Below are 57671 nucleotides of genomic sequence, written 5' to 3' on the forward strand. Positions count from 1 at the left end.
GCGCTGCTCTTGGCCGGGCGCCGTTGGCTCGGGCCCATGTCCGCACGTTTGGCGCCGCTGCTACTGCTCCTGGCCGCGATGGCGCTGGCGCGGTGGGGCCAGCTGCAAACCCAAGGCGTGGCCTTGCTGGGCGCGCTGCCCGCGCTGGCCTTGCCCTTGGGCGCTCCGCCGCTGGACGCTGCGCTATGGGCAGCGCTGCTGCCGCACGCCTTGCTCCTGGCCTTGATGGCCTATGTCTCCAGCTTGGTGGTGGCCGAGTCGCTGGGGCGGCGCCGCGTCGGCCTGGGCGATGCACGAATCAGCCCGGCGGCCGAGTTGCGGGGCCTGGCCGGCGCCAATCTGGTGGCGGCCTTCAGCGGCGGCATGCCGGTGGCGGGCAGCTTTTCGCGCAGCGTGCTCACGCATGAGGCCGGCGGCCGCACCCGCATGACCGGCGTCTACATCGCCGGCCTGATGGCCTTGGCCTTGTTGTTGCTGGCCGAGCCGCTGGCCTGGCTGCCCAAGTCGGTGTTGGCAGCCACCATCATGGTGGCGGTGCTGTCGGGGCTGAAGTGGCAGCCCTATGTGGAAGCTTGGGGCTATGCGCGCAGCGAGGCCTTGCTGATGTTTGCGGTCACGCTGATCGTGTTGTGCTGGAGTGTGGCGGCCGGCCTGGGGCTGGGCGTGCTGGGCTCGATTGCCCTGCTGCTCAAGCGCACGGCGCGGCCCCATGTGGCCTTGTTGGGCCGGGTTCCGGGCACCGAGCATTACCGCAATGTCGAGCGTTATGCGGTCGAATGCCAATCCGATGTGATGGGCTTGCGCATCGACGAGAGTCTTTTGTTCACGAATGCGCGCAGCCTGGCCGATGTGGTGCAAGGCCATCTGAGCAAGTTCCCCGATGTGCGCCGCGTCGTGATCATGATGTCGCCGGTTAACAGCATCGACTTCAGCGGCCTGGAGGCCTTGCGCGAGCTTCACGCCAACCTCAAGCGCCAGGGTGTGCGCTTGGACCTCTCCGAGGTCAAGGGCCCGGTGCTGGACCTGCTCAAGGCCAGCGACTGGACGCGTTGGTTCGATGGCCAGCTTTTCCTGAGCCACCATCAGGGCATGATGAGTAGCGAGGATTGGGTCAGTCCCTGAACTGTTCCGATCAGTGCTGCTTTGTATTGTTGGCGACTTGTTCTCTCTCATCCACTGCAGCTTGGCCCAGAAATTCCGCCCAAGCTGCAGTTGCTCGCCCCACGCAAAGCCGGCGAGATGGAATTTCGGAGACCTGACCCTCAGGCGCCATCAATAGCGGGTGCCGTGGCCGTGTTTTGTGCGCGCAATAGTTCGCAAATTTTCTCGTAATTTGTCTAAATATATATATGCAACAATGGTTTAGGTGAATTACGGAGTACGCATAAATGTCCGCGCTATATGACGCACCTCACCAGTTCGAGCCGCTCTTGCCCTCGGCGGCGCGCCAAGAACCATTGCTGGCCAAGGCGCATGATCTTGCGCGGGCTGCTACGGCGCTTTCGAGTCAAGCTGTTGCCGCAGACCTTCGTGGCTTGTTGCGGGCCATGAACTCGTACTATTCGAATCGCATTGAGGGCCAGCATACGCGGCCCTACGAGCTGGAGCAGGCACTTCGCCAGGACTTCTCTCGCGACGCGAAGTTGGCGGCGCGCCAGCGCCTGGCTATCGCGCATATCGATGCAGAAGCAGAGCTTGAGGCGCGCTATATCGGGGATGCCGGGGCTGCTGCCCTGTATGCCCCCGCAGCCGTTGCCGAGATTCACAGCGTGCTGTTTTCTCGGCTGCCGCCAGGTGACTTGGCGACCGGTGAAGGCGCCGCAATCGAACCCGGGCAATTCAGGACGAGAGAAGTAAGCGTTGGCCGGCATATTGCCCCGACCGTGAAAAGTCTCGATGCCTTCCTCACGCGCTGGGCTCAGGTCTACGGCGGGGTGCGGCGTGGGGAGGCAGCCTTGCTCGCGATGGCTGCGGCTCATCAGCGGCTCGGATGGATTCACCCCTTCGTTGACGGCAATGGGCGGGTCATGCGCCTGCACACGCACACGCTGTTGAGTGCCTTGGGGTACACGGGAGGCCTTTGGTCGCCATTACGCGGTTTTGCGAGATCGGTTGAGCGCTATTACGCCTTGCTGGCTGCGGCGGACGAGTCGCGCCGTGGTGATCTGGATGGACGAGGGAACCTCAGTGAGGCGGCACTGGTCGACTGGATCGACTACGTGCTGGACGTTTGCCTGGATCAGGTGGGCTTTATGAAAGGGATGCTCAGCCTGGGCACGATCGAGCGGCGGATAGCTGCTTGCCTGAGTTTCGAGCAAGAAACCTTGAGAAGCGGCGTCAGAGTCGAGGCGCTTCGTCCGCTTCACTACTTGTTCTTGAGCGGTGCGGAGATCGAGCGCGGTGAGTTCAAACGGATGACAGGTCTTGGCGAGCGAACGGCCGTCAGCCTCTTGACTGCATTGGTTCGGCGCGGCTTGCTGCGCAGCGACACGGTCCAGGGCAAGGTCCGCTTTGGCTTGCCACTGCATGCGCTGCGCTTCTATTTTCCGGCCTTGTGGCCGGAAGCAGAGGCCGATGTGCCGACTTGATCCGGGCGGGGCTCGGCTTGTGTGCGCCGATCTGAGGGCCGGCGCCTCATCATCACGCGCGGCGCCAACCGCCGCCGTCACTGGCTTGCTTGAGGGATCTTGACCCGATCGCACGGCTGGGCTGGGGCAACGGTCGCGCCGAAGGTCAACCCCTCAGCAACTTCTCCTCCGCCAGCGCCAGCGCCTCGGGCACACCCGACAGCACCAAGGTGTCACCAGCATTCAGCAATAACTTGTCATCCGCCGCCACCACCGCCCCATTGGCGCGCCGCACCGACACCACCGACACATCGCCCGCGTGCAAAGCCAGCAAGCCCAGCGCCTGATGCACATAGGCGCTGCTCGCCGGCAGCGTGACGGTGCGCAGACGCGCATGATGGCGCTCCTCGGCGGTGTCATCGTCGGCACCGTGGAAGTAGCCGCGCAGCAATCCATAACGGGCATCCCGTGCGTCACGCGTGAGTCGGATGACGCGCCGCATCGGCACGCCGACCAGCGCCAGCGCATGGCTGGCCAACATCAGTGAACCTTCGATCGCCTCGGGCACGACCTCGGTAGCGCCCGCCGCGCGCAGGCGCTCCAGGTCACGGTCGTCGATCGTGCGCACGATCACCGGCACCTGCGGCGCATGTTGCTGCACCAGATGCAAGATCTTCAATGCCGAGGGCGTGTCGGGGTAGCTGATCACCACCGCGCTGGCACGCGCAAGGCCCGCCGCCATCAGGCTTTGCAGGCGCGCCGCGTCGCCGAACACAACGCTCTGGCCGGCCGCCGCCGCTTGGCGGACGCGGTCGGGGTCGAGGTCCAGCGCCATATAGGGGATGTTCTCCCCCTCCAGCAAGCGCGCCAGATTCTGGCCGCTGCGGCCGTAGCCGCAGATGATCACATGGCTCTCGGCCTTGAAGGCTTTTTTGGCAATAGTGGTCAGCTGCAAGGACTGCATCATCCAGTCACTGCTGGACAGCTTCATCACGATGCGGTTGCTGTACATGATCAAGAAGGGCGAGGCCAACATCGATAGCACCATGCCGGCCAAGACTGGGCTGACATATTGCGGCGCCACCAGTTGATGCTGGGCGCCCAGCGTCAGGATCACAAAGCCGAATTCGCCCGCCTGCGCCAGGTAGAGGCCGGTGCGCAGCGCCACGCCGGTGGGGGCCTTGAAAAGCCAGGACAGGCCGGCGATCAGGCCGAACTTGACCAGCACCGGCAACACACTCAGCAGCACAACCAACCACCATTGATCGACCAGGGTGTGCCAGTCCAGCTTCATGCCTATGGTGATGAAAAACAGGCCCAGCAAGACATCGTGAAAAGGCCGGATATCGGTCTCCACCTGGTGCTTGAATTCGGTCTCGGCGATCAGCATGCCGGCCACAAACGCGCCCAGCGCCAGCGACAGCCCCATATGCTCGGTCAACCAGGCCAGGCCCAGCGTGACCAGCAGCAGATTGAGCATGAATAACTCATCGCTCTTGTGGCTGGCCACGCGGGTCAACCACCAGCGCATCACTTTTTGCCCGCCGACCAACAATATCGTCAGCAGCAGCACCGCCTTGATGGTGGCCCAGGCGAGCGATTCGGCCATCTCGGTGCCGCCGCTGTTCAAGGCCGGGATCATCACCAGCAGCGGCACCACGGCCAGATCCTGAAAGATCAGCACGCCGATCACGCGCCGGCCATGCTCGCTCTCCAGCTCCAGGCGCTCGGCCATCAGCTTTGCCACGATGGCCGTGCTGCTCATCGCCATCGCCGCACCCAGCACCAACGCGCCCTTCCAGTCCAGACCCCAACTGCTGCCCATAACGCTGAAAACCCAGGTCAGCAAGGCCTGCAGGCCGACCGCCCCGACGATGGTGATGACGACCTGCCACAGCCCCAGGCCAAACACCAGCCTCCTCATGCTGTAGAGCTTGGGCAGATTGAACTCCAGCCCGATCACGAACATCAGGAAGACCACGCCGAACTCGGCCAGATAGCGGATGCTGGCGGTGTCGCCGGCCAGCGCCAGCGCGTTCGGCCCGACCAAGACGCCAACCACCAGATAGCCCAACATCGGCGGCAGCTTGAGTGAACGGCAAACCACCACGCCCAGCACCGAGGCGACGAGGTACAACAGAGCGAGATCAAGCGAGGTCAGCATGGCCGCTATATTAAGCGGCACCGGACCCGCGCCGGAGCAGCTTAGCGCCGGCGACGTCGCAGCGCCACGCCCAGACTCAGCAGCAGTAGCGCTGCAGCCGGCAGCAAGGGCCAATCACCCCAGCGCGTATAGAAGGTCGGCAATTGCTGTGTCGGGGCCTGCGCCAGCAGAATCCCCTCGCTATCGCCTTGCGCGCCGATGGCTGCACGCTGGCGGCCGAGCGCATCAAACAGCATCGAGCTGCCGCCCTCGACCGGCCGCAGCAAGGCCATGCCGCCCTCGATCGCGCGCAGCCTGGCCATCAGCGTGTGATAGGGGTCGATGCCGCGCCAGTCCCCCGAGGGCAGCAGCACCAAGCCGGCTCCGGCGCGGGCCTGCTCACGCGCCTGCGACGGGAAATCGTAGTCATAGCAGATGGCGCCCGCCGCCTTGCCCCAGGGGCGCTGCAGCACCGGCATCGGGCCGCTGCCGACCATGACGGGCTCGCCCGGCGCCGGCTTGTGCTTGCGATAGACCAGCAGGCCGGCGCCATCCGGGCCGAACCACTCGAACTTGTTGTCAAGCAGCAGCGGCGATGTTTGCGTGATCACGACATAGGCCATCAGCAGCTCGACACCATGCCTGCGCGCAAAATCCGCGGCCCGTTCGCGCAGCGCCGCTTCCTGGGCGGGTTCCACCTGCACCGCGCCTTCGCTCCAGACCAGCAGCTTGGCGCCACGCTGAGCCGCCAGTTCGCTGCGGGCGAACATGTCTTCTTGGCGCAGCCGGGCACGCTCGGCTCGACTGGCCGGCGCCGGCTGATCGCTCGTCGGACGCTGGCCCACCACGCCGGCCACGGCCAGGGTCGGCCCCATCTCCAGCCGATCAAGCCGCCAAACGCCCCAGCCCAAGGCCAGCAGCAGGCACAACAGCGCTGCGGCCAAATGCGCCCAAGCGGCACGCAAGCCACGGCCGCTTTGCGTCAGTACAGCGGCCAGGCTGGCGGCGACCCAAGCCATCAAGGCGCCGATCAAACTCAGGCCACCCAGCGACGCCAGTTGCAGCAGCGGCAGGTTCTCCAGCTGCGAATTGGCGCTGACACCCCAGGCCCCGGTCGGGCTGCCGACGACGCTGCCCCAGTCCATCAACGTGGCCAGCGCCACATAGACATAAATGCCCCAGATTGGCCCCAGGCGGCGCTGCAGGGCGGCCCAGGCCAGCCACATCAAACCCGTGATCAGGCCGACCGGAACGCCGATCGCCACGGCCATGCTGTAGGGCATCGGTGCGCTGATGATCTTGAGGGTTTGCAGCGTCAGCGCCAGCGTCGCGCAGCCGAGCAAGAGCAGGCCGGCGCGCCAGCCACGCAGGCGCTCGGCGGCGATCAGCCAGGGCACCGGCGCGAGCCAGCCCAGCAAGGCGATATTCCAGCGGTGCTGGGTCAAAACCATCAGCAGGGTGCCGATCAAGAGCCAGGCCGCCAGCGGCAGGCGAGCGGCGAGGCTGGCGTCGGCTTTGGCCTTGATGGGAGAGTGCGGCTCTGCACTCCAGTTGTGTTCGCTCATGGCTATCGGTCTCACGGCTGGCGTTGAAAGGACGTCAGCTTAGGCAGACCGTTCGGCCGGGTCAGTAGCGATGCGACCGGGCGGCGCCGGGCGGCGCGAAACAGCTCGAACAGGCCGCGAGTTGCAGCGCCTATTTCGGCGCCAAACCCTGATCGTCGAGTCGCAACAACAACTCGGTACGGCGCTCGCGCGCCACCTCGCGCCAATCGAGATCGTCTTGAGCGCCGATCAGCGCGTAGAGCAGATTCATACTGGCGCCCGGCCATTGCTGCTTGAGCCGGGCATAGAGCTCGATGGCATCCTGCGCGCGCAAGTCGTTCAGGCTGTGCACGCCCAGGGCCGCCAGTTGCGCGCGGCTCTTGGGCCCGAGGCCGCGCATAGCGTCAGCCCATCGCCGTGCACAACTCCACCAGCGTGCCGTCCGGGCAGCGCACATAGGCGACCGTCTGGCCCCAGGGTTTGGTTTTTGGAGGATTCAGGCCGACAGCACCCGCCTTGACTGCGCGCTCGAAAGCGGCCGCCACGTCCTCGCAGACCAGGCCAATTTCCAGCCCCAAGGGCGCGGCGCTGCTACCGGCGGCGACATAGTCGCGGCCGACGCTCTCGCGCGCGGTCGCGTGGTCGACAAAGGCCAAGGCGGTGGCGCCGGTTTCGAGCTCGCCATAACTGCCCGATTCATGCAAAAAGCGCGTGCTCAAACCGAAGGCCGCCTCGAAAAAGGCCAGCGACGCGGCCACATCGGCGACGTAAACAATCGTGTAAGCGAATTTCATGACATCTATCCCTTGAAGAAGGCCTGATCTTGCATGATCTTGCCAGCAGGCTGCTGCCAACGCTATGTCAGCAGCGCAGATATGCTTGGGGTCATGAACGCAGTTGTGATGAAGCGCGTATTTTCCGGTCGCCGCCGAGGCCTGCTTCAGGCCGGCGCCGCCATGGCCGCGCTGTACGGTTTGGGGGCATGGGCAGGTCAGGCGCAAATACCGGCCTTGCGTATGCGCAGACAAGTTTTGGCCAATGGCCTGGAGTTCGTCTCGGTGCCCGCCGCCGGCGCCTCGGTCAGCGTACAGGTCTGGTATCGGGTCGGGGCAAAGGATGACCCGGCCGGGCGCAGCGGCTTCGCCCACCTGTTTGAGCACATGATGTTCAAAAGCACGCGCCATATGGCCAACGAGCAATTCGACCGCATGACGGAGGACGTTGGCGGCAAAAACAATGCCTTCACCGCCGAAGACATGACGGCCTATCACTGCGTCGTGCCGGCCAACCATCTGGAACCGATTTTGTGGGCCGAGGCCGAGCGGATGTCCAATCTGAACGTGGCCCAATCCCACTTCGACAGCGAGCGCGCCGTCGTCAAAGAGGAATACGCCCAAAGCGTGTTGAGCGAGCCCTATGGCCGGCTTTTCAATGCCGTGGCCGGCTATGGCTACCAAGCACACCCCTACCGGCGGCCGGTGATCGGCAATATCGAGGATCTTGACGCGGCCACCTTGACCGACCTCAGCGAGTTCCACGCCAACTATTACCGCCCGGACAACGCCGTCCTGGTCGTCGCCGGCGCCTTCGACCAAGCCCTGCTGGACGCTGCGGTAGAGCATTACTTCGGCAGCATCCCGCGGCCAACGCGGCCGATTCCGCGCAACCGGTTGGTCGAGCCAAGGCGCCTGCGCGATGAAACCCATCAGCTGCAGGCGCCACAAGCTCCGCTGCCGGCCGCCTTGTTGATCTGGCAAGGGCCGCGCGCCGACAGCCCCGACGCCACCGTCTGGCAATTGGCGCAAGGCCTGCTTGCCTTGGGCGACTCTGCCCGCTTGAACGAGGGCTTGGTGTACCGCGATCAGTTGGCGCAAAGCACCGGTTTTGAGGCTCAGTTGAACGCGGAGGCCGGCTTGCTGGTGGCGCATGCGATGGCTGCAGGCGGGCAAACCGCCGCCGGTCTGGTTGCGCCCTTGGCGCGCGAAGTGGGGCGCTTGGCCGAGGAGCCGATCAGCGAGCGCGAGTTGGACAAGGTCAAGACGCAATTGCTGACGGCCGGGCTGATCAAACGGCAGACCGCGCAAGGTTTGGCCGAGTTGGTGGGAATGGCCGCGACCCTGCGTGGCGATGCCAGCGCAGCCGGCCGCGACCTGGCCGCATTGCAGGCGGTCACGGCCGCCGATGTGCAGCGGGTGGTGCGGCGAGATATTCAGCATGGCGCGCGCGTGACGCTGCTCTATGGCCCGCAGACCAAGGCCAAACCGTCGGGGACCAAGGCATGAGACTCGGCGGAATATGGCTGGCCCTGGCTTTGCTGCTCCCCATGCCAGCAAGAGCCGCTGGTTTTGACATCCCCCCCGCGCCCGCGCCCGTGCAGCCCTTGCTATTGCCCCTGTTTGCCCAGACGAGCTTGACTAACGGCATGGCTTTGGTGGTGGTCGAGCGACGCGGCCTGCCCTTGGTAACGGCCATGTTGAGCGTGCGAGCCGGCAGCCTTTCCGATCCGCCGGGCAAGAGCGGTTTGGCGGAGTTGAGCTTTGGCGTGCTCGGCAAGGGCGCGCGGCGCGGCAACACGACGGCCGATGCATCCGCGCTGGCCTATGCCGCCGACGCGCTGGGCAGCGGGATTGAAATCAGCACCGGCGCGCAGGCCAGCCGATTGTCGATGACGGTGATGAGCAACCGTCTGGGTGGCAGCTTGGCCTTGCTGGCCGATGTGCTGCGCACGCCGACATTGCCGGCGCATGAAATAGCCAGCAGCCGCCTGCAGTTGCAAGAGACGATCAGGCTGGAGGCAACCGACCCAGGCGCTTTGGCGTCGGCGCTGGCTTGGCGGCTGTATTGGGGCGACACACCGGCCGGCCGTCTCAGCACCGAGCAGTCACTGGCGCGCATTCGACGTGAGGACGTGATCAATTTTTGCAGGCAGCAATTGCGCCCCGAGCAAACCACGCTGGTCTTGGCGGGTGATCTCGATTTGGCCCAAGGCAAGGCCTTGGCCGAGCGCTACTTCGGCAGTTGGCGCTCGCCTCGTTCGACCTCCACACATGCCAGGCCCGAACTCAGCATGGGCCCGCAAGCGCTCGGCCCGTCGACCTTGCTGGTGGACCTGCCCGGCAGTGGCCAGAGCACGGTGCTGCTGTTGGCACCCTACCCGCCCCACCCGCCGCTGCGCTCAAGTGCGGCCGAGCGTTCGCAGTTGCGCATAGGCGCGCTGGCCAGTGCGGTGCTGGGCGCCGGCTACTCCTCGCGCGTCAATCAGCAGGTACGCATCAAGCGGGGTTTGAGCTATGGGGCGTACAGCAGCGCCGAGTCCTTGCCGGCGGGCGGTCTTCTGCTGCTCAGCAGCCAAACAAAGCATCAAAACGCGTCCGAGGTGGCAGATGTCTTGCGCAGCGAGTTGTTGCGACTGGCCACGGAGCCCGTCCCCGAGGAAGAGTTAAGCGCGCGGCGCGCCGGCCTGATCGGCGAATTCGCTCGGCAAATGGAGAGCACACAGACCATCGCCGGCATGGCAGCCGAACAACTCGAACGCGGCGAGAGTTTGGCCGATCTGGCCAGCTATTCGGATGAACTTGGAAAAGTCAGCGCCGAACAATTGCAGGCCCTCGCCCAGCAGTATTGGCGGCCGCAGGCGGTGCGCAGCGTGGTGGTGGGTGATCTCACGCTGGCCGGCGAAGGGCTGCGCCAACAGTATCCGGATGCCTGGGTGATCCCCGCAATCGACTTGGACCTGAGCTCGGACAGCCTGCGTCGGCCAGCGAAGCGCCACTGAGTTAGCGGGTTAAAATTGCGCCGTCATTGGGGAGTAGCCGCTGCACATTACGTGCCGGCCTGCGTCAACATACTTGATCCTTACGATCATGGCGCCGGCAGTAACAGTCTTTACCTGGCAAGACCTTTGACCACCTGCACCTGCTTTGCGGCCGGCGTGAGGGTGGTCATTGGTTTTTACATGCCGGCCGCGTAAGGAAAAAGATGGAAGCGTTTTTGATATCCACCGGCGTTGTCGCCCTTGCCGAAATTGGCGACAAGACCCAGCTCTTGGCCTTTTTGCTGGCGGCGCGCTTTCGAAAACCGCTGCCAATCTGTCTGGGCATCCTGGTCGCCACCGTCGCCAACCATGCCTTTGCGGGTGCTTTAGGATCCTGGATCACCGCCCATGTCAACCCGCTGACCATGCGTTGGGTGCTCGGCATCGGCTTTCTGGCGATGGCGATTTGGACGCTGATTCCCGACAAGATCGACGAGGAGGTGGAAGGCGGCGCGAAGCTGAAGTTAGGCGTTTTCGGCACCACCGTCGTGGCCTTCTTCATGGCCGAGATGGGCGACAAGACGCAATTCGCCACCATCGCGATGGCGGCGCAGTTCAATGCCTTTTTCGCTGTTGTCGCGGGCACCACCTTGGGCATGATGATTGCCAATGTGCCGGCGGTATTCTTGGGCGACAAAATGGCGGGGCGCATCCCGGTGCGGCTGGTGCATGCGGTGGCGGCCTTGATTTTTGCCCTGCTCGGCGTGGCGACCCTGATTGGGTTGGGACAGGGACTGGGCTTGTAGCTTTTGTTGTCAATCGAGCCTATGCGGCGGCGCCGTTTGCTGGTTCAATAATGTCGATGCGGCGAGCGAGGCTCAAGCTTTGCTCGCCACTGTCGATGTCCTGAAAGGGCGCACCGCCAACACGGCCGACCCTCCTAGTAATTCGTTGAGATACCAAGGGGAAACAGAAAATGTCAGAGACTTCACGTGTGCTACTCGTCGACGATGACGAATTGACCTTGCAAATGCTTGAAGCCACGTTGGAGGACGATTACAAAATCAGCAGCGTCACCAGCGGCAGTGAAGCCTTGGCCCGTTGTGCGGCCGAGACTTTTGATCTGATCGTGCTGGATGTCGACATGCCGGGCCTGGATGGTTATGAAACCTGCCGACAACTGAAAGCCAACCATGCCAGCGCCGAGATCCCGGTGATCTTCCATTCCGCCCGCACCAGCATTGACGAGCGTTTGCAGGGTTATGCGGCCGGTGGTGCCGACTACTTGCCCAAGCCCTTCGATGCCGGAGAACTGATCGCCAAGATTGGTCTGGTGCTCAGCAACCGCGCCAAACAACAGGAGTTGAGCGGGCAACTGGAAGAAACCTTGAATGCGGTTTTGTCCACCGCCGACATGATGGGCGAGGCCGGTGTGGTGCTGGAGTTCCAGCGCCAACTCGGCACCTGCGCCGACTATCCCGATGTCGCTCAAGCAGTGTTTGACGCCTTGCAGCGCTATTCGCTGGAGGGCTGCGTGCGGATTCAGGGGCGCGCCGAGCTGTTTGCCGGCAACGGACGCGGCCCTTGCAGCGCCTTGGAAAATTCCATTCTTGACCACTTGATCAGTCAAAAAGAAGGCCAACGGATTCGGCCACTGGGGCCCCATACCGGCTTCGCCTATGGCTCGGTGGTGCTGTTTGTGCGCAATCTGCGCATGGACCGTGGCGGCATCGAAATGGACCGCAACGAGTCGGAGCGCATGGGTCGCGCGATCGATAACGTTGCGATGCTGGTCGAGGGCGCGATCGTGCGCGTGGCCGCGCTCGACACCGAATTGGCGACCCGCGATTTGGCCGATGTGCGCCATCTGGTCAGCATGACGCGAGGCGCCTTGACCGACATTTCGGCCCGCAGCCAGGCCCAGCGCATGGAAATTCTGCGCGCGTTCGAGGAGCTGACCGAAGAGGTGGAGCTCAGCTTCGTGAAGCTGGGTTTGACCGACGATCAAGAAAATTTCCTCAGCAACATCATCAAGAAGCAAGCCGCCAAAGTGATGGGCTCCTTGGATCAAAGCCAGGAGGTCGAACAGTTTCTCGGCCGGGTGATTCACAAGCTGAATCAGCACGGCTGAACGACGCCAGCGGGAGCGCCCAATGGAAGGTGAAATTGATGGGGCAAGTGCGACGTCGCACGCCACGGTGAACCATCAGCGCTATCAGAACCTGGGCGATCTGAACAGCAAATTGGTCGAGCAGATTGGCCGCAGTGCCTATTTGCTATTGAGCCTGATGCTGGCTGCCGCCACGATACATCTGCTGATCACGGCCTTTCAAACGGACCAAACCTGGTCCGGCCGCCTGACTCAGATGCGGACGGCTGCCTGCATATGGCTGCTGTCGCTGAGTGCGCTTGGCGTGGCGCGCTTTTTTGGCGTGCGGGTCGCGGCAGCCTTCTTCAGTTGGGCGGCCATCTTGGTGCTGTTCGGCACGGCGGTGCTGAATGGGCTGGGTGTGCATGCTCCGGGCCTGATCGCCGTGACGGCGCTGCTGGTCGTGATAGGTTTGATGGTCGGTACCGGGTCCGCGAAGCTTGCCACTGCCTTGGCCGTGCTTGGCTATTTGGCGCTCTGGCAGCTCGAAGCGCAGGGCTGGATCGTCGGCTTCAAAGCCTTTTCCGCCGTCACTGGCGGCAATGCTGCGGCTTCGATCGGCCATGTCGTCGTTTACGTCGCCATCAGCCTGATTTTGGGTTGGCTGGTGGTTCGCTATGGCACCCTGTTTTGGCATGTCACCTCTTCCTTGGAGGGCTCGCGCCGCTTGCTGGCCGACACCGTGCGAGCGCAGCAGGTGGCCGCGCAAGACTTGCGTGACAGTGAAGAGCGCCTGCGCATCTTGCTCGACAACTCGTTGACTTGTATTCAAATTCTTGAAGGCGATAGCGGTGCCTTGCGTTTTGCCAACGCGCAGACATTGATGGCCTATGGCTGCGCGCGAGTGGCCGAACTGGACGTCAACCTGATTTGCCCGGGCGAACCCTATTCCAAAGATAAGCTGATGCAGCGTGTACACCGCACGGTCGAACACGGCGCGCAGTATTTTGAGTGGCAATCAAAGCGGCTCGATGGCGCACCGATCTGGTGGGACATCAAGATGGAGCGACTGTTGCTGGGCGAGGAGTCCTGCGTGGTGGTGTTCGGGCATGACATCACCGCGCGGGTGCGCGCCGAGACCGAACTGCGAGTCAGCCGCACGCGGCTAGAGGACGAGGTGCGCGAGCGCACGGCCGAGTTGGTGGCCGAGAAGCTCTTGATACAAAGCATTCTCGAGGCGCTGCCCATCACCCTCAGTATTCGCGATTTGCAGGGCCGCTACACCCTCGTCAACCGCAGTTTCGAGCGTGCCACGGGGACGCGTCGACAGGAGGTACTGGGAGCAACGGCGCGCGATGTATTTCCGGCCGCAATGGCGGCCGAGATTGCCGACATCGACGCCCGCCTGATGGCCGGCGCCGGCAGCTTGACCGTCGAGCGTCAATTGGGCGAATTGAAGGCCGGCGGCAATGATTACCTGATCACCACGGTGCCGCTGCTGGACGCGCAGGAGCGGCCGATAGCCGTGCTCAATCTCGGCACCGAAGTGAGTTCCTTGAAACGCCTGCAACGTGAACTCAGCCAGGCCAAAGACGAGGCCGAGCGCTTGGCCTTGGCCAAGAGCGACTTCCTCGCCAATATGAGCCATGAAATCCGCACGCCCTTGAACGCCGTCTTGGGTCTGGCGCAACTGGGCATTGGCCGCAGCGGCGACCCCATCGCGGCACGCAGCGGCTTCGAGCGCATCGTGCGCTCGGGCCGCCATTTGCTTGGCGTCATCAATGACATCCTGGATTACTCCAAGGTCGAGAGCGGCAAGCTGGACATTGAAAACCTGCCCTGCAATCTCAGCCATCTGGTCAAAGAGGTCTTGGAGCTGGTGTCCGAGCGTGCCGATGCCAAAAACCTGCGACTGCGCATCGAGTACAAGGCCACGCATGACTGGGTCATGCTGGACACGCTGCGGGCCACCCAGATTTTGGTCAACCTGCTGTCCAACGCGATCAAGTTCACCGACAAAGGCCGGGTGGTGTTGGCGGTTGAACAGAAAAACGGCCGACTCTTGTTTGCCGTCACCGATACCGGCGTCGGCATATCGCCCGAACAGCAGTCGCGGGTGTTCACCGCCTTCGAGCAGGCCGACTCGTCCACGACCCGCAAATTTGGTGGCACCGGCCTGGGTTTGAGCATCAGCAGCCAGTTGGCCGTGGCCATGGGCGGCGGCATCAGCGTCAGCAGCGAGCCGGGGATAGGGTCTTGCTTCACCTTGGATCTGCCATTTTTGCAGGCCACACCCGAAGTCTCGACGCCGCACCGGGAGGAGGCCCCGCCGCTGGAGGCTCAGCCATCGAACCCGCTCGGCTCGGCGCCACTCAGCGGCCTGCGCATCTTGATCACCGATGATGTGGACATCAACCGCGAGATTCTGCAAGACATGCTGGCGGCGGTGGGCGCGGATGTGATGGCCGCCGAGGGCGGCGCGCAGGCCTTGCAGCGGCTGCGCGAAGCGGGCCCCAGCGGCTACGACCTGGTGCTGATGGATGTGCAAATGCCCGATATGGACGGCTACGAGGCAACCCGACTGATTCATCAGTTAGCACCCAAACTCAAGGTACTGGCGCTGACCGCCCATGCGCTGCCCGAGGAACGCAGGCGCTGCCTGGCCGCGGGTATGGTCGCTCATGTCACCAAGCCGATCGACCAAGCCGAGCTGATCCGCGTCTTGTTGGCGCAGACCGAGGGCATGCCGCGCCGCAGCGTTGCCGAGCGAGCGCCGACGATTGCGCCGGTCACGCCAAGCGCAAGCAAGCCACACACCGGTTCAGTGCCCCAATGGCCGGTCATGGCGGGCACCGATTTCGCGGCAGCCCTGACGCGCTGCGCCGGCCGCCATGAATTGCTGGCCAAATTGCTGGGCACCTTTGCCAAGCAATATGCACAGCATCAGACCTTGTTTGAAGAGGCCCAGATCACCGGCCTGCCGGCCTTGTGCAGCGCTGCCCACCGGCTCAAAGGCTTGGCCGGCAACCTGGGGCTCACCGCCTTGGCCGAGCGTGCCACCGCGCTCGAAGCGGCCGCTTCTGTGCATGGCGATGCCGGCCAAATACCGGCCACCTTGATGGCCTTGAACGCCGAACTCGGGCCCATGGTCAGCGTAATCGCCGACTGGCACCAGGCTTACAGCCTCAAAGACGCCTAAGCCAGCTTGGCCATATCGTAAAAATATATTCGCACGAAGTGCCCAAAGTCACTGACCGGGCGATGCGAAAAGACAACTCGAAGGGTTTGCCCCGGTGCTCAAGGGCGGGCGAATGGCTAAAAAATGCGATCACCGCACTTTACGGTGCGGAAAAAACGCAGTTTGGCCCAATGCGGCCGGCGGCAAAGCACTGACACAACAGCCCTAACGCAACCGCACTAACACCACTTAAAGCAGGAGTGCTCGATGTTGAAAACAACCCGACTTAGTACCGCCTTGGCATTGATTTATGCCGGCGGATTGGCGATTACGGCCCCAGTAGCGATGGGCCAGGAAACTCTTGAACGTGTCGCCATCACGGGCTCGTCGATCAAGCGAATCGACGCGGAGACCTCGGTTCCCGTTACCGTCATCACCCGCGCTTCGATCGACCGGTCCGGCGCCTCGAACGTGCAGGAACTGGTTGACCGCCTGAGCTCGAACAACGGCGGTGGCCGCTCCTTGGGCGAGTCCATCGGTGACTCGAACGCGACCGGCCAAACCGGCGCTTCGATGCGCGGCCTGGGTCGCGAGCGCACGCTGGTTTTGCTGAACGGCCGCCGTTTGACACCTTATCCCTTTGCCGGTCAGGGCGTTGACCTGAACGCAATCCCCTTGGCTGCCATCGAGCGCATCGAAGTGCTGCGTGACGGCGCCTCGGCCACCTACGGCTCCGACGCGATCGGCGGGGTGATCAACTTCATCACCCGCAAGGACTTCACCGGCGGCGAATTCACCGTCTCGATCGAATCCCCGCAAGCCAAGGGTGGCCAGGTCAAGGGCATCACCGGCGGCGCCGGATTCGGCGATTTGGCCAAGGACAAGTTCAACATCCTGGGCACCTTCAGCTACGAAAAATACGACGTCATCAAGGCCTCTGACCGCGACTTTTCGAAGACCGGCAACCGCCCCGACATTGGTGTGGTGAAGTCTTCGGGCAATACCTTCCCGGCCAATGCCTATCTGAACGATACCTATATTTCTCCTGTCGACGGCAAGGACAAGGCCGGCTCGTTCGTGCCAGGCGTGCCCGGCTTCCCGACCTGCGCACCACCGGACAGCTTCAAGGGCGGATCCAATTGCCGCTACGACTACTCCAGCAAGATCGACATCGTGCCGGCGTCCGAGCGCATGGGCGCCTTGGCGCGCGCCACGGTTCAGCTGAACTCCGATACGGTTTTGTTCGGCGAGTTCGCCTACTCGAAGAACGAAATCACCTTCGGCTCCTCACAGACACCGTCGAGCACCACCGGTCGTCCTGACTACCTCTACCCGGCCGGCGGCAAGTTCTACCCGACCGCCAAGGTGGATGCCTCCTTCCCAGGCTACCGCGGTGACTTGGTGATCGCATGGCGTATGGTTGATGGCGGCCAGCGCTTGACGAAGACCACCAATGACATGACCCGCGTGCTGGTCGGCGCCGAGGGCACTTTTGCCGGCTTCGACTACAAAGCGGGGCTGATGAAGGCCAAGGCAACGGCGGTTGAGTCCTTCCTGACCGGCAACTTCTCCGACACCAAGCTGGTTCAAGTGCTGAAGACCGGCAATGTGAACCCGTTTGGCGCCAACGACGCCGCCGGCCTGGCGCTGTTGAAGACGGCTGAGCTGTCGGGTGAGAACCGCAATTCCCACACCGACACCGATGGCTTCGATTTCTCCGTGACGCGCGAGTTGTTCGCCATGGGCGGCGGCAATGCCGCGATTGCCGTGGGCCTGGACCTGCGCAAGGAAAAATACCTGGACGGCTATTCCGATATCGCCGGCTCGGGTGACATCGTTGGCGGCTCGGGCAATGCCGGCAAGGTGAAGGGCGAGCGCAACACGCGCGGTCTGTTCGCCGAGTTGAACCTGCCCGTCATCAAGGACGTGGAGCTCAACCTGGCCATGCGTTCCGACAAGTACAGCAACTCCAAGGGCGAGTCGCGTGACGGTAGTTCAACGACTCCCGACATGTCGTCCACCAGCCCCAAGGTTGGCATCCGTTGGACCCCGATGAAGACCCTGCTCTTGCGGGCCTCGGCAGGCAAGGGCTTCCGTGCCCCGGCGCTGGACAATTTGTACGCGCCTTCGGCCGGCACCAATCTGGCCGGCAACTTCAACGACCCTTACTACAACACCTTGGTGGGTTGCGCCAACAAGCCTGACCCTAACTACTGCGACACGCAGCTGACGGCCATCAACAACAGCAATTCCAAGTTGAAGCCCGAGAAGTCCAAGACGACATCGCTGGGCATGGTGTTCGAGCCGATCAAGGATCTGTCCACCGAAGTCGACTACTTCGACATCCAGATCACCGATGGTATTACCACGTTGTCGGGCGATGACATCATGAAGGACTGGTACAAGAACCAGACCGGCCCAACCACCAGCACTTCGGTGTACGCAAACCGCCTGGTCAAGAATGCCAAGGGCTATCTTGACTATGTCAATGCGTCCTTGGAGAACATCGGCAAGCAACGCGCCTCTGGTTTCGACTTCAGCGCCAAGTACCGCATCCGTTCGGAAATGGGCACTTTCACACCTGGTTGGGAAGCTACGCTGCTGACCAAGAGCACGACCACCAACGTCGTGACCGGTGTTGAGATTGACAACCTGGGCAAATATGCCCGCGGTGGCCCGGCCGTGAAGTTCAAGCAGACGATGTCGCTGGACTGGGATTCCGGCGCATGGGCCGCTGGCGTGCGCTACTTCCGTCAAAGTTCTTACGAGGACTACGACGAGGTCCATAAGGTCCCAGCATATGACCTGTGGGATCTGCAAGGCCAGTACAAGGGCATCAAGAACCTGGCCATCACCGCCGGCATCCGCAACTTGCTGGACAAGAAGCCGCCGTCAACCGTTCAGGAAGATTACTTCCAGGTTGGCTTCGACCCAACTTATGCCGACGTGAAGGGCCGCACCTACTACCTGCGCGCAAACTACAAGTTCTAAACCGATCGCGGTGAGAATATCGGGCAGGCCTTCGGGCCTGCCTTTTTTTTGAGCAATGGGGCAAAGCCATGCAGTACATCAACCCTGAATTAGACATAGAGCAACTTGGGCGGTCGTTCCAACGCGACGGGCGCGTGCTGATCCGTGATTTCTTCGATCCTGCGGTGGTCCAAGCACTGAGTGCGGCCGTCGATCAGATCGACTGGGCGCTGACCTACCGGGACACCAAGGGCGACCGGGTACTGAGCGGCGAACAATTGCGCGCTCTGACTCCGGAGCAGCGCGAGATGCTGGTCGAAGGCGTCAATACGGTGGCCCGCAATGAATTCCAGTTCTCATTCTTCACCGAATCAATGGTTGCGGCCGCCAAGCGCGGCGACACCGATTTGCTGGCGCGCTTCATGCGCTGGATGGCCGACGAGCAGTTCATGGCCACCATCCGCCAGATCACCGGCATTACCGAGATCAACCGGGTGTATGCACAGGCCACCATGTACACGCGGGGCAATTTCCTGGTCGCACATGATGACCATGTGGATGCCGAAGATAGGCGTTTGGCCTACGTGATCAACCTGACACGCAAATGGCGGCCGGATTGGGGCGGCTTGCTGCACTTCACCAAGGCGGACGGCAGCGTCACCGACAGCTACTTCCCGCATTTCAATTCGCTCTCGCTGTTCAAGGTGCCGCAATCGCACTTTGTTTCATACGTGCCGCCGTTTGCCAACGCCGAGCGCACAGCGATCACCGGTTGGCTGATTGCCGCTTGAGCTGCAAGACGCATTGAGGAGTCAATTCATGAAGAAGCATCTGCTGCTTGTCAAAAATATCACTCTCGCGCTGCTGCTAAGTGCTGGCGCGGCCGTGGCGGCCGAAACGACTGCGCTGCTCAAACCCCTGACCCCGGTTGAAGATTTTGTGCGCCGACCCAAGCTCGACCGCATTACCTTCTCCCCGAGCGGCAAGCAATTCGCGGCGCTGAGCGAAGTGAAGGGCCGCATGAATCTGCTGGTAGTGGATGTGGCCAAGGGAGATATCCGCCAAGTCAGCAGTTTTGAAAGCAACGATGTGGCGGGTTTTCGCTGGATCAGTGAGCAGCGCCTGGTGTTCTCCGTGACCGATTACCGTCGCGGCTTGGCGGAACAAACGGGTGGCGGCCTGATGGCGGTGGACGCGGATGGTCGGGGTGGCCGGACCCTCTCGCCGACCCAACAAGATTGCATGCTTGCCAACAAAATTTGCCGCTCCACCGAATTTTTCGAACGCGTGCCCGGCTCGGAAGATGAAATCATTGCCTGGTCCAACGAGCGTTCGGCGGACAGCCCCGACCTGATTCGCCTGAACACGCGCACCGGCAAGCGCACGCTGATCACCGAGGACAATCCGGGCTCGGTCCGCCATTGGGCGCTCGACCGGGAACTGCAGGCCCGGGCGGCCTTGTCGGTTGATTCGAACACCCTGGCGAGTACCTTCTGGTACCGCGACAGTGAGCGGGCTCCGTGGCGTAAATTGGCGGTCAGCCCAGCGTTTCAACCCGAGATTGAGCCCTTGGCCTTTGACAAAGAGGGCAGCTTGTATGTAGCCACCGCGCTGGAGAGCAAAGACAAAAAGGCCATCTACAAATTCGACCCGGTGGCCGGAAAATTGGGTGAAAAAATTGCCGCCCATCCGCGCTTCGATTTGGGTTTGGCCGAGAATCCGCGCAATCCTGGGCGGGCCGCCTCGCCGCTGATTTTCGATCCGCTAACGCATGCTTTGATTGGCTTGCGCATCGACGGAGACAAGTCCGAGACGGTTTGGTTTGAAGAAAAACTTGCCAAGGTGCAAGCGGCCATGGATGCGACGCTGCCCAAGGGCAATGTGAACTCGCTCCAGCCCCTTGCCGACGGCCAAATCGTCGTCAACACCAGTGGAGGCAGCGATCCTGGCGCGACCTATCTCTACGATCCCCTCAAGGCCGAGTTGCGCGAGATCGTTCGCCCACGCGCTTGGTTGGACCGGGCTCAGGCGGCCGAGGTGCGCGTGCTCCGGTACAAAGCCCGTGACGGGCTCGAGATCCCGGCCTACCTGACCTTGCCGTCCGGCAAGGAGGCGAAAAAATTGCCTCTGGTGGCTTGGATTCACGGTGGCCCCTGGGCGCGCGATGAATACCGGTGGGATCCGGATGCTCAATTTTTGGCCTCGCGCGGGTACGCGGTGCTGCAGCCCAATTACCGCGGCTCTATGGGCTTCGGTTCCAAGCATCTCTATGCCGGGTTCAAGCAACTCGGCCAGAGCATGCAAGATGATGTGACCGATGGCATCGCCAAGCTGATCGCAGATGGGGTTGTCGATGCCGAACGTGTGTGCATCGGCGGTGCGAGTTATGGCGGCTATGCCACCCTGATGGGTTTGGCGCGTGAGCCGGGCTTGTTCAAATGCGGCATCGACGTGGTCGGCGTGAGCGACCTGACCTGGTGGCTAGAGCTAGGCTATACCGACTTCAACCAAAGTACGGCAGCCGGCGCCGGGGCTTTTCTGCGTGAAGCCATAGGCAACCCGGTCACCGACCGGGCGATCATGGACGCGCATTCGCCGCGTCAGCTGGCGGCCAAGATCAAGGCGCCACTGCTGATCATTCATGGCGCAGGCGACAGGCGGGTGCCAATCGTGCATGCCGAGGCGATGCGCGATGCCTTGAGTGCGCAGGGCCGCCCGCCCGAATGGTTGGTGTTCCCCGATGAAGGTCATGGCTTCATGCTCGAAGCCAATCGCATCGCCTACTACAAACGTATCGAGGCTTTTCTAGCGAAACATATCGGGCGCTAATCAAATGCGGTAGGTGGCGGCACCACGCCGCCGCGTCAGGATTTGCAATCTCAAGTCGCGCAAGCCTGCCGCACCGCCCGCTCCCAGTTCGCCATCAACTCAAGCGCCCGCTCGCGCGGCATGGTCGGGCGGAACACCCGCTCGGCCTGCCAATGGCCACCGAGCTCGTTCAAATCCCGGTAGACGCCGCAGCTCAGCCCGGCCAGATAGGCGGCGCCCAGCGCCGTGGTCTCGATCACGCGTGGCCTCACGACCGGGATGCCCAGCAAATCGGCCTGGAATTGCATCAAGAGATTGTTGACGCAGGCGCCGCCATCGACGCGCAACTCACTGACCGCCGCACCGCCGGCCGCCAGCGCATCACGGCTCATCGCCAGCAAGAGCGCGGCGCTCTGAAAGGCGATGCTCTCCAAAGCGGCGCGGGCGATATGGGCGACCGTCGAGCCGCGCGTCAGGCCGACGATGGCGCCCCGCGCCTCCGCGTTCCAATAGGGCGCGCCCAGGCCGGTGAAGGCGGGTACAAACATCACGCCGCCGGAGTCGGGCACGCTTTCGGCCAAGCCCTCAACCTCGCCACTGGTATGCACGGCCTGCAAGCCGTCCCGCAGCCACTGCACCACCGCGCCACCAATGAAGACGCTGCCTTCCAGCGCGAATTCCGGTGTGGCGCTGATCTGCGCCGCGCTGGTCGTGATCAGGCCATTGGCCGAACTCTGGAACTGCTCGCCGCTGTGCATCAGCATGAAGCAGCCGGTGCCATAGGTGTTCTTGGCCATGCCGGCCTTGAAACAGGCCTGCCCAAACAGGGCGGCCTGCTGGTCGCCGGCAATGCCGCCGATGACGATTTCGCCGCCCAGATGCTCGGCAGCGACGGTGCCGAACTGATGCGCGGACGGGTGCACTTCGGGCAAGACCGAAGGCGGAATATCCAGCGCGGCCAGTAACTCATCATCCCAACGGTTTGTATGCACATTGAACAGCATCGTGCGCGAGGCATTGCTGACGTCGGTCGCATGGACCGCACCTTTCGTCAGCTGCCAGACCAGCCAGCAATCGATGGTGCCGAAGGCCAGCTCCCCGCGTTCGGCCTGCGCGCGCGCGCCCGGCACATGGTCGAGCAGCCATTTCAGTTTGCTGGCCGAAAAATAGGCGTCGATCACCAGGCCGGTCTTGCGCTGCACCAGCGGGGTCAGGTCTTGCTCGCGCAGCGCGGCGCAAGTCGGCTCGGCGCGGCGGTCTTGCCAGACCAAGGCGTGATGGATGGGCAGGCCGGTCTTGCGGTTCCACAGCACGGTGGTTTCGCGCTGATTGGTGATGCCCAGCGCCTTGATGTCGCCGGCGCGCAGGCCGGCCTTGGCCAGTGCCTCGCGGGCGGTGGCGAGTTGGCCCTGCCAGATTTCCAGCGCATCATGCTCGACATGACCGGGCTGCGGGTAAATCTGGCGTAACTCCCGCTGCGCCATCGCAACGATCTGGCCCCGGCCGTCGAAGACGATGGCACGTGAACTGGAGGTGCCTTGATCGAGCGCGAGTAAGTAGGTCATGATTCTTGCTTTAGAGTAGGGCGATGGAAGAACATTTTGACGTATTGATCGTCGGCGGTGGCATCAACGGCGCCGGCATTGCGCGCGACTTGGCCGGGCGCGGCCGGAAGGTCATCTTGGCCGAGGCCTCGGACTTTGCCGCCCACACCTCGTCCAGCAGCACCAAGCTGATTCATGGCGGCCTGCGCTACCTGGAGTATTACGAGTTTTCGCTGGTGCGCAAGGCGCTGCAGGAGCGGGAGGTGCTGCTCAAAAGCGCGCCGCACATCATCTGGCCGCTGCGCTTTGTGATGCCGCATGACGCCGCGATGCGGCCGGCCTGGATGGTGCGCCTGGGCCTGTTCCTGTACGACCACCTGGCCCGTCGCGAGGTGCTGCCCGGCTCATGCGGCGTCAATCTTCGCCGCTCAAAGCTGGGTGAACCCCTGAAGACGCAGTACAAGCGCGGCTTCATCTATTCCGACGGTTGGGTCGATGACGCTCGTCTCGTGCTGCTGAACGCGCTCGACGCACGCGACAAGGGCGCCGAAATGCTGACGCGCAGCCCGGTCACCGCGGTGCAGCGCGATGCCGAGGGCTGGACCGCGCAGATTGCCACGCCGCAAGGGCAGCGCCAAGTGCGCGCGCGCGCCTTGGTCAACGCCGCCGGCCCTTGGGCCGAGAGCTTTTTGCGCCAGGTCGCCAAGCCGGCGCGAGGCGAGGCCTTGGCGACCAAACATCTGCGTCTGGTCAAGGGCAGCCACATCATCGTCAAGCGCTGCTTCGAGCATGACCATGCCTACATCTTCCAGAATCCCGACAAGCGCATCATCTTTGCCATTCCCTACGAAGGCGATTACACGCTAATCGGCACGACCGATGTGGAGCTGGCGCCCACCGCCTTGGACGGTTTCGCCAAGGCCAGCATCGACGAGGATGAAATTGCCTATCTGTGCGAACAAGCCAGCCGCTACTTCACGCGACCGGTGACCCAGGCAGATGTGGTGTGGAGTTATGCCGGCGTGCGACCCTTGCTCGATGACGACTCGGGTGACCCGTCTGCCGTCACGCGCGACTATTTGCTGGAGACGAACACCGAGGCCGCTCCCTTGCTCAGCGTCTGGGGCGGCAAGATCACCACGTTTCGCAAGCTGGCCGAGGACGCCGCCGACCTGATCGACGCCATGCTGGGGGACAGGCGCGCGGCCTGGACCGAAAAGGCCTTTTTGCCCGGCGGCGACCTGCGCGACTGGATCGGTGCGCCGCTTCGACCGGACAGCGACTTTGAGCGTCTGGTGGCCGTTGTTGCGCAGCGTTATGACTTTCTTGACCCGAAGCTTGCGCGGCGCTTGGCGCGGGCCTATGGTTCGCGCATCGACCGCGTGCTCGGCAGCGCCGCTCGAATCAGCGACCTCGGGCAAGAGCTGGCGCCTGGACTTTATGCGATCGAGCTGCGCTATCTGCAGCGCGAAGAATGGGCGCTCAGCGCCGAGGACGTGCTATGGCGGCGCTCCAAGCTCGGCCTGCATTACAGCGAGGCCGAGCGGGCCGCCGTGGCGGCCTGGTTTCGGCTCAATCCGATTCAGCGTGCCTGACGACGGCGTGCGAATGCCCCCAACATCGTCAAACCACCCAGCAGCAAGGCATAGCTGGCCGGCTCGGGGACCGCAGCGGTCACCGAGCTGATGCTGTTGTTCAGAATTTCCGGGCTGATGCTGAGATTCATCGGCATCAATTCGATCTTGAACAGGGCGCCATCCGGATTGCCCAGATAGCTGGCCTGGTCCGAGCCAAGCAGACCGACCGAGAAGGTCGTGCCGACAGCGCCCGCCGTGTTGACAAAGTCGCCGCCGAAGCTGATGTCGAAGCCGAACTTGCCGCCCATATTGACCGCCTGGAACAGGTCGTTGAAGCTGCTGGTGTTGCCCAACACAAAGCCGCTCGCCAAGGAACCCGTGACATCGCCCTCAAGCGCCTGCGCCGCGCCGAAGCTGCCGGTGAAATGGCTCAAGGTCACCGTCGCGCCGACGGCCGGCAGCGAGCCGGGGTTGAACTGAATATCGAGCCAGCCACTGTTGCCCGCAAAGGCTGCAGTGTTGATCTCGGCATGGAAGGTTTCGGCTTGCGCCAAGCCGGCCGAGGCCGCCAGCGCCAGCGCCAGCAAGCTGCGCGCAAAGTGAGACTGGGAAAGATTGCTGATGTTCATGGAGATGTCCTTCTTAGAACGAACCGGAATAGATCTTGGCGCTGTAGCTCAGGCCGACCTTGTTGGGATTGCTGAAACTGACCGGCACCGTGACGCTGGCGCCCGCCATCAGGTTTACAGCGCTGGCGGTGATGTAGGGCGAGCCGGCATGGCTGCCGGTCGCGTTGACCAGGGTCACGCCGGCGGGCAGGCCGTCCAGCTGCAATTGCAGCGGGCCGCTCAAGGTTTGGGTGGCGGTCAGCGTGATGTTGCCGTTATAGCGCTGTGTGGCGCGATTGAACACCAGGCCCGAGCTGCTGACGCTCACCGAGGCGCTGACGTCGGTCACATTGGCCACGCTGAACTCCACATTGCCCGAGCTGCCGGCATTGTTGGCCGCGTCAACGGCGACGGCGCTGAACATGTGCTTGCCGTTGGCGAGCAGGCTCGAGTCGAGCTTCAACGAGAACGGTGCCGCGCTGATGCTGCCTTTCAAGCTGCCATCCACGCTGAAGTCAACCCGCTTGACGCCGACGTTATCGCTGGCGCTGGCGTTCAGCGTGATCTGGCCGCTGCTGCCGCTGACGCTGGCCGTCACGACAGGCGCCTCGGTGTCGGCCACCTGAGTAACCCAGATCGGTGCCGACCAAAGGATCTTGCCGTCGGTCTGCGTGACCTTGGCGTAATAGAAATGCTCGCCCAGAGCCGGCGTGAAGTTGTTGACGGCCGAGCTGGAGAACTCGGTCACCGTGCCATTGCGCTTGGGCACGCCCTCAAAAATCTTCACCGTCGAGGCCGCCTTGCCGGCGCCCGGCGCGTAATTGGCGACCAGATTCAGCGGGCCGGCATTGCTGAAGCTTTCGCCCATCAAGCGGCCGTTTGCGGTGAGGATCAGCTGCGAGGTCTTGTCCATCGTCGCGAAGACGCGGCGCGCCTTGATCGCCTCAATGAAGGCATCCTTGCTCAGCGCCACGCCGGTCGGGATCAGAATGCCATTGCGGTTGGTGCCCGAGGCGCCCCAGTTGGCGCAATGGTTGTCCTGATTGGTCGTGAAGGCGATCTTGAAGCCGGCCTCCAGCGCCTTCTTGCAAGCGCCCTCGTAACCGCTATTGCCGTTGTCCGACTCATTGGTGGTGTTGGAGAAGGCGGGGGTGTTCATCACCTCGCACAGCGCCATCGCTTTTTCACCATCGGCGGTGTAGCCAAATGCCGTGCCGTTCACCAGGTACTGACCGCTGCTGGCGGGATGGTTGAACTGACCCACCAGGCCGCGCTGCGCCATCAAGGTGTAGAGCTTGTCTGCAATGTTCTTCTCGGTGAAGGTATCTGCCAGCAACTCGCCCTTGGCGTTGTATTCCCAGCCCAGCAACTCATTCGAGTTGAAGATATTCAGGTGGCCGCCACCGCTGATCGTGCCCCACTCCATGCCGTAAACGCCCAGGAACTTCGGGTTCGCAGCATTGAAGTTGGCCGCTGCGGCCAAGCCGGACTGATACAGGTTTTTGGCATAAGCCGGTGTCTGCGCGGTATTGGTGCCGGTGTCACCATCGAACATATGGTTATGTTCGGAGGTCATCAAGATGTCCAGGCCGCGGTCCATCGCGTACTGATAGGCCTGGGCCGGACCCTGGCCCATATTCTGCTGCGGATGCTGCTCGCCACCGCAACTGCCAAGCGTGCCGCCACCGTCGCTATGGCCGGTCTGGCTGTGCAGATTGCCGAGGTAAACGGTGTAGGGTAGGCCGGTCGGGGCAGGCGCAGCCAAGGCGCTGCGCTGGGCCAGTTTGCCGGTGGTGGTCGTGGTGGTCGTCGCGCTGCGCCCGGTGGCCAGCGCCTTGAAGGCCGGCAGCCGCGGTGCGGCGATCTTGCCGACCAGCATGTCCCAGCTTTGTTCGACCAACTCCGCGTCGGGCGCGCTCAAGCTGTTTTCAACAAAATCGGCCATCACGCCGGTTGACGGCAACTCGGTCGCCACGGCTGAACTGGCGGTCAGGCGCACTTGATACACACCGTCCATTGCCGCCATGCCGAACTGACGCCCGGCCCAGTCAACCTTGACCGCCAACTCACCCTTGACCAGCGACTCCACACCGTACCAGCGCTGCACCAGCGCACCGGCCGGGTCGAGCAACTCCAGGCGCCAGGAAACCGTCTGCGCCAGCTCCACCTGGGGGTACTCGAACCGGAGCGTGAAGCTGCGCGCCTCGGCGATGGCGCCCGCAGCAGCCCGATAAGGCACTTGCAAGGTCGCTTCGAATTCCTGGTGATCAGGGCTGACTGCATTGGCAGCCATTGCCGCACTGGCGGCGCTGGCGCTCAGCAGCAGGGCGATGGCGCGCTGGATGGTTTGTTTTTGCATGGCGGGATTCGGGCGCGAGAGGGGGTGAGTGAATGGGGGCGCGACAAGGCGCGAGCATGGCCAAGCCAAGCCTGGCAGCAGCAAGGCTGAGTCAGGCTTGATCAACGAATTCTTGCTAGGCGTTGAAATTGGCGCGAGGCCGGCCCGAGTGAAAGCTGGGCCAGCCTGGCGTTTCGCCTACTTTTAACTACTGGCTTGTTGCTAGCTCTTTAGGCTTGCTTGCGACGGCGAGCAACGAAGCCCACAGCACCCAGACCGGCCAACAGCAAAGCGTAGGTGCTTGGCTCGGGGACGGCGGCCGTCATCACGGTCAGGCTGACGTTGTCGATCGCCAGACCATGATCATTGCCGGCGTCGTTCTTTTCGATCCAGCGCACCCAGAGGGTGTCGTTAGAAGCCCAAGGGGTGCTTACATCGCCACCCAGACCTGCAACTTTGCCAGCGCCGTTGCCGTCAACTGCCGCGCCGGTGGTCAAATTCGCTGTAACGGGCGAAGACCAATTGAAAGCACCACCGGGAGCTGTCCAAGTTGTGACTGCGGCAAAAGTTGCACCGAAGCCATACTCCATCACCATGGATTGAGCAACTGGCGTTGCCGCCCCGCCGTCGCGCCACTGCTCGCCATCAAAACCAATCTTGAAACCGCTGAACGATCCTGCTGTGGTGTTGGTGAATGCGACGGCAATCCAGCCCAGCGCGAAACTGCTGCTGCCGACTCCGCCGAGGGCGCGTTCAGTTGTCGTTCCGTAACTATGAATGCCACCATTGTTCAAGGTACCTGCGTCGGCAATATAAGAGGCAACTGCCGTGGTGGAGTTGGTCTTGAACAAACTCCAACCGGCAACGGTGCTGTCGTTGGTCCAAACATTGGCCGTACCGGTAGTGGCCAGCGTGTCGAACGACTCGCTATAGCTAAAGGCGGCACTGTTGACTGCAATCGTTGCTTGCGCAGGCGCAGCCGCCACCATCGCGGCCGCAGCCAACACGCTCAGGGATGTAATTTGCTTGAAGTTCATGCTTGATATCTCGTAAAAGAAAAACAGGACGTTGTAGAAAAAGGAGGGGGCCAAAAGCACGGCAGATCACAAAATGCAAACGTTTGCGACTTGATTCAAAAAAAGAGTCGCCGCATGCAAAGAACAGATCAACCGTTTAGCCAACACAGCCAAAACGAAACACCCGCCGCATCAAGATGGCTACGTTCGGTTGCCTCGGCTCGGCTACGTTTTTGCTGCCCCAAGCATAACGAAGACTCCGTGACAGTCATGTGTCAAAACTAGGTAATTTCCCTTGCACCCCCGCAAGCAAGGGGGGCAAATAACTCGGTAGTTACATGGGTGCTGAATTTCAGCTGAATGAACTGGGGCAGCCCGTCAAACGCTACCCGAAGGAGCATATTCCGCAACTCCCTTGGTAATCGCCCGGATCGGCGCCAGCGCAGGCAAACTGCGCCGACTTTAATGACGCCGATCGCGACCAGCGAGCAAGTACACAGGGAAACCATGAATAGCAGTAGTCACCGCCAGCAAGATAGCAACAAGCAAGCCGGAGCACCACGCCGGCATCAACTGGGTCTGGCCTTGTTGGCCATTTGGGGCAGCAGCCTGGGCCCCTACAGCGTTGCTCTTGCCAGCGAAGAAATCGCCAAAAAAGAGGAAACCGAGCAACTGGCTCCGGTCATCGTTCAGTCCAACCGAGTGCCGGTCAGCAAGACGGTGATGCGCGGCGAAGAGCTGAGCCGGGTGGCCGGCACCGGCGGCGACCCGGTGCGCGCGCTGCAAAGCCTGCCCGGCGTGGTGGCCACCAGTGACGGCAACGCCGCGCCGGCGATTCGCGGCTCACGCCCCGGTGACAACGCCTATTACATCGACTTCCTGCCGGTCGGCTATGTCTACCATTTGGGCGGTTACTTGAGCACCGTGCACCCGGAGTTGGTCAAGCAGTTCGAGCTCTACACCGGTGCCTTCGGCCCGGAGTTCGATGATGTGCACGGCGGCATTGTCGACATCACGCTGCGCCAGCCGCGCAGCGACCGCCTGGGCGGGCAAATCAGGGTCGGCATCCTCGGCGCGGATGTGCTGGTCGAAGGGCCGGTGACCGAGAACCAGAGCTTCTACTTCGCCGCCAAGAAGAGCTATATCGACCTGCTGATTCGCGGCAAGCAAACCGACGAAGACAGCGGGGTGATCTACACCATGCCCAAGTTTTCCGACTATCAAGCCAAGTACAGCTGGCGTTTGAACGAGAGCAATACGCTGAGCTTTCATGCGATGGGCGCGCAAGACCAGATCAAGTTCACGGTGCCGGCCGATACCGATATGGCCATACAAGACCCGGCGCTGGCAGGCGACTCCAAGTCCAAGGAGTCCAGTAACACGCAAGCCGTGGTGTGGGACCACACCCTGAATTCACGCGTCAGCAACAAGCTGGCGCTGGGCCATATGGATGAGCGCAGCCAGGGCAAATTCGGCTCGGCGGCGGATGCCGACGTCAAGGTCGACAACTTCTTTCTGCGCGACCAACTGCGCCTACGCCTGGGCGAGGATCATGACCTGACCCTGGGCACGATCTTGTTCGCGCAGAAGTACAAACTCGATCTTGACCTGCTGGATGCCCGCTGCACCGAGTTCGACCCGGCTTGCGACCTGACCAGCGCCGAGCGCAAGAAGTTCAAAGATGAGCTGAAGGTCAATTACTCGATCTTCTACCTCAAAGACCGTTGGCAGCTAACGCCTGAATTGGCCGCCACCGCCGGCCTGCATTTTACCCGCGATGGCTATTTGAATCGCAACTACACCGAGCCTCGCCTGGGTCTGGAATGGCGTGCGCTCAAGCACACCACCTTCAATATGGGCTGGGGCAAACATAACCAGTTCCCCGATGGTCTGCAGGTCTTGCAGAACTTGGGCAACCCCAAACTCGGCCATATGCAGGCGACGCATTCGGTGCTGGGCGTCAGCCAGGCGCTGGCCGATGGCTGGTCGGTGAAGACCGAGATTTACCAGAAGAAGTTCGACAACTTTGTGATCGCCGACCCGACCCTGAACTACAGCAATGGCGGCAGCGGTGATGCCAGCGGGGTCGAACTCTTCCTCAAGAAGGACGCTGTCGCCAACTCCAAGCTATCGGGCTGGTTGTCGGTCAGTCTGGCCAAGGCGCGCCGCCAAAACGACGTGACCGGCCATGAGTTCAAATTCGAATATGACCAGCCGGTGGTGGTCAATCTGGTCGGCAATTACAAGTACTCGGACAAATGGCAGTTCGGCGCCAAGTGGAGCTATCACAGCGGCAACTTGTTCACGCCGGTGGTCGGCACCGGCGCCTATCCGGATGGCCGCGTCAAGCCGATCTATGGCGAGCTGAACTCCGAACGCCTACCTTCCTATCACCGTTTGGATCTGCGCGTCGACCAGGTCGTCTCGCCGCGCCTGAGCGTCTATTACGAGTTGCTCAATGCCTACGCGCAGAAGAACATCTCGGGCTATACCTACACGGCCGACTACAAGAAGCGCAGGTCCAATGTAGAACTCGGCATCACGCCCAATGTTGGGCTCGACTACAAGTTCTAAAAAAGGCCGATCAATGACCGTGATTGCAGCCCGGGCCGTGCACATGGCCGGCGTGGCCGTGATCATGGTCATGTGAATGACCATGATGCTCATGCTGCTCATGCTGCTGTGCCATCACCTCGGGCAGTTGGCTGAGCAAGTTTGGCGGATCGAACGGCGCCTCGGTCGGCGCCAGCGCAAAGTCCTGGCGCTCCAGCCATTGGGCCAACTCTGGATCTCCCGGCAGCAGCAAGTGGTCGGCAGCGGCCTCCATATGCACATGCATCTCACCCAGTTGATGGGCCAAGCGGAACAAATCGGCCAGACTCTGCTTGGCCGAGGCGCGCACTTGCAGCAAGCCCTCCGGTGCCGCTTCGACGCGCAAGAGGGAGCCGTCTTCGGCCACCAACACATCGCCGCCGCGCAGCGTCGTGCCGACCGGCAGACGCAGACCCAACTCGGCGCCTTCGCCATCGCTCAGATTCGCTTCGTGGTGTTGACGCGCGGCAAAAGGCAGCGCGAGCACGCCCGCGCGCTTCAGCAGTACAGGCGCCAGGCCGGCGCCTTGGGGGAGTAATTTGTTGATGATCAGCATGATGGTCTATCTAGGGTTGAGGCGTGACGGAGATCTGGGGCAAGACTGTACGGCATTCGCCGGGCCAGGCCGCGCCGGTCTGAATGGTGGCGATCAAGGACTGCAGCGCCTGCCGGTAGGCTTGCGCGAACTCGCTGTGCAAGCGGCTGTGCGAGCCGCCTTCGATTTCGACCCAGCAGGTATTTTCCTTGGGCGCCGCGTCGCGCAGGCGCCGGCCCAGCACGACCGGCACGGTCTGATCGGCCGTGCCGTGCAGCATCAGCAGCGGCGCATCGATGCGCGCGATCTTGGCCAGCGAATTGAATTCCAGACTGGTAATGGCCGCACCAATCTTGCCCAGCGTGCCGGCCTCGGCCGCTACATCCGGCAAGCGGGTAAAGGTCGATTCGAGCACCAGCGCGCCATAGTCGCCGCCCTGACGCAAGGAGCTGGCCAACGTCACCGCCACCGCCCCGCCCATCGAGTGCCCAAACAACACGCGCTTGCTGGCATCCGGTTGACGTTTGAGCAACTCGGCCCAGGCCTGCTGTACATCCGCATTAATGCTTGCCTCAGACGGAATGATGGCCGTGCTGTCACCCCAGCCGCGGTAGTCCACCGCGAGGACCGCAAAGCCCGCGTCGCGCAGCGCCTCGATTTTGGGCAGATTGCCGTACAGATTGCGCAGCGTGCCATGCAGATAGAGCAGCGTTGGCGCGGCCGGGTCGGGATGCGGCAGCCACCACAGCGCCAATTGTTGGGGGCTGCCGTCGTCGGCCGTCACCGGCTGCAAAAAACGCTGGTCACCAGCGCGCAGGCCGACACCGTCCTCGGCATAGGCAGCGGGCCGACCCGGCGTCGGCCGCAGAGCAAACTCACGCTCCTTGACGCTCCACCAGGCACAGCCGCCCAAGCTCGATACGAGCAATGACATCACCAAGATTGCGATCAGCGATCGCCATATGAAATTCGCTTCAGCGAGAATGCCCCCCATGATTCGTCTGCCCAAATTACCTTGCGTCAAGCTCCTGACCCCTTGCTTCATTGCTGTGTCCTTGCTGGCCTCGCCCATTGGCGCCCGCGCCGATGGCATGTTCGATCTCGCCGCGCCAGGCCATTGGCGCCTTGCGGTATCACCCTATAGTTATCACTTCCACTACAGCGAAGAACACCGTTACGTCTGGGCCATCGGCGGCGAGCGCCAGGCCGATAACGGTTGGCTCTGGGGTGGATCGTATTTCAGCAATTCATTCGGCCAACCCAGCGGCTATGTTTATCTCGGCAAGCGCTACCCCGGTCTGCTCGACCAGCCACAGCTATTTGCCCAATGGTCGGCCGGCTTGCTGTATGGCTACAAGGGCCAATTTCAGCACAAGGTGCCCTTGAACTATCGCGGCTACTCGCCCGGCCTGCTGCTCTCGCTCGGCTGGGCCTTTAACCAGGAGATGGCCGTGCAAGCCAATATGCTCGGTAACTCCGGCGTGATGCTGCAGTTTTCCTACGATTTCCACTGATCCGCATCGGCCAGCCACTTCAACCAAGCCGAGCGCACCCGCCCAAAAGCGGGCAGCAACTCGCTCCAAGCCTGCTCGTTGAAGTCTGCCGGCTTGCGCAACAGAGAGCCGCGCATGCGTGACAGGGTGCTGCCCCGGCAGGCCAGCACGATGCAATTGCCGCTGGCCTCCAGGCCGACCCGCAGCAGCTGATCACCAAAGCACTGACGCAGGCGCGCCAGATGCAGCGCGTAGTCGAGATGCCCGCTGTGCATATTGATGACCAGCAGGCCCTGCTCTTGCATGGCTTCAAAGCAGTCGTCGTAAAAGCGCTGCGAGCACAGCGCCGGCGGGGTGCCGCTCAGATCAAAGCCGTCCACCATCAAGACGTCAAACCGCCCGGGCGCTTGCCGCACGAAGTCGGCCCCGTCGGCGCATATGACCCGAAAGCGCGGCCCGTCTGCCGGCACGTTGAAGCGTTCGCGCAGCTCGATCACATGCGGATTGATTTCGGCCACATCGATGTGGCAGCCGGGCAAATGGCGAAAACAGAACTTCGCCAGCGAGCCGCCGCCCAGGCCGATCATGCCGATCCGGCTAGGCGCAGGCAAAAACAACAAGAAGCCCATCATCAAGGCGGTGTAGTCGAGCTCCAAGGCGTCGGGCCGGCTCGCGTCCATGCGGCTTTGGATAGACGCAAAGGAAAAATGCAGGCTGGTGGAGACCGGCGTTTCCAGCACAAACGGTCGGCAATGGGGGTCGGCGGGGCGGTCTGGCATCGGGGCGAGCGTAACGCATGCCGGTAGCGCATTCGCCCGCAGCCCCGTCGATATACTTCGGCCCATGACGCAAGCCCCAGTTTTCGACCCTTCCCGTGCAGTTGACGTGGCCCGCAAGGCCTTGATGATCGAGTCCAAAGCCTTGCTCGACTTGGCGCCTCGCCTGGGCGAAGAGTTTTCGCGAGCGGTACAGGCAATGCTGAACTGCAAGGGCCGGGTCGCCGTGATGGGCATGGGCAAGAGCGGCCATGTCGGCCGCAAAATCGTCGCCACGCTGGCCTCGACCGGCACGCCGGCCTTGTTCGTCCACCCGGCCGAAGCCAGCCACGGCGACCTCGGCATGGTGGCACCCAACGATGTGGTGCTGGCCTTGTCGAACTCGGGTGAAAGCGATGAGTTGAACGTCGTGTTGCCGGTGCTAAAACGCCTCGGCGTCACGATTGTGGCGATGACAGGCAAGGCTGATTCCAGCCTGGCGCGTCACGCCAATATCGTGCTCGACAGCGCCGTCGCCGAGGAAGCCTGCCCGCTCAACCTCGCCCCCACCGCCAGCACCACCGCGCAAATGGCGCTCGGCGACGCCTTGGCCGTGGCACTGCTGGATGCCCGCGGCTTCAAGGCCGAGGACTTTGCCCGCTCGCACCCCGGCGGCGCGCTCGGCCGCAAGCTCCTCACCCATGTGCGCGACCTGATGCGCGCGGGCGCGGACCTGCCACGCGTGGCACCCGATACGCAGTTCACCGACTTGATGCGCGAGATGTCGGCCAAGGCCTTGGGCGTGGCCATCATGGTGGACGCCGATGACCGCGTGCAAGGCATCTTCACCGACGGTGATCTGCGCCGCTTGGTCGAGAGGGGTCAGGACTTGCGCGGCTTGACGGCGGGCGATGTCAGCTCCAAAAAACCCCGCACCGTTTCGGCCGATGCCTTGGCGGTGGATGCGGCCGATTTGATGGAGGCCGCCCGCATCACCGTGGTCTTGGTGGTCGACGCCGAACAACGTTTGCAAGGCGCGATCACGATCAATGATCTGATGCGCGCCAAGGTGATTTGATGATGCTGAAAGCCGCCCTGAAATTTGCGCCCGAGCTATTGTTGCTGGCCCAAGGCACAGGCCTGGGTCTGAAGGCCGCGATCTTCGATGTGGACGGGGTGCTGACCGATGGCCGCATCTATATCGGCGAGCAAGGCGAGAGCTTCAAGGCCTTCTCGACGCTCGACGGCCATGGCCTGAAGTTGCTGGCGCAGGCCGGCATCACGCCCATCATCATCACCGGCCGCGATTCCCCGGCCGTACGCCGCCGCGTCGCCGATCTGGGCCTGGAGCACGCGGCCTACGGGGCCAAGGACAAATACGCGGTGGCGCAGCCCCTCCTCGACCAACTTGGCCTGCAATGGGCCGAAGTGGCGGCGATGGGCGATGACTGGCCGGATCTGCCACTGCTCACCCGCGTCGGCTTTGCCTGCGCTCCGGCGCAAGCCCATGCCGAGGTCAAAGCGGTCGCACATTACGTCACCCACGCAGCGGGGGGTCACGGCGCGGCGCGTGAATGCTGCGACCTGATGCTGCAAGCCTGTGGGCGCTACCAGTTATTGTTGAACGGCCATCTTGATACCTTGGACGGAGGTTCGGCCTGATGGCCAAGGCCGCACGCCTGGCGCCGCCGCCGGCACCGGTCCGACCGCGTCTGGCCAAGAGTTGGCTCTGGCGTCTGCAATCACTATTGGCCAACTACCTGCCGCTCTTGTTGATGGCCTTCTTGGCGAGCGGCACTTGGTGGTTGGTGAAGAACACGCCCACGCCAGACGGGGTAGACATATTGCCGCCGCCCCGGCACGAGCCCGATTACCAGATGAAGAATTTCGATCTGCAACGGGTCGGCGCCGATGGTCTGATGCGGGTTCGCATCGAGGGCCTGGAGTTGCGCCACTACCCCGACACCGACACGCTGGAGATTGATGGCATCAGCCTGCGCACCTTTGGCTCCGACGGCGGCGTGACCCTGGCGAAGGCCAATCGCGCCATCAGCAATAGTGACGGCAGCGAGTTGCAATTGCTCGGCGCCGTACATGTGCAGCGCTTTGATCAAGTGCCGCCGGGCCAGCCAGCAGGTGCCCCCAAGCTGGAGGTGCGCGGAGAGTTTTTGCATGCCTTCGTCAACACCGAGACCTTGCGCTCGCATTTGCCGGTGCAATTGAATTACGCCGGCGCCGAGTTGAAGGCGCAGAGTTTCGAGTTCAACTATTTGACCAGCCGACTGAGTTTTGGTGGCAACACCCAGGCTCGTTTTGAAGCACCCGCATCGACCCAGCGAAGCAAGAAAGCTAAGCCTTCATGATGAGCAATTTGGTCTACATCACCGGCGCGTCCAGTGGCATTGGCCAAGCCTTGGCCCTGCAGTATTACCAGGCCGGCTGGTGCTTGGCGCTGGTGGCGCGGCGCGCCGGCGAGCTGCAGGCTTGGGCGCAGGCGCAAGGCTTGAGCCCCGATCGCTATGCCGTCTACGGCGCAGATGTTTGCGATGTCGCCGCCATCAGCGGCGCCGGCCGGGCCTGCATCGCGGCACAGGGCTTGCCCGATGTGGTGATTGCCAATGCCGGCATCAGCGTCGGCATCGACAGCGCCGTGCTGGACGACATCGAGGTGATGCGGAGGGTCTACGCGACCAACAATATCGGCATGGCCGCGACCTTTCAGCCCTTCATCACGCCGATGCTGCAGCGTCGCAGCGGAGCCTTGGTTGGCATCGCCAGCGTGGCCGGTATCCGCGGCTTGCCGGGACATGCCGCCTATTGCTCCAGCAAGGCGGCGGTGATCAGCTATTGCGAGAGCCTGCGCGGTGAATGCCGGCCTTTTGGCGTCAAAGTGGTGACGATTGCGCCGGGCTATATAGACACCCCGCTGACGCGCGAGAACCGCTACAGCATGCCGTTCTTGATGCGACCCGAGGACTTTGCAGCGCGTGCCTTTGAAGCAATTTCGGCTGGTGCCAGCTTTCGCGTCATTCCTTGGCAAATGGGTGTGGTGGCGCGACTTTTGCGCCTGCTGCCTAATGCATTATTTGATCGGCTTCTGGCCGGGCGGCCGCGCAAGCATCGGCAAGGCGAGTAAGGCCCAGGCAGAAATAGCCGCTACACTGCGGCCCGATAGGCAAGCCGCAACTCCGCTGCGGCCCAGGAGGCAAAAATGATGAAAGTTCTTCACCCCTGCTAGTGACCCGGCCCGACAAGCCCGTCGATTGACGCGCCTTGCCCCGAGGTTTCGAGTCCGCTGCGCCCGTTCGCCGCACTCGCTCAACGCGCCGCTCCGCGATGCGCCTTCTCACTTGTCTTTGTATGAAAAACTATTTCTGTGGCCTTGCCATGGCTGCCCTCGGCATGTCGGCAAACGCCTCCGTCGGTATCGAGGCGCTGCGCCTGCAGGCCGGTGAGATCGGCGTCCGGATCGACGGTCGTCTTGACGAAGCCGTCTGGCAACGCGCGCCCTTGTTCGATCGGTTTGTGCAGTTCTTGCCGCAAGACCGGCAGACCGCGCGCTGGCGCACCACCGTGCAGGTGGTGGTCAGCGAGGACGCGCTGGTGTTTGGCATCCGCGCCTATGACCCGGCGCCCGAATTGATCCGTGCGCCCTTAGCGCGGCGTGACAAGGTGCTGCGTGACCAGGACTTTGTTTCGGTCGTGCTGGACCCGGTGGGTCAGCGTCGCTCGGCCCAATTCGCCCGCGTCAGTGCGGCCGGCGTGATCGCCGATGGCCTCTTCAACGCGGACGATGACAGCGAAGACTTCGCCCCCGATTTCGACCTGCAGACGGCGGTGCAATTGCTGCCCGATGGCTATAGCGTCGAGCTGCGCTGGCCTTTGGCGGCGCTGCGCTTTCCCTATGCCGATGGCGCGCCCTGGTTGTTGATGGTGACGCGCAACACGCCGCGCGAGGCCAGCACGCTGGACGTCAGCGCGCCCTTGACCAAGGACTCGCTCAACTTCATCGCCGAGCTGCAGCCCTTGGCGGGGCTGGCCGATCTGGTCGAACAGGTGCGCGAGCGCAGCTTTTTGAACATTCGACCCGAGCTGACGGCGCGCAAGGAACGCGAATCCGATCCGCTCAGCCAACGCAATCAACGCGAGCTGTCGCTGGGCCTGGAACTGAAATGGCGCCCTCGCGCGGACTGGGTAATAGACGCGGTCATCAACCCCGATTTCTCGCAGGTCGAGCTGGACACCCCCCAGCTCGCCGGCAACACCCGCTTTGCTCTGAGCGTGCAGGAGAAGCGTGCCTTTTTCCTGGAGAGCACCGATGTAGTCGGCCAAAGTCAATCGGACGGCAATCAAGATCAGCAAAGCCTGGCGGCCTTCTATTCACGTGCCATCACCAACCCCGATTGGGGCCTGCGAGCGACTTGGCGCGGGGCCTCGGCCGAGGCGACGCTGCTGAGCATGCGGGACGCCGGCGGCGGCGAAATTTTTCGAGCTAACGCCTATGGCACTCGGACCCTGACCCAAAGCATGGGTTCGCGGGCCAGCTTCGCGCGCGCGCGGCAGCAATTCGCCATCGGGGCGCAGTCCTTGGGCCTGGCCTTGATCGCCTCCCAACGAGACTATGGCGCGGGCGCGAGCAATACGGTGCTGGGCAGCGATTTTGCCGCGCCCTTGGGCGACACCGACCTGCTGCGCGGTCATCTGCTGGCATCGAGCACCAGCGCGGGCTTTGATGCTAACGATCATTTGAGACGCATCTCGGCCGAAACCGGCCACAAGCTTTGGACGGAGTGGCGCCGGCGCAGCGAGGATTGGAACAATAGTGCGCAGTACGAGCAGGTCAGCCCGCGCTTTGCCAATGACAACGGCTTTGTCAGCCAAACCGGTTTCCGCCGCGTGACCGCTCAACTGAATAGGCGTCTTCCCGCGCAGAATTTGGCGGCACCAGCCTTGGGCGACTGGGCCTCGTTAGAGGCGCATGAGCTGGAGCTGCAGCTCAAACTGATGCAGTCGCAAACGCTCAATGACCCGCAACAAGGCGTCAAGGCCGGCGAGGTGATCGAGCGACAAGTGCAGCCGGGTATCTGGCTGGCGGCGGCGCGCAATACCGGCGTCTGGGGCCATCTGGGCCTGGACCAGCAACGCGCCCGCAGCGGCGGGATGCTGCATCAGCCGCGCACCTTGAATCTGGGCTTCGAGTCGAATCCAAACGCCTGGTTGACCCTGCTTAGTGCCGAACTGGCCTGGGGCCGGCGCCTCGACGTCGAGGCCGATCGTCTCGGGCGCGGTGCCAGTCTGATGTTGCAGGCCAAGCTGCGCAGCCCGCTGCCTTGGGGTGCTTGGTTGGAGCTGGAGCAGCAGCTCGGCCAGAGTTTTGTACGTAACGCATTAGCCCAGCGCAGCTTTACCGAGACCAACGCGCAGACGCTGGCGGTGCTGCACCTGAGCGCCCGCGATTCACTGCGCGCGATTGCTCAACAGACCCGCTATCAACGCCTTGCGGAAGCGAATTTGCTGGCCGCAGATGAACGCTCGCGCCATCTCTCACTGGTTTACCAGCACCGGCAAGGCCTGTCGCGAGTGTTGAGCCTGGGGCTGGTTTCGGCGCTGGATAGGCCCGCGCAACAGCGCAACACGGAGCTATTTGCGAAGGCGGCCTTCGCCTTCCAGCCTTGATCTCAGGAACGCTTCGCCCATAGAAAAAGGCGCCCGAGGGCGCCTCTTTTCGCTATGCGAGGGGCAAGGGCTAATTAATAGCCGCCGCCGCCCGAACGGCCACCGCCGCCGCCGTAGCCGCCGCCACCGCCGGAACGGCCACCGCCGCCACCGCCGTAGCCGCCGCCACCGGAACGGCCACCGCCGCCACCAGCGCCGCCGCCGTAACCGCCGCCGCCACCACCGTAGCCGCCGCCACCGCCGCCGCCGCCGCCGTAGCCGCCGCCACCGGAACGGCCACCGCCGCCGCCGAAGCCGCCGCCACCGGAACGGCCACCGCCGCCACCGAAGCCACCTGGACGCTCTTCACGAGGACGAGCCTCGTTGACAACGATGGCACGGCCATCCATGTCTTGTCCGTTCATGCCATTGATGGCGGATTGCGCCTCGGCATCCGAACCCATTTCCACAAAGCCGAAGCCCTTGGAACGGCCGGTGTCACGGTCCATCATGACCTTTGCAGAAGTCACTTGACCAAATTGCGAGAATGCCTCTTGCAGTGTCTCGTCGCGCACGCTGTAGGCAAGATTGCCAACGTAAAGCTTGTTTCCCATGGGGAAGCCCTTTCAAATACCAAAAAAACCATGCGGAGCTTCAACCCATCCTGAACCATTCAAGCGAAGGTGCGGCTTCCATACACAGGTAAATGATTATGGGCGAAGGGTCTAGCCTCGCCCACTGTTGGCAGGGTATTTGTTGTTTTTTCGCCGATAGAAAAAACCCTAGCGTCGCTGCCGTGCGAATTGCAGCTTAGTCAGCGCCGACTTAGCCGTTTCCGGCCACGGCAGGGCGCTGGCTATGATGACCGCCATGCCCCAAAAACTATCGCTCCACGCCCTCAATCGGGTGCTCGCCAGCATCGACGCACCGCGCAATGGCCGCGCCTTCTACGCTTTATTGAGCGCATTTTGTCTGGCCGGTTTGATGCTGGCCTCGGCCGAGTCCGCGCTGGCCAAGAGCGACACCACCTGGGGCGTGATCTGGGCGGGCTTGGGTTTGGTGGCCGCCTTTCTGGGCGTCAACACAACCGGCCTGCTGTTGATGGACCAGGCACGAGGACGGCCGGTGCGTGATGTGGTCGATGCCTTTCACGACGCGCTGCGGGTCGCACCCAAAGTCCTGCTGTGCCTGGCGATGTTGTTGGCCTTGATGGCATTGACTTTGGGCGCATTGCTGGCGCTGCTCTGGGCCGTCAAGCTCCCCTGGGTTGGTGCGCCCTTGTTTGCGCTGCTGGTGCCGCTGGGCGTTGTCTTGCTTGGGGTGATGGCCTTCAGCGGCGCCGTCATCATCGGGCCATTGACGGGGCCTTCGATGTGGAGTGGCCGCAGCGCCCTCGCTACGGCGCGGCTTTTGTTGAACCAGTTGCGTCACGGCGCCTTGGAGGCCGGCGCCTTGATGATGGCGGTGCTCTTGACCACCGGCCTGGTCAGCGCTGCGATCAGCTTTGTCGTCATCAGCGGCGGCCGCGCGATGGCGTTCTTGATGGTGTGGTTGATAGGCATCGATGTGCCGGCCCAGCAGTTGATGGCGGGCCTCTTCGGTTACGGCCTGCGCAGCCTGGGTGCCACCGGTGCGCCGGTCGCCGCGACGCCGCTGGGCATGGCGGCCTTGGTCGGCGGCGGCGTCGTCTTCGCGATCGCCCTGGTACTGCCCACGCTGGTCTATCTGCGCGGCTGCTGTGCGGTCTTCCTCGCGCTGCAAGACGCGCCGGCCGACGACGCCGATCTGTGAGCTCGCCACCCCGTATCGCCAGCCTGGTGCCCAGCATCACCGAGTTGCTGGTGGCGCTTGGGCTGGGCCCGCGCTTGGTCGCTCGCACCGGCTTTTGTATCCATCCGCAGGCGGCTTTGGCGGAGGTACCCAAGGTCGGCGGCACCAAGGATGTGAATCTTGCCAAGCTGCGAAAACTGGCACCGACCCATGTGATCGTCAATGTGGACGAGAACCGCTTGGAACTGGTCGAGGCCTTGCGCGAGTTCGTGCCGCATATGGTGGTGACCCATCCGCAAGGGCCGGAGGACAACTTGGCCTTGCTCGCGCAGATGGAGTTGCATTTCGGCGGTCAGCCCGGTGTGACCGAGCAATGCGCGCGACTCGGCGCTGAATTGAGGCTGGCCTTGCAGCGTTGCCGCAGCGAGGTTTGGCCGACCCAGCGAGTGCTCTATCTGATCTGGCGCGAACCCTGGATGACGGTTGCCCGCGACACCTATATCGCGCGGATGTTGGCCGAGGTCGGCTGGCAGAGTTGGCCCGCGGTGCTGGGCGGCGAATCGGGCGCGGCGCGCTACCCCGCGCTGCAAGAAGGCGAGGCCTGGCTAAGCCAGATCGACCGCGTGCTGCTCAGCTCCGAGCCCTATCGCTTTGATGCCAGTCACTTTGAATCGGCCCAAGCGCTGTGCCCACAGGCCAAGGTGCAGCTGATCGATGGCGAGCTGCTCAGTTGGTACGGCCCGCGCGCCGCGCGAGGGTTGGACTATCTGCGAGCATTGGCCTCATGAAGCGGAACTGAAACACAATCGCCCCATGGACATCTACAAACCCCTGGTCGCCCTGCTCGCCATCGTCAACCCGGTCGGCGTGGTGCCCTTCTTCATCCACTTCACCAGTCATTTGACTCGTGCGCAGCGCAAGCACACGATCCTGGTCAGCTCCTTCACCGCCTTTGTCGTGATTGCCGTCAGCGCCTTGCTGGGGCTGAAGGTGATCGAATTCTTCGGCATCTCGCTGGCCTCGTTCCAGGTCGGTGGCGGCACGCTGTTGTTGATCAGCTCGATCCAGATGCTCAACGCCCAGCCCGCCGAAAGCCGCAAGGATGATTTGAGCGAGGCCGCCAGCAAGGCCGACACCGGCGCCAGCATTGCCGTTGTGCCCTTGACCATCCCATTGCTGACCGGCCCGGCGACGATCTCGACCATGGTCATCTACGCCGACAGAACCCGTCATTGGTGGGAGTTAGCCGTCCTGGTCGGCTACGGCGTCGTGGTGGGCTTGCTCACCTATCTGGTGTTCTCGGCCTCGGGCCGCATCGCCCGCGCGCTCGGCCAGACCGGCATCAACATCATGACAAGGCTGATGGGTTTGATTCTGGCGGCGCTGGCGGTTGAGCTGTTGGCCGACGGGCTGATCAAGCTGTTCCCGGTGTTGGCTTCGCATATTGCCAACTAATGACTTTGCGGGACAGTCCGATCGAACGTAGTGAGTAGCTCTGTCCTCAACTGATTGAGCTTTGCGGGGCAGATCGGTCGAACGAAGCGAGTAGCTCTGTCCTCAACTGATTGAGCTTTGCGGGACAGATCGATCGAACGTAGTGAGTAGCTCTGTCCACTAACTGAATAGGTTTCAATGTTCGATTTCATCATCGTCGGCGCCGGCACCGCCGGCTGCCTCTTGGCCAATCGCCTGTCGGCGGACCCGAGCAAACGCGTGCTTTTGCTGGAGGCCGGCGGCAAGGATGACTACCACTGGATCCATATCCCGGTCGGCTACCTGCATTGCATCGGCAACCCCCGCACCGATTGGCTCTACCAGACCGAGGCCGAACCGGGTCTGAACGGGCGCAGCTTGCGCTACCCGCGCGGCAAGGTTTTGGGCGGCTGTTCCAGCATCAACGGCATGATCTATATGCGCGGCCAGCGCCGCGATTACGACGCCTGGGCGGCGGCCACCGGCGACCCGGCCTGGCGCTGGGAGGCTTGCCTGCCTGCGTTCAAACAACATGAAAATCATTGGCGGCTCGACAAGCCTGAGGGCGTGAACGCCGACTTCAAAGCCGCGCACGGCCATGGCGGCGAATGGCGGATCGAGCGCCAGCGCCTGCGCTGGGATGTGCTGGACGCCTTTGCGCAAGCGGCGGTGCAAGCCGGCATCCCTGCGACCGAAGACTTCAACGCCGGAGACAACGAGGGCGTCGGCTATTTCGAGGTCAATCAACGCCAAGGCCTGCGCTGGAACACGGCCAAGGCCTTTTTGCGTCCGACCTGCTATGCCCGCCCGAATTTCGAGTTATGGACCGGCAGCATGGTGCAGCGCCTCAAGCTGGCCCATGTGGATGGGCAGCTGCAATGCCAAGGCGCCGAGGTGCAAACACCCGGCGGACTGGAAAGCGTCAAGCTCAATCCCGGCGGCGAGCTGGTGTTGGCGGCCGGCGCGATCGGCTCGCCGCAAATTCTGCAGCTGTCCGGCATTGGCCCGGCCGCCTTGTTGCAAAGCCTGGGGATTGCCGTTCAGCAAGACCTGCCCGGTGTCGGCGCTAACTTGCAAGATCATCTGCAAATCCGCAGCGTCTACAAGGTCGAGGGCGCGCTGACGCTGAATACGCAGGCAGCCAGCCTCTTTGGCAAGGCCAAGATTGCGCTGGAATACGCGATCAAGCGCAGCGGGCCGATGAGCATGGCGCCGTCGCAGCTCGGTGCCTTCACCCGCAGCAGCCCCGACAAGCCCTGGTCCGATTTGGAATATCACGTCCAGCCCTTGTCGCTGGAGGCCTTTGGTGAGCCGCTGGATCGCTTCAACGCCATCACCGCCAGCGTCTGCAATCTGAACCCGAGCAGCCGCGGCACAGTGCAGATCCGCTCGGCCGACCCGGCCCAAGCGCCGGCCATTTCGCCCAACTATCTGAGCACCGACGAAGACCGCTGCGTGGCTGCAGCCAGCTTGAAGCTAACGCGCAAAATCATTGCTCAGCCGGCCTTCGCGGCTTTCAAGCCCGAGGAGTACAAGCCCGGTTTGCAGTATCAGAGCGACGAGGATCTTGCTCGTCTGGCGGGCGACATCGCCACCACCATCTTTCATCCCGTGGGCACTTGCAAGATGGGCCGCGCCGATGACGCGATGGCCGTCGTGGACAGCCAGCTGCGCGTGCGCGGGGCTAATGGGGTGATCAAGGGCCTGCGGGTGGCCGATGCCAGCGTGATGCCCACCATCACCAGCGGCAACACCAACTCACCGACGCTGATGATCGCGGAAAAGGCGGCGGCCTGGATCTTGGCCGACGCGTCCAGAAACCTCAGGGGAGTTTGACGCCGTCGATGCTCACAGCAGGACCGATCAGGACCTCCTGCGTCTCGGCGGCAAGGCAGAGCATCGGTGCCGTGGCGGCCAGGCCGGCGATCAGGCCGGCTTTCAACATAGCGAGGGAGAAAGGCAAGCGCATCGCAAACTCCTTGGGTTTGGCCGGGCCGGCCGACTGGGCTGTCCAGTAGAAGCCGATTGCACGGCTTCTACCTGAGGCCTATCGACCCCGGCCCACCCAAGTTGAGGAATTTGTCACGCCGAGGCTGCTTTCACCCAGCGAAGCGCTGCTCCAGATAGGCCAACAGCGTGCGAATCGTCTGCGCCTCGCCGCCAACCGGGCGGCCCGGCCGCGCCACATCGTTCCAGGCGAACAGGTCGATATGCAACCAATCCTGGTTCTCGGGCACAAAGTATTCGAGAAAGAGCGCCGCATTGATCGCACCGCCGAGCGCGTTGCGGCCGGTGTTGACGATGTCGCCGATGCTGCTCTCGATGCCGGCCTTGTAGGGCGCCCACAGCGGCATATGCCACAGCGGGTCTTCCAGCTTGAGCCCCAAATCAACCAGATCGCGGGCGCTGTCGAAATGCTTGCTGAACAAGGCCGGCAGTTGCGCGCCCAAGGCCACACGGGCGGCGCCGGTCAAGGTGGCCAGATCGATGATCAGCTCCGGCTTGCCTTCCGACGCATAGGCCAGCGCGTCGCTGAGCACCACGCGGCCTTCGGCGTCGGTGTTGCCGATTTCGATATGCAGGCCCTTGCGGGTCTTGATCACATCGCCGGGGCGGTAGGCGTTGCCGGCGATCGAATTTTCCACCGCCGGGATCAGCACTTGCAGCCGAACCGGCAGTTTGAAGGCCATCACCAGCGCGGCCAGACCCAGGGCGTTGGCGGCACCGCCCATGTCTTTTTTCATCTGCCGCATGCCGTCGGCGCTCTTCATATCGAGACCGCCGGTGTCGAAGCAGACGCCCTTGCCGACGATGGCCAGCAGCGGCGCGTCGGCCTTGCCCCAATTCAGCTCGATCAGGCGCGGCGCGCGCGTCGAAGCGCGGCCGACCGCATGGATGGCCGGGAAGTTCTGCTTCAGCAAGTCATCGCCGACGATCTGCTTGAACTTGGCGCCATGCTGTTTGGCGATCATCTGGGCCGCTTGTGCCAACTCCTCCGGCCCCATGTGCTCGGCGGGCGTGTTGACCAAATCCCGCGTGGCGGCCATCGCGGTTGCAAAGGCCAGGCCGCGCTGGGCGTCGGCGCTGGGTGCCAAGATCAGCTCGGCGGGGGCGCGGCGGCGCGGCTTGTAGAGATCAAACTGGTAGGCGCCGAGTTCCCACGACAAGGCGGCGGTTTCGGCCGACAGCGCCAAACCCTCGTCCGACAGTCGGTAAGCCCCTTCGGGCAGTGCCTGCGGCAGGGCGGCCAGGGCGAAGGGGTCGGCCACATGGCCGATGCCGGCGAAGACCTGGCCAAGTTTGCCGTCCGCGCCGGGCACCAGCGCGAAGCTGTCGGGCGCGCCGACAAAGCCCAAGGCCGCCAGCCAATGGCGGGTCGGCGTGGGCAAGGTCGCGGCAAGGGTCTTGAAGCTGCTGCGATCAACCACGGTGATGGCGATGGCGGCTGCGGCGGATGTCTTGAGTTGGACGGTCATGGTGCGGGTGGCTCCGTTACGGCGCTGAAGGAGCGGCGATTGTCCACTGCCGGGAAGCACTTCTCATCAGCGCGTACTTGGGGCTTCAAGGCCAAATCGAGTTAGAGAACTGACCCTGCTGCCGCACTTCGGTAGGGAGGGCTTGCGACAGGTCAAGTCAAGGCGAAACTGCGACCATTTCTCGGGCTTGGGGCAACCGAGTCAGCTCAAGTTCCCCCGCTGCTGCCCACTCAAGCCCCATGAACCGCGCGGTCGGCAAGGGAAATGCAAAAATCGCGGCCATGATCGACGCAGAATATTGCCGCAGAGATAGGCAATCTTGTCGGCCCGGTCAGCCAACGTCATGGTTAAACAGGATTTTTTTCAATGCAGCTTTCAAACGTAGTTCGGCCTGCCTCGATGCCGAAGATCCGAAAAGTAAGCTTGGCGTTAGCGATGGCAGGGGCCGCCACAATTGCCGGCCCGACCACCGCGCTGGCCGATGAGCTCATCACGCTCAAGACGAGAGCGGGCGTCACCCAGTCCATGCAGCTTTGGGAGCCCCATGGGCGCAGCCCGAAAGCCGTCATTTTGCTGATTCCGGGTGGCGACGGAAATATCGGCTTAAAGCTCGAAAACGGCAAGGCCGTGGCCGAAGGTCCGCACTTGTTTTCTCAACACCGCGAGCTATTCGAGCAGGCCGGGCTCGCCGTTGCGGTGCTCGATGCGCCGACCGATCAGCAGGAAATGACGCAGCAATTTCGAACGTCATCGCTGCATATGAACGATATGGGAGCGCTTCTGAGCGAGCTCGGGCGGCGCTTTCCTCAAACTCCGATCGCCCTGGTCGCGCATAGCCGGGGCACCATCTCTGCGGGCTATACGGCGCAGCGCTTCGGTGCGCAAATCAGTGCGATGGTGCTGCTGTCTGGTTTGTACCGGGCCACAGCGCCCGATCCGCAGTTGCCTTCATACGGCCCCGGCCTGTCGAAAATAGACCTGCACGCGCTGAAGATGCCGGTCTTGCTGATCCACCATCGCGCAGATGCTTGCCCGCTCGCGCCTATCGCCGGAGCGCTCGAGCCGGCCGGCAATTTGCGGATGATCACGGTCGAAGACCTTGGGCAAAACGAGGCCAAGCATCCCTGCGGCCCCGGCACCAAGCATTGGTTTGTGGGCCAGGAAGTAGCTATCGAACAGGCCTTGATTCGCTGGTTGTTGGAGGGCAAATGGGAGCCCAGATTAGCTGCGCCATCGACTTGAACAGGCCGAGGGAGAGATTCGGGGTCAGGTCTTGAATCTGATGGCAAGACCTGACCCTCAGGCCGTCGGCTTGCGAGGTGCCTGCGCGAAGCGCAGCTCCCATCGAGGCGATGCGCAGCGAGCCGTGTTCTTTGGAGTTCACCCCTTCTGCATGGGCGAGGAGCGGAGAATTTGCCGGGCGTCGCGCAGCGACTTCAAGGACTGGTTTCGCGCCCCTTGTTTGAACGCAGCGTAGCGCAGTGAGTTGGGCGCGGCCCGGCAAATTTGAGCACTGAGCGGACCCGCAGGGCCATGCGGCAGGGTCTGAGGCCGCACCGAGCAAGCATCGCTTGCGACGGCTGCCGAAGGATCAGACGCCTACCAGCGGCTGAGCGCCTTCTCTGGCCCACCTCTCTTGGCGAGGCAAGAGAGGTGGGTCGGCCGCCGGGCCGAGACCCGGCATCGTGCCGGGAGAACAATCGATTCGAAGCGCGCCTAAGAGTCATTGAAGCTTGCTGGCAGACACGCATGACCCGCAGCACGCTTGCAGCTCGGTGCGAGCCAAGCAACAGACAGCTGTCTAAATTTCAACTCATCCCTAGCAACTGCTCTGCAATCGCACCAACAAAGCCTGCGCAGCCGGGCTGGCCTTGGCGGCCGGCATCTCGGCGGCCGAAGCCACCAGCCGCTGAGCGGTGGCCAAATGCGGCGTCACCGGCCCGATAAAGCGCAGCTGTTCGCCGACGCCGATCAACAAGGTCGGAAAGGTCTCGACTTCCAGATCACCGACCAACTCCTCGTCGTCCTCAATATCTACCCAGATAAAGCGGAAGTCGGGATGCTGCAGGCGCAAGGCTGCCATCACCTCGCGATAAGAGTCGCAGGTGCGGCACCAAGCGGCGCAAAGGCAGGCCACCAAGGTGGTCTGCGCGCAACGGTCATGGGCATCGGTGGCAATCATCATGGCGCCAAGCATAGCGAGGCTGGCGCCCCCTGCCGGTCGGCACGGGGAGCGGCGTTGCAAACTGGCTACGCCTACCCCGGCACAAGTACCGATGGAAAAAAATCAACAAATTGGTGCGCCACTGTCAACCGCACCCATTTGGCTCACGTTGTGCCTGCAAACGGAGCGGGATTGTTGGAATCTCCCCGTAGCAGCAAAGGCAAAAAGCCATGAAGTCGCAACAACATTCGTCCGAACCACAGCCCCGTCGCCTGCCTTGCCCCGAGCTACAAGCCGGCCAAGCCGATTACAAGGGCCGCAAGCATGAGGCTTTCGAGGCCGGCAATTTCGGCAGCGACCGCCGCAGCTTGGCGCGTGCAATCCGCTTCGACCGCAAGCGTTGAGAGTTCCGCCGCACCAAGTCGGTGCGGCAGGGCGCTTTAGCTGCTCAGCGGCGCCATCAATAGTTCCAGATCCTGCGCAGTGAACTTGGCCGCATCGGCCGAGTCATTGCCCAGCACCCCTTCCGCCAGCGCCAGCTTGCGCGCTTGCAACTCCAGCATTCGCTCCTCGATGCTGCCCGCCACCACCAATTTGTAGACGAACACCGGCTTGTCCTGGCCGATGCGGTGCGCGCGTGCGCTGGCCTGCGCCTCAACGGCCGGGTTCCACCAGGGGTCGACATGGATGACGGTGTCGGCCGCGGTCAGGTTCAGGCCGACGCCGCCGGCCTTCAGGCTGATCAGCATCAGCGGCAACTCCTGCGCCTGAAACCGCCGCACGATCTTGCCACGCGCGGCCACCGGCGTCGCCCCGGTCAGCGTCAGATAGGGCAGCGCCAACCGGTCCAGCTCGGCGGCGAGCAGCGCCAGCATTTCGGCGAATTGCGAAAACACCAGCACCCGTCGGCCCTCGGCCAGCAGTTCGGGCAGCATCTCGCCGAGCAACTCCAACTTGGCCCGCTCGGTGTCGGGCGCCATCGCCATGCCTTTGACCAGATACGGATCACAGCAGACCTGGCGCAGCTTCAGCAGCGCGTCCAGCACCGAAATCTGCGCACCGGCAAAGCCGCGACGCGCCAGCACCCGCCGCACCTGCTTGTCCGCCGCCACCCGCACGCTTTCGTAGAGGTCACGCTGCTGGCCATAGAGCTGCACGCGGCGGGTGACCGTGGTCAGCGGCGGCAGCTCGGTCGCCACGTCTTCCTTGCGTCGGCGCAGGATGAAGGGCCGCACGCGCTGCGCCAACAGCCGCGCCCGCAGCGTCTCGCCATTGGTTTCGATCGGTTTGCGCCAAAGCCGGGCAAAGCTGCGCGCATCGCCCAAGAATCCCGGCATCAGAAAATCGAACTGCGCCCACAACTCGCCCAGATGGTTTTCCAGCGGCGTGCCGGTCAGGCAGAGTCGGTGGCGGGCGCTCAGCTTGCGCACGGCGGCCGCCGCCCGGCTGCTGGCGTTCTTGACCGTCTGCGCCTCGTCCAGAATCAGCAGATGCCAGGGCTGGGCGCTCAGCGCCGCCACATCTCGCCACAAGAGCGGATAGGTGCTGAGCACCAGGTCGTAGTCGGCCAGGTGAGGAAAATGCTGCGCCCGCAGCGGCCCTTGCAGCGAGAGCACGCGCAGCTGTGGTGCGACGCGGCCGGCCTCGGCCTGCCAGTTGAAGAGCAGCGAGGTCGGCAGCACAGCCAAGGCCGGCCGGTTCAGCCGACCGGCCTGCTTCTCGAGCAGCAAATGGGCCAAGGCCTGCGCGGTTTTGCCCAGGCCCATATCGTCGGCCAGGATGCCGGCCAAGCCCTGCTCGCGCAGGTATTGCAACCAGGCCAAGCCGCTCAATTGGTAAGGCCGCAGTGTCAGGCCCAGGCCCATCGGCGGCGCTACCGGCTGCGGCTCGCCGGCAGCGATGAGCTTCTGCGCCAGCAGGCGCAGGTCGCCGTCACCGTGAATTTGCCAGCCCGAGCGCTCATCCAAGCCCATCAAACGGGCGGCATCCCAATCGCTCAAGGGCAATGGGCCCTCGCGGCGGCGGGGATCGGTCAGCAGATCGACCATCGCCGCCACAATGGGTTTCAAAACGGATGCCGGCGCCTCGATGCGGCGCCCGCCCGGCGCATGCAGCAGGATGATGGCGGCATCGTCGATCGACGCAATCGCCTCGGCATCCAGCCAGCGCGCATCGCGCTTCAGTAAGTCGGCAATCATCGGCGCCAGATCGAGCATTTCACCCTCGATCTCGACCCCCAGCGTCAACAGCCAGGAGCCCTCGCGGGCCGGCAGGCTCAGGCGCTTGATGTCCATGCGCCAGGCTTCCGGCGCGACCGGCCGATGCGCAAAGCCCGGCTGCACGACGATGGCCCAGCCCTTGGCCTCCAACTCGGGCACCCGGTCCAGCCAGAACTCGGCGAAGAAGTCTTCCTGCGTCAGCGTCCACAAATCAGCCAGACCGGCCGCGTTGTCCGGGTGCCGCCATTGCAGCAGTTCGGCATCCAGAGGGATCAGCCCCGAGCTCCAAAGCTGGTCGCGCGCCTCGGCCTCGGCCGGCAAATCTCGCGCCAGCAGCCTTGCGCCGACGGCTTGCGTCAGGGGTGGCCGGCTGTTCAGCAGCGAGCGCGGCGCGGGGGTGTCCCAGATTTTTTTTTGCTCGCCGGCATAGGTCCAGTCGACCTGCGCGACGGTCGCGCTGTCGCCACGTGGACCCAGCTTGCCGCCGGGCGCCAGGCCCAGCAGCCCGTCGCCCCGACTCAGCGTGCGCAGGCTCAGGCGCGGCCGAAAACGCGCCGGCTCGCCCTTGGACGCTGCGGCCGCCGGCATGGGTTTGGCCGCGACAGGCGCGGCCGGAGCCGCGTCGCTGAGCAACAAGTCCATCAGCTTGGCGGCGTCGGCCTCGGGCAGACGCGGCAGGGTCTTGAGCTCATCCCGCCCGGCCTTGCGGCGCAGCGCTTCGACCCAGACTTGCAAGGTGGCGGCGCGCAGCGGTGCGTCGGCCGCTATTTGCAGCTTCAGCATCACGGCGGCCGCATGCTCGCAGAAATGGCGCACCCGGCAGCTGCATTGGGCGCTGTAAAACGGCCGGCCATCGGCACCTTCGAGCCCTTGCAACGCCAACTCGTAGACCTTGTCGCCGCCACCCGCGACACGCGCGCTGGCACCCAAGTCGTCTTGCTGCAGCGCCAGTATCTGCGCTTGCAAGGCGCGGCCGCGCTGCAGTCGATGGCGCTCGAACAGGCGCGCCAACTCAGGCTCGGTCGGCGGCCAAATACGCGGGGCAAGGTCGAAATCGGGTGCAACAGACATGGCCGTCATTGTCTGTCCTTGCTTTGCTGGCAGACTGCGAACCATGCGACTTGTATCGATCCGAAGAATTCTGCTTGGCCTGAGCCTCGGCATCTTGCTGCTATTGGGCTCGGTCGTGGCCTTGAGTCTGCAAGCCACGGCCCTGATTGCCGTTGCGCCCGAGCTGCGGCCGGCCGATATCAAGCAGGCCAAGGATTTCTTGCGCCGCAATGATCCCCGCCAACTCGACTCGGACGCGCAGCGCTTGTTGAATCTTCGCGAGCAGGAATTGAACCTGATGCTGGGGCAGGCCGCCAAGCTCTATGCTCACGCGGCGGCACAGGTGCAGCTGCGCCCCGGTCGGGCGGTCTTTCGGGCCAGTTTTCCGCTGCCTAAATTGGCAGTCTGGCTCAATATCGATGCCGAGCTGCAAGACGGGGACGGCATGCCCGAAATCACCCGCCTGCGCATCGGCCGGCTACCGGTGCCGGCCTGGCTCGCCAACCTGGCGATGCGGCGAGCGGTGCAACAACTGCCCGCCGCATTGGATTTGCAATTGGCCGAGGCTTCGGTATTGGACATGGTCGAGCGCGTCGGCTTCGGCGCCGAGCTGCTGCATGTCAAATACCGCTGGAAAAAGGACAGCATGGAGCGGGTGATGTCCTCGCTATGGCCGGCCGCCGAGCAGCAACGCGCGCTGGCCTATCAGGAACATCTGGCGGCCTGGGTGCAGACGCTGCCGCCGGGTCAGCCGGTGTCCTTGGCGACGCTGATGCCGCCGATGTTTGTCTTGGCGCAGCAGCGCAGCACCGGTCTGAGCGCGCAGGCGGCGGCCGAGAATCGCGCCGCCATTCTGACCTTGGCGCTCTATGCCACCGGCGAGAGCTGGGCGCGGGTGATGCCGGCGACGCAAGCTTGGCCCCGAGCCACGCCGCTGCAAGTGACCTTGAACGGACGCGAAGACTTCGCGATGCACTTTTTGGTGTCGGCGGCCTTGGCCGTCGAGGGCGGCGGGCCGTTGGCCGACGCGATCGGCGTCTACAAGGAGTTGTCAGACTCGCGCGGCGGCAGCGGTTTCAGCTTCAACGACATCGCCGCCGACCGGGCCGGCACGCGCTTCGGGCTCTTGTCCGAGCAATCACCCGAGACGCTGCAAACGCGGATCGGGCGCGGCTTGCCCGAGCGCGCCTTCATGCCCGATGTGGCCGATCTGCCCGAATTTCTGAACGAGCGAGAGTTCCTGCAGCGCTACGGCGGCGTCGACGGGCCAGCCTATCGGCAAATGATGAAGGACATCGAGGCCCGCTTGAGCGCGCTTTCCTTGTCGAATTGATGAAAATCTGCCCCACCCCCCGCGAATGAGTGGGCTCGCCAAGCCTGCCATCCCCCCCGATTCCGGGGCTCGCCGACGCCCTTAGATTCGCAGTCGCACCGAAAATCAAGCCTACGATATTCGGTGCAGAGGTGGCGAAGATGAAAGATACAAGAAGCTTGGCATCGCTGTGTTCGGGTCTGCTGTTGTACGGTGCTTGCTGGGCCTTAGCTTGGTTGCTGGCCGACATTCGCTTGCCGGCCGATCTATTTCCACATGCGTTCTTGGGGCGAGGCAGCTTTGGCGCCTTACTCAGCGAGGCCAGCGCCATTGCACTGCTGCTGTTCGTCATCGCTCTGGCTTGGGGCTATTTCACCGTGCGCTCACCCAAGCTTGGCAAGCGTCCGACCACGGCCTGGTGTTTGACCGGGCTGGGCCTGGCTTGGTTTGCCTGGTTGCTGGCGGGGGTGTTCAAGTTGTCGGAATCCGAGCTCGCTGGCGAGCAGTCGATCGGCGTCTTGCTGCTGTCGGCCACGCAGCCGCCTTTGTGGGGCCTGCTCAACACACTGGCCCTGCTGTTGGGGGTAGTCGTCGCCGGCGGATTGGCCGGCAAGCATTACCGCATGATCGGCGGCGGCCAGGGCCGTACCATCAAGGCCTCTTATGCGCGACGCCGTGAAAAATCAGCCAACACCTCATCAAGCAGCGACACCCGAGGCGTCGATGACTCCGCCTGGGTCGCAACGCGCCCGATGTCTGAACTGCCAGAGGCCGCTTAGCGCCTGCATCTGCCCATGGGTCAGACCGGCCGCTAACCGGGTCGAATTGCTGCTGCTCCAGCACCCGCTGGAGCAAGACCATGCCAAGGGCACGGCCAGGCTCTTGCAGCTATCACTGCGGCGCTGCCGCATCTGGGTCGGCGAAACTTTTGATCCGCTGGAGTTGGCGCAGGCATTGGCGACGCCCGAGCCCGATCAATCAAGTTGGCTGCTTTACCCCGAAGATCGCCCCCAAGCCGGCGAATGCTTGATCACTCCGCCGACCTGCACTCGCTTGGTGGTGCTCGACGCGACTTGGCGCAAAAGCCGCAAGATGCTGCTGCTCAACCCCTTGCTGCAGCAATTGCCGCGCCTGGCACTCAGGGATCCGCCGGCCTCACGCTATGCGATTCGCAAGGCCCATCTGGGCCATCAGCTGTCGACGCTGGAGGCCAGCGTGCTGGCTTTGCAGCAGTTGGAAGGTCCGTCGCCAGCTTACGAAGATTTGCTCGTCGGCTTCGACGGCTTTGTCGCCCAACAAGCGCGCCTGTTCCAGGCTCAGAGGCTATGAGCTTTTGTAGCGAGCGGCCGTCAGACTAGGCGGACGGAGCGCAGAAACCGCAACGTACTCCCTGTACGTGAGGATTTCGACAACGAAGTTGCGGCGAGACTCATATTTGCGCAGCAAATGTGATGTCGGAGCCAACATCCGGCCAACGACGTGTGGAGGTCGCGCAGTAAAAAGTTCTCGGCCTCTCAGCCCTGACCGGAGGCGCTCAAGGCGCGTGCAATGCGGTGGCGTGCGACCGTCGTCTTCGGCACCTTGAACGGGAACCAGCTGCGCACATCCTCTTCCAGCCCGATGCCATGCATATAGTTGTAAATCGCCTTCTTCAGGCCGACGCCGAGCCGGTCATGGTCAACGCCGGTCGGATCGTTGAAACCGACATCGTTCTTGGCGAATGAAACCGGCGGCAAGGGCAGAAGCGTAACGCCGTAAGCCGCCGGGTCACGCCCGACCGGCGAATGCACGGTACAGGCAAAACGGTGGAAGAAGCCGCTCTGTATGCAACCCTGTTCGAACAACTGCCGCACATATTCCAAGGCATCGACGGTGTCTTGCACGGTCTGGGTCGGGAACCCATACATCAGGTAAGCATGCACGAGGATGCCGGCATCGGTGAAACCCCGCGTGACACGCGCCACCTGCTCGACCGAGACACCCTTCTTCATCAAGTTCAGCAGCCGGTCGGACGCCACCTCAAGGCCGCCCGAGATAGCGATACAACCACTGTCCGCCAACTGCTGGCATAGCTCGGGGCTGAAGGACTTCTCGAAGCGGATATTGCCCCACCAGGAAATGCTGCTATTGCGCGCCTGTAGCTCGGCGGCCAGCGCCTTCAAGGCCTTGGGCGGCGCCGCCTCATCGACGAAATGGAAACCGGTCTGGCCGGTCTCGGCGACGATGGCCTCGATGCGGTCGACCAGCGTCGCCGCCGAAGTGCCTTCGTAGCGCGAGATGTAGTCCAGCGAGACATCGCAGAAACTGCATTTCTTCCAGTAGCAACCATGCGCCACCGTCAGCTTGTTCCAGCGCCCGTCCGACCACAGCCGGTTCATCGGGTTGAGCATGTCCAGCAGCGAGAGGTAGCGATCCAGCGGCAGACCGTCCCAGGTCGGCGTGCCGACCTCGGCAAAGGCGATATCGGGCTCGACGAAGTTGATGTACCTGACGACTGTTGGCCCCCAAAGCCGCTGCATCGCAGCGTCCGCCCCCCCGTGGGGGAGCAAGTCGTCTTCTCTGACGAAAGTCCTCACCAAGCGCTGCTTCGAGCGTTTGCCGTCCAGATGCTCCAGCAGCGCCAGCAAGGGGCGCTCGCCAGCGTCCAGCGTCACATAGTCAAAATAGTCGAACACGCGCGGCTCGGTCAGCTCACGTAACTCGGTATTGACGAAGCCGCCGCCGAGCGCGATTTTGATGCCGGGATGCTCGGCGCGAATGAACTGCGCGATCCGGAATGCCGCGTAGACGGCCCCGGGGAAGGGTATGGAAATCAAGACCAGCCGAGGCTGGTGATGCGCGATGGAAGCCAGCGTTAGCTCCCGCAGCGTCGTATCGACCAGATTCAGCGGCGCCGCCAAGGCCTCGGCCAGTGGCTCAAAGGTCGGCTGGCTGGTTGCCAGCGACTCCGCATAACGCACGAACTCAAAGCGCGGGTCGACCGCGTCGCGCAGCACATCGGCCAGGTCGTTCAGGTAGAGCGTCGCCAGATGGCGAGCCTTGTCCTGCAAACCCAGCGCGCCAAAAGCCCAGGCCAAAGGGTCGCCGCCGTCTTCGTCAATGTAAACATCGAGCGAGGCAAAGCGCGGCCCTTCGGGCAGAAACTGGCGGCCGCAGATGCGATGCGCGAGGGTCGGATCGCGCCCCTGCAAAAAGGCGATGGTGGCGCTGATGGTCGATAGATAGACGTCAAAAGCCTCATCAAATCCTTGCACCAAGGGCGTGCGCTTGGCCACATCCAGCGCATGGATCGCCTCGCGCAAGGACAGCAGACCGGCGCGCGAGAACAGCTTCAGCATCAACGCCAAGGCCAAATCTTCTTGCACCGCGTCGACGCCGCGCGAGCGCAGAAAGCCGGTCAGGTAGGCAGTAGATGGGTAGGGGGTATTGAGCTGGGTCATCGGAGGGATGACGGACAGCACACGCATGGCAGAGGGCTGGGGGGACATAGAAAGGCCTGAAGGGGCCCTCATTTTGCCAGCCCGGCCGGGTTGACGCCGACCGCCTCGCTAAAGACCGGGGCTCAGAGCGTGCATTGCAGCGCCGCATTGCCGGCACAGGGGCCGCGCCAACGCAGCTCGGTGGCATTGGCCGGCGGCAGCGGCGAGCGCAACGTTTGCGGCTCGGCGCGGGCGATCTTGAAGGCGGCCAAGGCGGTCCAGGTGCCCGCCGTGCCGGCTCGGTACTCCAGGCTATAGCTGGCGTTGCTGCGCAGCGCCCGCGTACTGATCAGGTATTGGCCGTTTTCAATGGTGAAGCTGGGGCTGTCATTGAAAGGCCGCGCCAGGGGCTCGCCGACGAACAAACCCTGGCCCGGCCATTGAACCGACTTCCAATAGGCCTCGATCACCGTTTCACCTCGGAAGTAATGCTCGATCAAGACGGAGGCTTGAGGAAACTTCTGGGTGTAGTTGCAGGGCTCCTCGACCGTGCCATAACTGGCAGTGGCGCCGGCATCCAGCCAGTCGGTGATGGGCATTTGACCCGAGCCCGGCAACATGCCGCCATAGGAGGTCAGGTGGTCGGCCACCGCGCCGGGCCGGAAGCCAAGGCTGGCAAGCTTGGGCACGCTGGCCAGGCCGGTGAAGTAGAACAACACATCGGTCTTGCCCTCGATGAAATCGGCCGCGCCTCCGGCAGAGTTGTCGCTGTAGTTCAAAAGCAGGCGGCCGGCCCAAGCGGCGGGCAGGCCGATGTAGTCGCCGTAACGCACGCTGCGCGCCCCGTCACCGGTGCGCAGCAGATAGCCGCTGCCGGTGGGCTTGCTGGCGTCGGCCTGCACACCGCGATCGATCAAGGTTTTGGCGGCGGCCAAGCTGTTTGCGCCCAGCATCATCGAGGGGCGGATCTTGTGATCCACCCAAGCCTGCCTGGATTCGGAGTCGAAATAGCTCGATGGTGCGGTGCCCGAGCAAGCCCCGCAATACTTGCTGTCGTAGCCAAAAGCCATCGCACTGGTGATGCTCATTGCACAAGTGCCGACGACGCGCGATGGGGCGGTCCAGGTCAGCAAGGTGGCTTGTACGCCGGTCGGCAGCTTGGCATCGATTTCGGCCTTCAGCGCCGCAAAGTCGGACACCGAGATGGTCGCCGACGCGGTGGCCAGTTTGACCCGAATGATGTTGGCGGCAGGAATGCCGCGCGCCGTTTGGTAGTAGCTGCCTATTGCCTCGGACTGCGCATCGCCCTCGACAACGATCACGCCCAGTTCGGCCGCGCTCAAGCCCGCGCGCGGCAAATTGAAACCCAGGGTGGTGGTGGCGCTACCTATCGGCACGGGCACCGGCACCGGCACCGGCACCGGGACGGGAGCGGGCTCGACAATGCTCGAGCCGCCACCGCCACAAGCCACCAACATAAGAGGCAAGAGCAAGCCGCCCAGACGGATCAATAGTTGCGGCCAGCAGCCTGCGCCGGTCTTGGAATTGGATACATACATGGGTCGAATTGTTCCGTGTCGCACTTTGTGACAAACGCGAAGAAAGTCGACTCAAAGCCGCCA

Annotated in this window: 45 protein-coding genes and 1 riboswitch (1 of these 46 running past the window's edge); of the genes, 27 read left to right on the forward strand and 18 right to left on the reverse strand. The window is 63.2% G+C overall.

Annotation, left to right across the window (positions count from 1 at the left end):
- Together LNV07_RS21390 and LNV07_RS21395 are read left to right on the forward strand one after the other, a co-directional pair.
- On the forward strand, window positions 1-1122 hold the 3' portion of the coding sequence (locus LNV07_RS21390; RefSeq protein WP_263573226.1) for a SulP family inorganic anion transporter. Its footprint begins 537 nt before the window's first position; the window shows 1122 of its 1659 coding nt (coding positions 538-1659); the start codon falls outside the window, past its left edge; it ends in the stop codon at window positions 1120-1122.
- A 266-nt stretch (window positions 1123-1388) separates the two neighbouring features.
- The gene (locus tag LNV07_RS21395; protein WP_263573227.1) at window positions 1389-2588 is read left to right on the forward strand and encodes a Fic family protein; all 1200 of its coding nucleotides are present in this window, start codon (window positions 1389-1391) and stop codon (window positions 2586-2588) included.
- A gap of 145 nt (window positions 2589-2733) precedes the next feature.
- Here LNV07_RS21395 and LNV07_RS21400 read toward each other — a convergent pair whose 3' ends face one another.
- The 4 genes from LNV07_RS21400 to LNV07_RS21415 all read right to left on the reverse strand — a co-directional run bounded on the left by LNV07_RS21400 (window position 2734) and on the right by LNV07_RS21415 (window position 7048).
- On the reverse strand, window positions 2734-4731 hold the full coding sequence (locus tag LNV07_RS21400) for a cation:proton antiporter domain-containing protein (protein WP_263573228.1): 1998 nt from the start codon (window positions 4729-4731) through the stop codon (window positions 2734-2736).
- Window positions 4732-4772: 41 nt separating this feature from the next.
- Complete coding sequence (locus tag LNV07_RS21405; RefSeq protein ID WP_263573229.1) at window positions 4773-6275, reverse strand: nitrilase-related carbon-nitrogen hydrolase; 1503 nt, start codon at window positions 6273-6275, stop codon at window positions 4773-4775.
- A 130-nt stretch (window positions 6276-6405) separates the two neighbouring features.
- A complete protein-coding gene (locus LNV07_RS21410; RefSeq protein WP_263573230.1) occupies window positions 6406-6654 on the reverse strand; it encodes a TfoX/Sxy family protein in 249 nt (82 codons plus the stop codon).
- A 4-nt stretch (window positions 6655-6658) separates the two neighbouring features.
- Window positions 6659-7048, reverse strand: a complete 390-nt coding sequence (locus tag LNV07_RS21415) for a VOC family protein (RefSeq protein ID WP_263573231.1) — start codon at window positions 7046-7048, stop codon at window positions 6659-6661.
- A 108-nt stretch (window positions 7049-7156) separates the two neighbouring features.
- On the opposite strand from LNV07_RS21415, the gene LNV07_RS21420 reads away from it, so the two are divergent.
- The 8 genes from LNV07_RS21420 (at window position 7157) to LNV07_RS21455 (ending at window position 21074) form a co-directional block, all read left to right on the forward strand.
- The gene (locus LNV07_RS21420; RefSeq protein WP_263573232.1) at window positions 7157-8536 is read left to right on the forward strand and encodes a M16 family metallopeptidase; all 1380 of its coding nucleotides are present in this window, start codon (window positions 7157-7159) and stop codon (window positions 8534-8536) included.
- Window positions 8537-8577: 41 nt separating this feature from the next.
- Window positions 8578-10029: a M16 family metallopeptidase gene (locus LNV07_RS21425; RefSeq protein ID WP_263573233.1), complete on the forward strand. Its 1452-nt coding sequence runs from the start codon at window positions 8578-8580 to the stop codon at window positions 10027-10029.
- A gap of 16 nt (window positions 10030-10045) precedes the next feature.
- A riboswitch (yybP-ykoY riboswitch) is annotated at window positions 10046-10222 on the forward strand.
- A 10-nt stretch (window positions 10223-10232) separates the two neighbouring features.
- The gene (locus LNV07_RS21430) at window positions 10233-10814 is read left to right on the forward strand and encodes a TMEM165/GDT1 family protein (RefSeq protein ID WP_263573234.1); all 582 of its coding nucleotides are present in this window, start codon (window positions 10233-10235) and stop codon (window positions 10812-10814) included.
- Between the two features lie 170 nt (window positions 10815-10984).
- Complete coding sequence (locus LNV07_RS21435; protein ID WP_263573235.1) at window positions 10985-12139, forward strand: response regulator; 1155 nt, start codon at window positions 10985-10987, stop codon at window positions 12137-12139.
- A gap of 22 nt (window positions 12140-12161) precedes the next feature.
- Window positions 12162-15296, forward strand: coding sequence for an ATP-binding protein (locus tag LNV07_RS21440; protein ID WP_263573236.1), 3135 nt, complete (start codon window positions 12162-12164; stop codon window positions 15294-15296).
- A 246-nt stretch (window positions 15297-15542) separates the two neighbouring features.
- Window positions 15543-18266, forward strand: coding sequence for a TonB-dependent receptor (locus LNV07_RS21445; protein WP_263573237.1), 2724 nt, complete (start codon window positions 15543-15545; stop codon window positions 18264-18266).
- A gap of 68 nt (window positions 18267-18334) precedes the next feature.
- Entirely contained in the window at window positions 18335-19036 is a 702-nt protein-coding gene (locus LNV07_RS21450; RefSeq protein ID WP_263573238.1) for a 2OG-Fe(II) oxygenase, read from the forward strand.
- 28 nt (window positions 19037-19064) lie between these two features.
- Window positions 19065-21074, forward strand: coding sequence for a S9 family peptidase (locus LNV07_RS21455; RefSeq protein WP_263573239.1), 2010 nt, complete (start codon window positions 19065-19067; stop codon window positions 21072-21074).
- A 50-nt stretch (window positions 21075-21124) separates the two neighbouring features.
- Here the strand turns inward: LNV07_RS21455 and glpK are convergent, their stop codons facing one another.
- On the reverse strand, window positions 21125-22618 hold the full coding sequence (glpK, locus tag LNV07_RS21460) for a glycerol kinase GlpK (RefSeq protein WP_263573240.1): 1494 nt from the start codon (window positions 22616-22618) through the stop codon (window positions 21125-21127).
- Window positions 22619-22641: 23 nt separating this feature from the next.
- Here glpK and glpD point away from each other — a divergent pair, with 23 nt between their 5' ends.
- Window positions 22642-24192, forward strand: a complete 1551-nt coding sequence (gene glpD, locus LNV07_RS21465; protein WP_263573241.1) for a glycerol-3-phosphate dehydrogenase — start codon at window positions 22642-22644, stop codon at window positions 24190-24192.
- Here glpD and LNV07_RS21470 read toward each other — a convergent pair.
- The 3 genes from LNV07_RS21470 to LNV07_RS21480 all read right to left on the reverse strand — a co-directional run bounded on the left by LNV07_RS21470 (window position 24180) and on the right by LNV07_RS21480 (window position 28217).
- A complete protein-coding gene (locus tag LNV07_RS21470) occupies window positions 24180-24803 on the reverse strand; it encodes an NF038129 family PEP-CTERM protein (RefSeq protein WP_263573242.1) in 624 nt (207 codons plus the stop codon). The two genes, glpD and LNV07_RS21470, sit on opposite strands and share 13 nt — an antisense overlap.
- A gap of 13 nt (window positions 24804-24816) precedes the next feature.
- Window positions 24817-27141 carry a CehA/McbA family metallohydrolase gene (locus tag LNV07_RS21475; protein ID WP_263573243.1) on the reverse strand — a complete coding sequence of 775 codons (2325 nt, stop codon included), beginning with the start codon at window positions 27139-27141 and terminating at the stop codon, window positions 24817-24819.
- Window positions 27142-27350: 209 nt separating this feature from the next.
- Entirely contained in the window at window positions 27351-28217 is an 867-nt protein-coding gene (locus LNV07_RS21480; protein WP_263573244.1) for a PEP-CTERM sorting domain-containing protein, read from the reverse strand.
- Window positions 28218-28643: 426 nt separating this feature from the next.
- Here LNV07_RS21480 and LNV07_RS21485 point away from each other — a divergent pair, with 426 nt between their 5' ends.
- Window positions 28644-30710 (forward strand): TonB-dependent receptor plug domain-containing protein, encoded by a 2067-nt coding sequence (locus LNV07_RS21485; protein WP_263573245.1) that lies wholly within the window; start codon window positions 28644-28646, stop codon window positions 30708-30710.
- Between the two features lie 10 nt (window positions 30711-30720).
- On the opposite strand, the gene LNV07_RS21490 is transcribed toward LNV07_RS21485, so the two are convergent.
- Both LNV07_RS21490 and LNV07_RS21495 read right to left on the reverse strand, forming a co-directional pair.
- A complete protein-coding gene (locus LNV07_RS21490) occupies window positions 30721-31284 on the reverse strand; it encodes an urease accessory protein UreE (protein WP_263573246.1) in 564 nt (187 codons plus the stop codon).
- Between the two features lie 10 nt (window positions 31285-31294).
- Complete coding sequence (locus LNV07_RS21495; RefSeq protein WP_263573247.1) at window positions 31295-32197, reverse strand: alpha/beta hydrolase; 903 nt, start codon at window positions 32195-32197, stop codon at window positions 31295-31297.
- 58 nt (window positions 32198-32255) lie between these two features.
- On the opposite strand from LNV07_RS21495, the gene LNV07_RS21500 reads away from it, so the two are divergent.
- Window positions 32256-32777: an ABC transporter ATP-binding protein gene (locus tag LNV07_RS21500; RefSeq protein WP_263573248.1), complete on the forward strand. Its 522-nt coding sequence runs from the start codon at window positions 32256-32258 to the stop codon at window positions 32775-32777.
- Here LNV07_RS21500 and LNV07_RS21505 read toward each other — a convergent pair.
- A complete protein-coding gene (locus LNV07_RS21505) occupies window positions 32762-33535 on the reverse strand; it encodes a spermine/spermidine synthase domain-containing protein (RefSeq protein WP_263573249.1) in 774 nt (257 codons plus the stop codon). The genes LNV07_RS21500 and LNV07_RS21505 overlap by 16 nt on opposite strands.
- 64 nt (window positions 33536-33599) lie before the next feature.
- On the opposite strand from LNV07_RS21505, the gene LNV07_RS21510 reads away from it, so the two are divergent.
- The 5 genes from LNV07_RS21510 (at window position 33600) to LNV07_RS21530 (ending at window position 39187) form a co-directional block, all read left to right on the forward strand.
- Window positions 33600-34589, forward strand: a complete 990-nt coding sequence (locus tag LNV07_RS21510; protein ID WP_263573250.1) for a KpsF/GutQ family sugar-phosphate isomerase — start codon at window positions 33600-33602, stop codon at window positions 34587-34589.
- Between the two features lie 2 nt (window positions 34590-34591).
- Window positions 34592-35173 carry a KdsC family phosphatase gene (locus LNV07_RS21515; protein WP_263573376.1) on the forward strand — a complete coding sequence of 194 codons (582 nt, stop codon included), beginning with the start codon at window positions 34592-34594 and terminating at the stop codon, window positions 35171-35173.
- Window positions 35173-35874 (forward strand): LPS export ABC transporter periplasmic protein LptC, encoded by a 702-nt coding sequence (gene lptC / locus LNV07_RS21520; RefSeq protein WP_263573251.1) that lies wholly within the window; start codon window positions 35173-35175, stop codon window positions 35872-35874. The genes LNV07_RS21515 and lptC overlap by 1 nt, the downstream gene beginning before the upstream one ends.
- Window positions 35874-36647 carry an SDR family oxidoreductase gene (locus LNV07_RS21525; RefSeq protein ID WP_263573252.1) on the forward strand — a complete coding sequence of 258 codons (774 nt, stop codon included), beginning with the start codon at window positions 35874-35876 and terminating at the stop codon, window positions 36645-36647. The genes lptC and LNV07_RS21525 overlap by 1 nt, the downstream gene beginning before the upstream one ends.
- Window positions 36648-36898: 251 nt before the next feature.
- Window positions 36899-39187 carry a carbohydrate binding family 9 domain-containing protein gene (locus LNV07_RS21530; RefSeq protein ID WP_263573253.1) on the forward strand — a complete coding sequence of 763 codons (2289 nt, stop codon included), beginning with the start codon at window positions 36899-36901 and terminating at the stop codon, window positions 39185-39187.
- A 74-nt stretch (window positions 39188-39261) separates the two neighbouring features.
- Here the strand turns inward: LNV07_RS21530 and LNV07_RS21535 are convergent, their stop codons facing one another.
- Window positions 39262-39780 (reverse strand): RNA recognition motif domain-containing protein, encoded by a 519-nt coding sequence (locus tag LNV07_RS21535; protein WP_263573254.1) that lies wholly within the window; start codon window positions 39778-39780, stop codon window positions 39262-39264.
- A gap of 256 nt (window positions 39781-40036) precedes the next feature.
- Here LNV07_RS21535 and LNV07_RS21540 point away from each other — a divergent pair, with 256 nt between their 5' ends.
- The 4 genes from LNV07_RS21540 to LNV07_RS21555 all read left to right on the forward strand — a co-directional run bounded on the left by LNV07_RS21540 (window position 40037) and on the right by LNV07_RS21555 (window position 44245).
- Window positions 40037-40957, forward strand: a complete 921-nt coding sequence (locus LNV07_RS21540; RefSeq protein WP_263573255.1) for a hypothetical protein — start codon at window positions 40037-40039, stop codon at window positions 40955-40957.
- Complete coding sequence (locus LNV07_RS21545; RefSeq protein WP_263573256.1) at window positions 40954-41724, forward strand: helical backbone metal receptor; 771 nt, start codon at window positions 40954-40956, stop codon at window positions 41722-41724. Before LNV07_RS21540 ends, LNV07_RS21545 begins: the two co-directional genes overlap by 4 nt.
- Before the next feature lie 25 nt (window positions 41725-41749).
- On the forward strand, window positions 41750-42391 hold the full coding sequence (locus LNV07_RS21550) for a MarC family protein (RefSeq protein ID WP_263573257.1): 642 nt from the start codon (window positions 41750-41752) through the stop codon (window positions 42389-42391).
- Window positions 42392-42568: 177 nt separating this feature from the next.
- The gene (locus LNV07_RS21555; RefSeq protein ID WP_263573258.1) at window positions 42569-44245 is read left to right on the forward strand and encodes a GMC family oxidoreductase; all 1677 of its coding nucleotides are present in this window, start codon (window positions 42569-42571) and stop codon (window positions 44243-44245) included.
- On the opposite strand, the gene LNV07_RS21560 is transcribed toward LNV07_RS21555, so the two are convergent.
- On the reverse strand, window positions 44232-44378 hold the full coding sequence (locus LNV07_RS21560) for a hypothetical protein (protein WP_263573259.1): 147 nt from the start codon (window positions 44376-44378) through the stop codon (window positions 44232-44234). The genes LNV07_RS21555 and LNV07_RS21560 overlap by 14 nt on opposite strands.
- Before the next feature lie 130 nt (window positions 44379-44508).
- Window positions 44509-45885 (reverse strand): leucyl aminopeptidase family protein, encoded by a 1377-nt coding sequence (locus LNV07_RS21565; RefSeq protein WP_263573260.1) that lies wholly within the window; start codon window positions 45883-45885, stop codon window positions 44509-44511.
- 435 nt (window positions 45886-46320) lie between these two features.
- Between LNV07_RS21565 and LNV07_RS21570 the strand changes: the two genes are divergently transcribed.
- Window positions 46321-47127, forward strand: coding sequence for an alpha/beta hydrolase (locus tag LNV07_RS21570; protein WP_263573261.1), 807 nt, complete (start codon window positions 46321-46323; stop codon window positions 47125-47127).
- 577 nt (window positions 47128-47704) lie between these two features.
- Here LNV07_RS21570 and LNV07_RS21575 read toward each other — a convergent pair.
- Window positions 47705-48070, reverse strand: coding sequence for a thioredoxin family protein (locus LNV07_RS21575; protein WP_263573262.1), 366 nt, complete (start codon window positions 48068-48070; stop codon window positions 47705-47707).
- A 209-nt stretch (window positions 48071-48279) separates the two neighbouring features.
- Here LNV07_RS21575 and LNV07_RS21580 point away from each other — a divergent pair, with 209 nt between their 5' ends.
- On the forward strand, window positions 48280-48453 hold the full coding sequence (locus LNV07_RS21580) for a hypothetical protein (RefSeq protein WP_263573263.1): 174 nt from the start codon (window positions 48280-48282) through the stop codon (window positions 48451-48453).
- A 36-nt stretch (window positions 48454-48489) separates the two neighbouring features.
- On the opposite strand, the gene LNV07_RS21585 is transcribed toward LNV07_RS21580, so the two are convergent.
- Window positions 48490-50856, reverse strand: coding sequence for a DEAD/DEAH box helicase (locus LNV07_RS21585; RefSeq protein WP_397545591.1), 2367 nt, complete (start codon window positions 50854-50856; stop codon window positions 48490-48492).
- A 526-nt stretch (window positions 50857-51382) separates the two neighbouring features.
- Between LNV07_RS21585 and LNV07_RS21590 the strand changes: the two genes are divergently transcribed.
- The 3 genes from LNV07_RS21590 (at window position 51383) to LNV07_RS21600 (ending at window position 53959) form a co-directional block, all read left to right on the forward strand.
- A complete protein-coding gene (locus LNV07_RS21590; protein WP_263573264.1) occupies window positions 51383-52651 on the forward strand; it encodes a hypothetical protein in 1269 nt (422 codons plus the stop codon).
- 140 nt (window positions 52652-52791) lie between these two features.
- Window positions 52792-53409: a hypothetical protein gene (locus LNV07_RS21595; protein WP_263573265.1), complete on the forward strand. Its 618-nt coding sequence runs from the start codon at window positions 52792-52794 to the stop codon at window positions 53407-53409.
- Window positions 53354-53959: a tRNA-uridine aminocarboxypropyltransferase gene (locus LNV07_RS21600; RefSeq protein ID WP_263573266.1), complete on the forward strand. Its 606-nt coding sequence runs from the start codon at window positions 53354-53356 to the stop codon at window positions 53957-53959. The genes LNV07_RS21595 and LNV07_RS21600 overlap by 56 nt, the downstream gene beginning before the upstream one ends.
- Window positions 53960-54144: 185 nt before the next feature.
- Here the strand turns inward: LNV07_RS21600 and LNV07_RS21605 are convergent, their stop codons facing one another.
- Window positions 54145-56097: a B12-binding domain-containing radical SAM protein gene (locus tag LNV07_RS21605; RefSeq protein ID WP_263573267.1), complete on the reverse strand. Its 1953-nt coding sequence runs from the start codon at window positions 56095-56097 to the stop codon at window positions 54145-54147.
- Between the two features lie 95 nt (window positions 56098-56192).
- Window positions 56193-57608, reverse strand: a complete 1416-nt coding sequence (locus LNV07_RS21610) for a TIGR03790 family protein (protein ID WP_263573268.1) — start codon at window positions 57606-57608, stop codon at window positions 56193-56195.
- Window positions 57609-57671: the final 63 nt, after the last annotated feature.

It is taken from the genome of Roseateles oligotrophus (genome assembly GCF_025717515.1).
Taxonomy (GTDB): domain Bacteria; phylum Pseudomonadota; class Gammaproteobacteria; order Burkholderiales; family Burkholderiaceae_C; genus Paucibacter_A; species Paucibacter_A oligotrophus.

Coding starts and splice junctions, on each gene's coding strand:
- LNV07_RS21395 (WP_263573227.1), top strand. CDS start 1,389: ATGTCCGCGCTATATGACGCACCTCACCAGTTCGAGCCGCTCTTGCCC.
- LNV07_RS21400 (WP_263573228.1), bottom strand. CDS start 4,731: ATGCTGACCTCGCTTGATCTCGCTCTGTTGTACCTCGTCGCCTCGGTG.
- LNV07_RS21405 (WP_263573229.1), bottom strand. CDS start 6,275: ATGAGCGAACACAACTGGAGTGCAGAGCCGCACTCTCCCATCAAGGCC.
- LNV07_RS21410 (WP_263573230.1), bottom strand. CDS start 6,654: ATGCGCGGCCTCGGGCCCAAGAGCCGCGCGCAACTGGCGGCCCTGGGC.
- LNV07_RS21415 (WP_263573231.1), bottom strand. CDS start 7,048: ATGAAATTCGCTTACACGATTGTTTACGTCGCCGATGTGGCCGCGTCG.
- LNV07_RS21420 (WP_263573232.1), top strand. CDS start 7,157: ATGAAGCGCGTATTTTCCGGTCGCCGCCGAGGCCTGCTTCAGGCCGGC.
- LNV07_RS21425 (WP_263573233.1), top strand. CDS start 8,578: ATGCCAGCAAGAGCCGCTGGTTTTGACATCCCCCCCGCGCCCGCGCCC.
- LNV07_RS21430 (WP_263573234.1), top strand. CDS start 10,233: ATGGAAGCGTTTTTGATATCCACCGGCGTTGTCGCCCTTGCCGAAATT.
- LNV07_RS21435 (WP_263573235.1), top strand. CDS start 10,985: ATGTCAGAGACTTCACGTGTGCTACTCGTCGACGATGACGAATTGACC.
- LNV07_RS21440 (WP_263573236.1), top strand. CDS start 12,162: ATGGAAGGTGAAATTGATGGGGCAAGTGCGACGTCGCACGCCACGGTG.
- LNV07_RS21445 (WP_263573237.1), top strand. CDS start 15,543: ATGTTGAAAACAACCCGACTTAGTACCGCCTTGGCATTGATTTATGCC.
- LNV07_RS21450 (WP_263573238.1), top strand. CDS start 18,335: ATGCAGTACATCAACCCTGAATTAGACATAGAGCAACTTGGGCGGTCG.
- LNV07_RS21455 (WP_263573239.1), top strand. CDS start 19,065: ATGAAGAAGCATCTGCTGCTTGTCAAAAATATCACTCTCGCGCTGCTG.
- glpK (WP_263573240.1), bottom strand. CDS start 22,618: ATGACCTACTTACTCGCGCTCGATCAAGGCACCTCCAGTTCACGTGCC.
- glpD (WP_263573241.1), top strand. CDS start 22,642: ATGGAAGAACATTTTGACGTATTGATCGTCGGCGGTGGCATCAACGGC.
- LNV07_RS21470 (WP_263573242.1), bottom strand. CDS start 24,803: ATGAACATCAGCAATCTTTCCCAGTCTCACTTTGCGCGCAGCTTGCTG.
- LNV07_RS21475 (WP_263573243.1), bottom strand. CDS start 27,141: ATGCAAAAACAAACCATCCAGCGCGCCATCGCCCTGCTGCTGAGCGCC.
- LNV07_RS21485 (WP_263573245.1), top strand. CDS start 28,644: ATGAATAGCAGTAGTCACCGCCAGCAAGATAGCAACAAGCAAGCCGGA.
- LNV07_RS21490 (WP_263573246.1), bottom strand. CDS start 31,284: ATGCTGATCATCAACAAATTACTCCCCCAAGGCGCCGGCCTGGCGCCT.
- LNV07_RS21495 (WP_263573247.1), bottom strand. CDS start 32,197: ATGTCATTGCTCGTATCGAGCTTGGGCGGCTGTGCCTGGTGGAGCGTC.
- LNV07_RS21500 (WP_263573248.1), top strand. CDS start 32,256: ATGATTCGTCTGCCCAAATTACCTTGCGTCAAGCTCCTGACCCCTTGC.
- LNV07_RS21505 (WP_263573249.1), bottom strand. CDS start 33,535: ATGCCAGACCGCCCCGCCGACCCCCATTGCCGACCGTTTGTGCTGGAA.
- LNV07_RS21510 (WP_263573250.1), top strand. CDS start 33,600: ATGACGCAAGCCCCAGTTTTCGACCCTTCCCGTGCAGTTGACGTGGCC.
- LNV07_RS21515 (WP_263573376.1), top strand. CDS start 34,592: ATGCTGAAAGCCGCCCTGAAATTTGCGCCCGAGCTATTGTTGCTGGCC.
- lptC (WP_263573251.1), top strand. CDS start 35,173: ATGGCCAAGGCCGCACGCCTGGCGCCGCCGCCGGCACCGGTCCGACCG.
- LNV07_RS21525 (WP_263573252.1), top strand. CDS start 35,874: ATGAGCAATTTGGTCTACATCACCGGCGCGTCCAGTGGCATTGGCCAA.
- LNV07_RS21530 (WP_263573253.1), top strand. CDS start 36,899: ATGGCTGCCCTCGGCATGTCGGCAAACGCCTCCGTCGGTATCGAGGCG.
- LNV07_RS21535 (WP_263573254.1), bottom strand. CDS start 39,780: ATGGGAAACAAGCTTTACGTTGGCAATCTTGCCTACAGCGTGCGCGAC.
- LNV07_RS21540 (WP_263573255.1), top strand. CDS start 40,037: ATGCCCCAAAAACTATCGCTCCACGCCCTCAATCGGGTGCTCGCCAGC.
- LNV07_RS21550 (WP_263573257.1), top strand. CDS start 41,750: ATGGACATCTACAAACCCCTGGTCGCCCTGCTCGCCATCGTCAACCCG.
- LNV07_RS21555 (WP_263573258.1), top strand. CDS start 42,569: ATGTTCGATTTCATCATCGTCGGCGCCGGCACCGCCGGCTGCCTCTTG.
- LNV07_RS21560 (WP_263573259.1), bottom strand. CDS start 44,378: ATGCGCTTGCCTTTCTCCCTCGCTATGTTGAAAGCCGGCCTGATCGCC.
- LNV07_RS21565 (WP_263573260.1), bottom strand. CDS start 45,885: ATGACCGTCCAACTCAAGACATCCGCCGCAGCCGCCATCGCCATCACC.
- LNV07_RS21570 (WP_263573261.1), top strand. CDS start 46,321: ATGGCAGGGGCCGCCACAATTGCCGGCCCGACCACCGCGCTGGCCGAT.
- LNV07_RS21575 (WP_263573262.1), bottom strand. CDS start 48,070: ATGATGATTGCCACCGATGCCCATGACCGTTGCGCGCAGACCACCTTG.
- LNV07_RS21580 (WP_263573263.1), top strand. CDS start 48,280: ATGAAGTCGCAACAACATTCGTCCGAACCACAGCCCCGTCGCCTGCCT.
- LNV07_RS21585 (WP_397545591.1), bottom strand. CDS start 50,856: ATGCCGGCGGCCGCAGCGTCCAAGGGCGAGCCGGCGCGTTTTCGGCCG.
- LNV07_RS21590 (WP_263573264.1), top strand. CDS start 51,383: ATGCGACTTGTATCGATCCGAAGAATTCTGCTTGGCCTGAGCCTCGGC.
- LNV07_RS21595 (WP_263573265.1), top strand. CDS start 52,792: ATGAAAGATACAAGAAGCTTGGCATCGCTGTGTTCGGGTCTGCTGTTG.
- LNV07_RS21600 (WP_263573266.1), top strand. CDS start 53,354: ATGACTCCGCCTGGGTCGCAACGCGCCCGATGTCTGAACTGCCAGAGG.
- LNV07_RS21605 (WP_263573267.1), bottom strand. CDS start 56,097: ATGCGTGTGCTGTCCGTCATCCCTCCGATGACCCAGCTCAATACCCCC.
- LNV07_RS21610 (WP_263573268.1), bottom strand. CDS start 57,608: ATGTATGTATCCAATTCCAAGACCGGCGCAGGCTGCTGGCCGCAACTA.